The organism is Pedobacter gandavensis (genome assembly GCF_014172405.1).
Taxonomy (GTDB): domain Bacteria; phylum Bacteroidota; class Bacteroidia; order Sphingobacteriales; family Sphingobacteriaceae; genus Pedobacter; species Pedobacter gandavensis.
The window spans coordinates 749,728-807,398 of sequence record NZ_WNXC01000001.1 but is presented as its reverse complement, the minus strand read 5'-3'; the positions used below and the strand labels follow the sequence as shown (position 1 = coordinate 807,398).

Annotated in this window: 46 protein-coding genes, 1 tRNA gene and 1 other RNA gene (2 of these 48 only partly in view); 28 read left to right on the top strand and 20 right to left on the bottom strand. The window is 39.5% G+C overall.

What is annotated here, in order from left to right; translation table 11 throughout:
• Nucleotides 1-433, top strand: the 3' portion of a protein-coding gene (locus tag GM920_RS03160; protein WP_202986023.1) for an acyltransferase family protein. It extends 680 nt beyond the left edge of the window; the window shows 433 of its 1,113 coding nt (coding positions 681-1,113); its start codon lies off the left edge, out of view; it ends in the stop codon at nucleotides 431-433.
• Nucleotides 434-489: 56 nt separating this feature from the next.
• Here the strand turns inward: GM920_RS03160 and GM920_RS03155 are convergent, their stop codons facing one another.
• Both GM920_RS03155 and GM920_RS03150 read right to left on the bottom strand, forming a co-directional pair.
• Nucleotides 490-1,770, bottom strand: a complete 1,281-nt coding sequence (locus GM920_RS03155; protein ID WP_235964416.1) for a BamA/TamA family outer membrane protein — start codon at nucleotides 1,768-1,770, stop codon at nucleotides 490-492.
• A 142-nt stretch (nucleotides 1,771-1,912) separates the two neighbouring features.
• On the bottom strand, nucleotides 1,913-2,572 hold the full coding sequence (locus tag GM920_RS03150; RefSeq protein WP_182953333.1) for a Rossmann-fold NAD(P)-binding domain-containing protein: 660 nt from the start codon (nucleotides 2,570-2,572) through the stop codon (nucleotides 1,913-1,915).
• Between the two features lie 126 nt (nucleotides 2,573-2,698).
• On the opposite strand from GM920_RS03150, the gene GM920_RS03145 reads away from it, so the two are divergent.
• Complete coding sequence (locus tag GM920_RS03145; protein ID WP_182953331.1) at nucleotides 2,699-3,091, top strand: DoxX family protein; 393 nt, start codon at nucleotides 2,699-2,701, stop codon at nucleotides 3,089-3,091.
• 1 nt (nucleotide 3,092) lies between these two features.
• On the opposite strand, the gene GM920_RS03140 is transcribed toward GM920_RS03145, so the two are convergent.
• On the bottom strand, nucleotides 3,093-4,037 hold the full coding sequence (locus tag GM920_RS03140) for a D-2-hydroxyacid dehydrogenase family protein (protein ID WP_182953330.1): 945 nt from the start codon (nucleotides 4,035-4,037) through the stop codon (nucleotides 3,093-3,095).
• Nucleotides 4,038-4,222: 185 nt separating this feature from the next.
• Here GM920_RS03140 and GM920_RS03135 point away from each other — a divergent pair, with 185 nt between their 5' ends.
• The 4 genes from GM920_RS03135 to GM920_RS03120 are packed head-to-tail and all read left to right on the top strand — an operon-like array spanning nucleotide 4,223 to nucleotide 7,753.
• A complete protein-coding gene (locus GM920_RS03135) occupies nucleotides 4,223-4,561 on the top strand; it encodes a PadR family transcriptional regulator (protein WP_182953328.1) in 339 nt (112 codons plus the stop codon).
• Between the two features lies 1 nt (nucleotide 4,562).
• Complete coding sequence (locus GM920_RS03130; RefSeq protein WP_182953326.1) at nucleotides 4,563-5,225, top strand: hypothetical protein; 663 nt, start codon at nucleotides 4,563-4,565, stop codon at nucleotides 5,223-5,225.
• A gap of 3 nt (nucleotides 5,226-5,228) precedes the next feature.
• Entirely contained in the window at nucleotides 5,229-5,912 is a 684-nt protein-coding gene (locus GM920_RS03125) for a hypothetical protein (RefSeq protein ID WP_182953324.1), read from the top strand.
• A 56-nt stretch (nucleotides 5,913-5,968) separates the two neighbouring features.
• Nucleotides 5,969-7,753 carry a serine hydrolase domain-containing protein gene (locus GM920_RS03120; RefSeq protein ID WP_182953322.1) on the top strand — a complete coding sequence of 595 codons (1,785 nt, stop codon included), beginning with the start codon at nucleotides 5,969-5,971 and terminating at the stop codon, nucleotides 7,751-7,753.
• 371 nt (nucleotides 7,754-8,124) lie between these two features.
• Here the strand turns inward: GM920_RS03120 and GM920_RS03115 are convergent, their stop codons facing one another.
• From GM920_RS03115 to GM920_RS03095, 5 genes are all read right to left on the bottom strand, one after another.
• Nucleotides 8,125-10,824 carry an outer membrane beta-barrel family protein gene (locus tag GM920_RS03115; RefSeq protein ID WP_182953320.1) on the bottom strand — a complete coding sequence of 900 codons (2,700 nt, stop codon included), beginning with the start codon at nucleotides 10,822-10,824 and terminating at the stop codon, nucleotides 8,125-8,127.
• An 8-nt stretch (nucleotides 10,825-10,832) separates the two neighbouring features.
• Nucleotides 10,833-11,852 (bottom strand): FecR family protein, encoded by a 1,020-nt coding sequence (locus GM920_RS03110; RefSeq protein ID WP_182953318.1) that lies wholly within the window; start codon nucleotides 11,850-11,852, stop codon nucleotides 10,833-10,835.
• A 91-nt stretch (nucleotides 11,853-11,943) separates the two neighbouring features.
• The gene (locus GM920_RS03105) at nucleotides 11,944-12,543 is read right to left on the bottom strand and encodes an RNA polymerase sigma factor (protein WP_182953316.1); all 600 of its coding nucleotides are present in this window, start codon (nucleotides 12,541-12,543) and stop codon (nucleotides 11,944-11,946) included.
• Between the two features lie 147 nt (nucleotides 12,544-12,690).
• The gene (locus tag GM920_RS03100; RefSeq protein WP_182953315.1) at nucleotides 12,691-13,776 is read right to left on the bottom strand and encodes an acyltransferase family protein; all 1,086 of its coding nucleotides are present in this window, start codon (nucleotides 13,774-13,776) and stop codon (nucleotides 12,691-12,693) included.
• A 224-nt stretch (nucleotides 13,777-14,000) separates the two neighbouring features.
• Nucleotides 14,001-14,606: a DUF922 domain-containing protein gene (locus GM920_RS03095; RefSeq protein WP_182953308.1), complete on the bottom strand. Its 606-nt coding sequence runs from the start codon at nucleotides 14,604-14,606 to the stop codon at nucleotides 14,001-14,003.
• Nucleotides 14,607-14,659: 53 nt separating this feature from the next.
• On the opposite strand from GM920_RS03095, the gene GM920_RS03090 reads away from it, so the two are divergent.
• Nucleotides 14,660-15,433 carry a 5'-nucleotidase C-terminal domain-containing protein gene (locus tag GM920_RS03090; protein WP_182953306.1) on the top strand — a complete coding sequence of 258 codons (774 nt, stop codon included), beginning with the start codon at nucleotides 14,660-14,662 and terminating at the stop codon, nucleotides 15,431-15,433.
• Nucleotides 15,411-16,358, top strand: coding sequence for a bifunctional metallophosphatase/5'-nucleotidase (locus tag GM920_RS03085; protein ID WP_182953304.1), 948 nt, complete (start codon nucleotides 15,411-15,413; stop codon nucleotides 16,356-16,358). The genes GM920_RS03090 and GM920_RS03085 overlap by 23 nt, the downstream gene beginning before the upstream one ends.
• A 10-nt stretch (nucleotides 16,359-16,368) precedes the next feature.
• On the opposite strand, the gene mnmA is transcribed toward GM920_RS03085, so the two are convergent.
• The gene (gene mnmA, locus GM920_RS03080) at nucleotides 16,369-17,460 is read right to left on the bottom strand and encodes a tRNA 2-thiouridine(34) synthase MnmA (RefSeq protein ID WP_182953302.1); all 1,092 of its coding nucleotides are present in this window, start codon (nucleotides 17,458-17,460) and stop codon (nucleotides 16,369-16,371) included.
• A 184-nt stretch (nucleotides 17,461-17,644) separates the two neighbouring features.
• Here mnmA and GM920_RS03075 point away from each other — a divergent pair, with 184 nt between their 5' ends.
• Nucleotides 17,645-19,936, top strand: coding sequence for a GH92 family glycosyl hydrolase (locus GM920_RS03075; RefSeq protein ID WP_182953300.1), 2,292 nt, complete (start codon nucleotides 17,645-17,647; stop codon nucleotides 19,934-19,936).
• 48 nt (nucleotides 19,937-19,984) lie between these two features.
• On the opposite strand, the gene GM920_RS03070 is transcribed toward GM920_RS03075, so the two are convergent.
• Entirely contained in the window at nucleotides 19,985-20,305 is a 321-nt protein-coding gene (locus tag GM920_RS03070; RefSeq protein WP_182953299.1) for a hypothetical protein, read from the bottom strand.
• Nucleotides 20,306-20,404: 99 nt separating this feature from the next.
• The gene (locus GM920_RS03065; RefSeq protein WP_182953297.1) at nucleotides 20,405-21,274 is read right to left on the bottom strand and encodes a nucleoside phosphorylase; all 870 of its coding nucleotides are present in this window, start codon (nucleotides 21,272-21,274) and stop codon (nucleotides 20,405-20,407) included.
• A 197-nt stretch (nucleotides 21,275-21,471) separates the two neighbouring features.
• Between GM920_RS03065 and GM920_RS03060 the strand changes: the two genes are divergently transcribed.
• The 7 genes from GM920_RS03060 to GM920_RS03030 all read left to right on the top strand — a co-directional run bounded on the left by GM920_RS03060 (nucleotide 21,472) and on the right by GM920_RS03030 (nucleotide 31,337).
• The gene (locus GM920_RS03060; protein WP_182953295.1) at nucleotides 21,472-23,058 is read left to right on the top strand and encodes an ABC-F family ATP-binding cassette domain-containing protein; all 1,587 of its coding nucleotides are present in this window, start codon (nucleotides 21,472-21,474) and stop codon (nucleotides 23,056-23,058) included.
• Between the two features lie 60 nt (nucleotides 23,059-23,118).
• Nucleotides 23,119-23,502 (top strand): hypothetical protein, encoded by a 384-nt coding sequence (locus tag GM920_RS03055; protein WP_182953293.1) that lies wholly within the window; start codon nucleotides 23,119-23,121, stop codon nucleotides 23,500-23,502.
• A 168-nt stretch (nucleotides 23,503-23,670) separates the two neighbouring features.
• Nucleotides 23,671-24,753, top strand: a complete 1,083-nt coding sequence (locus GM920_RS03050) for an efflux RND transporter periplasmic adaptor subunit (protein ID WP_182953291.1) — start codon at nucleotides 23,671-23,673, stop codon at nucleotides 24,751-24,753.
• Nucleotides 24,754-24,798: 45 nt separating this feature from the next.
• A complete protein-coding gene (locus GM920_RS03045; RefSeq protein WP_182953289.1) occupies nucleotides 24,799-27,963 on the top strand; it encodes an efflux RND transporter permease subunit in 3,165 nt (1,054 codons plus the stop codon).
• Entirely contained in the window at nucleotides 27,956-29,404 is a 1,449-nt protein-coding gene (locus GM920_RS03040; protein WP_182953287.1) for a TolC family protein, read from the top strand. Before GM920_RS03045 ends, GM920_RS03040 begins: the two co-directional genes overlap by 8 nt.
• Nucleotides 29,405-29,492: 88 nt before the next feature.
• Nucleotides 29,493-30,302: an AraC family transcriptional regulator gene (locus GM920_RS03035; RefSeq protein WP_235964415.1), complete on the top strand. Its 810-nt coding sequence runs from the start codon at nucleotides 29,493-29,495 to the stop codon at nucleotides 30,300-30,302.
• Nucleotides 30,303-30,386: 84 nt separating this feature from the next.
• Nucleotides 30,387-31,337 carry a nitrilase family protein gene (locus GM920_RS03030; protein ID WP_182953284.1) on the top strand — a complete coding sequence of 317 codons (951 nt, stop codon included), beginning with the start codon at nucleotides 30,387-30,389 and terminating at the stop codon, nucleotides 31,335-31,337.
• Nucleotides 31,338-31,428: 91 nt separating this feature from the next.
• On the opposite strand, the gene GM920_RS03025 is transcribed toward GM920_RS03030, so the two are convergent.
• From GM920_RS03025 to GM920_RS03015, 3 genes are all read right to left on the bottom strand, one after another.
• Entirely contained in the window at nucleotides 31,429-32,559 is a 1,131-nt protein-coding gene (locus tag GM920_RS03025; RefSeq protein ID WP_182953282.1) for a DEAD/DEAH box helicase, read from the bottom strand.
• Between the two features lie 169 nt (nucleotides 32,560-32,728).
• On the bottom strand, nucleotides 32,729-33,463 hold the full coding sequence (locus tag GM920_RS03020; protein ID WP_182953280.1) for a hypothetical protein: 735 nt from the start codon (nucleotides 33,461-33,463) through the stop codon (nucleotides 32,729-32,731).
• Between the two features lie 56 nt (nucleotides 33,464-33,519).
• Nucleotides 33,520-34,857 carry a histidine phosphatase family protein gene (locus GM920_RS03015; protein WP_182953279.1) on the bottom strand — a complete coding sequence of 446 codons (1,338 nt, stop codon included), beginning with the start codon at nucleotides 34,855-34,857 and terminating at the stop codon, nucleotides 33,520-33,522.
• Nucleotides 34,858-34,987: 130 nt separating this feature from the next.
• On the opposite strand from GM920_RS03015, the gene GM920_RS03010 reads away from it, so the two are divergent.
• The 3 genes from GM920_RS03010 (at nucleotide 34,988) to GM920_RS03000 (ending at nucleotide 37,500) form a co-directional block, all read left to right on the top strand.
• Nucleotides 34,988-36,025, top strand: a complete 1,038-nt coding sequence (locus tag GM920_RS03010; protein WP_182953277.1) for an aldo/keto reductase — start codon at nucleotides 34,988-34,990, stop codon at nucleotides 36,023-36,025.
• Between the two features lie 300 nt (nucleotides 36,026-36,325).
• Nucleotides 36,326-37,162 (top strand): DUF6266 family protein, encoded by an 837-nt coding sequence (locus GM920_RS03005; RefSeq protein WP_182953275.1) that lies wholly within the window; start codon nucleotides 36,326-36,328, stop codon nucleotides 37,160-37,162.
• A gap of 265 nt (nucleotides 37,163-37,427) precedes the next feature.
• Nucleotides 37,428-37,500: transfer RNA gene (locus GM920_RS03000), tRNA-Lys, on the top strand.
• 297 nt (nucleotides 37,501-37,797) lie between these two features.
• Here the strand turns inward: GM920_RS03000 and GM920_RS02995 are convergent.
• Nucleotides 37,798-40,779 (bottom strand): leucine-rich repeat domain-containing protein, encoded by a 2,982-nt coding sequence (locus GM920_RS02995; RefSeq protein WP_182953273.1) that lies wholly within the window; start codon nucleotides 40,777-40,779, stop codon nucleotides 37,798-37,800.
• 197 nt (nucleotides 40,780-40,976) lie between these two features.
• Between GM920_RS02995 and GM920_RS02990 the strand changes: the two genes are divergently transcribed.
• From GM920_RS02990 to GM920_RS02975, 4 genes are all read left to right on the top strand, one after another.
• Complete coding sequence (locus GM920_RS02990; protein WP_182953272.1) at nucleotides 40,977-41,480, top strand: hypothetical protein; 504 nt, start codon at nucleotides 40,977-40,979, stop codon at nucleotides 41,478-41,480.
• Nucleotides 41,481-41,546: 66 nt separating this feature from the next.
• Nucleotides 41,547-42,224 (top strand): hypothetical protein, encoded by a 678-nt coding sequence (locus GM920_RS02985; protein ID WP_182953270.1) that lies wholly within the window; start codon nucleotides 41,547-41,549, stop codon nucleotides 42,222-42,224.
• A 1-nt stretch (nucleotide 42,225) separates the two neighbouring features.
• The gene (locus tag GM920_RS02980; protein WP_182953269.1) at nucleotides 42,226-43,359 is read left to right on the top strand and encodes an outer membrane protein assembly factor BamB family protein; all 1,134 of its coding nucleotides are present in this window, start codon (nucleotides 42,226-42,228) and stop codon (nucleotides 43,357-43,359) included.
• Nucleotides 43,360-43,427: 68 nt separating this feature from the next.
• Nucleotides 43,428-43,979 (top strand): dihydrofolate reductase family protein, encoded by a 552-nt coding sequence (locus tag GM920_RS02975; protein WP_182953267.1) that lies wholly within the window; start codon nucleotides 43,428-43,430, stop codon nucleotides 43,977-43,979.
• A gap of 7 nt (nucleotides 43,980-43,986) precedes the next feature.
• On the opposite strand, the gene GM920_RS02970 is transcribed toward GM920_RS02975, so the two are convergent.
• The 3 genes from GM920_RS02970 to GM920_RS02960 all read right to left on the bottom strand — a co-directional run bounded on the left by GM920_RS02970 (nucleotide 43,987) and on the right by GM920_RS02960 (nucleotide 46,192).
• On the bottom strand, nucleotides 43,987-44,310 hold the full coding sequence (locus GM920_RS02970) for a DUF3892 domain-containing protein (protein WP_182953266.1): 324 nt from the start codon (nucleotides 44,308-44,310) through the stop codon (nucleotides 43,987-43,989).
• 87 nt (nucleotides 44,311-44,397) lie between these two features.
• The gene (locus GM920_RS02965; protein ID WP_182953264.1) at nucleotides 44,398-45,162 is read right to left on the bottom strand and encodes a class I SAM-dependent methyltransferase; all 765 of its coding nucleotides are present in this window, start codon (nucleotides 45,160-45,162) and stop codon (nucleotides 44,398-44,400) included.
• A 196-nt stretch (nucleotides 45,163-45,358) separates the two neighbouring features.
• Entirely contained in the window at nucleotides 45,359-46,192 is an 834-nt protein-coding gene (locus GM920_RS02960; RefSeq protein WP_182953262.1) for an alpha/beta fold hydrolase, read from the bottom strand.
• Between the two features lie 123 nt (nucleotides 46,193-46,315).
• Between GM920_RS02960 and GM920_RS02955 the strand changes: the two genes are divergently transcribed.
• Nucleotides 46,316-46,810, top strand: coding sequence for a D-glycero-alpha-D-manno-heptose-1,7-bisphosphate 7-phosphatase (locus GM920_RS02955; protein ID WP_182953260.1), 495 nt, complete (start codon nucleotides 46,316-46,318; stop codon nucleotides 46,808-46,810).
• A gap of 34 nt (nucleotides 46,811-46,844) precedes the next feature.
• On the opposite strand, the gene fsa is transcribed toward GM920_RS02955, so the two are convergent.
• A complete protein-coding gene (gene fsa / locus GM920_RS02950) occupies nucleotides 46,845-47,504 on the bottom strand; it encodes a fructose-6-phosphate aldolase (protein ID WP_182953259.1) in 660 nt (219 codons plus the stop codon).
• 98 nt (nucleotides 47,505-47,602) lie between these two features.
• Nucleotides 47,603-47,702: signal recognition particle sRNA small type (gene ffs / locus GM920_RS02945), an RNA gene on the bottom strand.
• 375 nt (nucleotides 47,703-48,077) lie between these two features.
• Between ffs and gltB the strand changes: the two genes are divergently transcribed.
• The 4 genes from gltB to GM920_RS02925 form a co-directional block, all read left to right on the top strand.
• Entirely contained in the window at nucleotides 48,078-52,583 is a 4,506-nt protein-coding gene (gltB, locus tag GM920_RS02940; protein ID WP_182953257.1) for a glutamate synthase large subunit, read from the top strand.
• A gap of 75 nt (nucleotides 52,584-52,658) precedes the next feature.
• Nucleotides 52,659-54,125 (top strand): glutamate synthase subunit beta, encoded by a 1,467-nt coding sequence (locus tag GM920_RS02935; RefSeq protein ID WP_182953255.1) that lies wholly within the window; start codon nucleotides 52,659-52,661, stop codon nucleotides 54,123-54,125.
• Between the two features lie 396 nt (nucleotides 54,126-54,521).
• Entirely contained in the window at nucleotides 54,522-57,566 is a 3,045-nt protein-coding gene (locus tag GM920_RS02930) for a SusC/RagA family TonB-linked outer membrane protein (RefSeq protein ID WP_182953254.1), read from the top strand.
• 11 nt (nucleotides 57,567-57,577) lie between these two features.
• On the top strand, nucleotides 57,578-57,671 hold the 5' portion of the coding sequence (locus GM920_RS02925) for a SusD/RagB family nutrient-binding outer membrane lipoprotein (protein ID WP_182953253.1). 1,328 nt of this gene lie beyond the right edge of the window; 94 of the gene's 1,422 nt are visible here — the first part of the coding sequence; its start codon is at nucleotides 57,578-57,580; its stop codon lies beyond the right edge, outside the window.

The following is a 57,671-nucleotide window of genomic DNA, read 5'->3' as shown; positions in this document are numbered from 1 at the left end:
GCAATTCAAGCAACCTTTAGCCTGGTTAGTTCCTGCTGGGATCATTCTGCTACTAAGCGGTTATACCTTGGACTTTTTTGAGGTTACTTTGATCATTAAGCCTATTGCCACCAGTTCTTTTGTATTGGCTTCCCTGGGTTTTTGCTGTTTGCTGGTTGCCTTATGTTTTTGGTGGATAGACTTGCGTAAACACCAGAAAGGCTTGCTTTTCTTCCAGGTGATTGGCATGAACTCCATCTTCATTTACCTGTTTTTTGAAATTGTAGGCCGGAATTGGTTCAATAGCTATGTAATTATGCTGCTCAGTCCGATGGAAATTTTGTTGGGCTTATCGCATCACTGGTTTTTAGTCGCAGCTGCATTAGCTACTTTTGCCGCCGAATGGGGGATTTGCTATTTCTTATACCGTAAGAAGATCTTTTTCAAGCTCTGATTTTATGCGTATCCATTTTAACAACCTGGAGAAAATCCAGCTGTTAAAATGGATATTTAAAATACTTCATTCAAGCCAAGGAAAAGGCCTCTGGCACCAAAATTCCCAAAAGCATAATCTACAGCTAAATTGGTTCTAGTGGCTTTATTAAAGAGTATTCTCAAGCCGGCACCACCAGCAGGTTGCCATTTTTGAAACAGCTTGGTCCCTAAATTGTCGTTTGCCGTTTGTATGTTAAAGAAGGTAACGCCGCTTAAAAACTTGTTTGTGGTGATTGGAAAACGATATTCAACTTCCGAATAGAAGTAATCCGTGCCTTTAAAATAACCAACTGTATAGCCTCTGCCACTTCTGAAGTTGGCATCCTTACCAGTTCCAGGAAGTTCAAAATAGGGAAGTGTTCCACTCACCAAATAAGATCCCCAATTCCAAAAAGCAATCACATGTTCCGGATTTTTGGAAGAAAGGCTCCAATATTTTCTAAAGTCTGTGGTAATTTGTACTGCATTTTTTGTACTACCAATCCAGCTTTGATTTACCCTCAATCCAGCATCCGCATAAATACCTTTATACGCGCGGTTCTGATGGTCACGGGTCGTGTATTGTAAGTTGAATAAAAACCCATTAGAAAGGTAATGATTGGTTTTTAATCCATGTTCCTCACTGTAAACCTGGTAGGGAGTGACGGCATCCGGGTGGTCTTTATCGATCAATTTCCTCCGGATATCAATGGAAACTCCAGCGCCAACAAATAGGTGATCCATCACTTGCTTGTATACTTTCTCCTTGAAATTGTAATATTCTCCATGAATCACATATACTTTACGATCTGGATTGGCGAGAATCTCTTGCTCTGGTGTCCCGCTTACTTTTGCACCTATACCCAGTCCGAAATCGGGTACCACCGTTTTTGCGGCAACCAGACTGCCCTGAAAATTCCACCTGTTTCCCGGAGTATAGACATTGTGACTTAGGTAAAAGTAAATGATCCCTTTTGTAGTGATGGAAGCAGAAGTAGCCGCAATAGACATTAAGGTGTGTGGCTCATTTCCCAATACTTTTCCTGCAACTGCTTTTAAGCCAATTTGTGCGCCTATACTCGGGTTGTATGCAATACTAGGCATGGGAGTGATGCCCGATTCTTTTTGCGCAGGCTTCAATGGCTTACCTGGACGGAATATTTGATGTATTAAATCGCCGATATCATAGGCTCGCTTTACACTATCTTTACCTAAAGAATCTTTAGCCATTTTCTTTTGCCCATAGCCATTTACAATTCCGGATGTACTCAGGATCAATATAATTACACTGATTTTGGAGAATTGGTTAATCTTCAATTTGATCTATTATTAATTGCATTTAATCCAATAGGGTGATCTCGGTAATGCCTTACCTGAGTTCATAGCAAAGCTAGCGTTTGATTCTTGAAACTATGCGCAATTACTGTTCCAATAAAAAGAAATCTTTAAGGGAGACCGATTACTCTTTTGACAGTTCCACAATGTCTTTCACTTCTAAGACTCGCTTCGGGTAACCAATTTTCACCGTATTGATCATCGCGAGGCCAACTTCTTCTAATGTGCAAAATCCGGCAGGGAAAAGCTTTCTGCCAATTGGATATATCCAGGAAAAGAACTTATAATAACTTTTTAAATTTTTCTGGCCTGGGCTGGCCTTCATGAAACCTGGACGAAACATGTAGGCATTCTTGAAAAGTCGCAGGAGCGCGTTTTCCGTGGCACCTTTAATTCTTGCCCAGGCAATTTTACCCTGCTCAGTACTGTCTGTTCCTGCTCCAGAGACATAGCAAAACGTCATTTCAGGATTGAGCTGGGCAAGGTGTTTTCCTACGGACAAAGTGAGGTCGTAGGTAGTGTGTTGATAATCTTCTTTACTCAATCCAAGGGAGGAAATACCCAGGCAAAAGAAACAAGCATTGTATTCCGACAGCTGTGCACCTAGCAGCCCCAGGTTAAAAAAGTCTTGATGAATGATCTCTTTTAACTTTGGATGATTCAACCCTCCAGGTTTTCTATTGATTACCAACACCTGTTCAACATCCGGATGTTGAAGGCAGGTTAATAGTACACCTTCACCAACCATGCCTGTTGCTCCGGTAATAATTGCTTTTATTTTCATGGTTCGATAGGATTATGCCGTATTTAAAGTTAATAAAATAATAGAATCTCCAGGGAATTAATGAATTTCTCAAATTTTGAATGTTATTAAATTTGTTGCTGGCCAAAGAAACTTATATATTTAATTATGAAAACAATTAACAACCTTAACCCTTTGTTCCTAATCCGTTTGGCTATTGCAACGATTTTTTTATCTCACAGTTTACATGGTGTGCTAAATCACACGGTGAATGACTTTGGGGAGCACTATTTGAATAAAGTTGGTTTTGCTCCTTTTGGTGTTTATGTAGCCTGGGCATTGATGGCTTTTGAAATCGTTGGTTCTATATTCATTCTATTTGGAAAGTTCCTGAAATACATCGTTCCGGTGTTTATCATGATCCTGGCCATGGGAATCGTATTGGTTCATTACCCTGAAGGTTGGTATGTAGTTGGCCCTGGAAGAAATGGAATGGAGTTTAGTTTCGTACTGATCCTTTCTCTGATTGCCATTTGTATTCCTGTAAAGGGAAGAAGATAGGTTACTGATCTATGCGCAACCATTTTGTGATACTACTTTTGATATCCTCATAAAATATTTGATACGTGTCTTCGGTTACATAGCCAATATGCGGTGTGGCCAGGACATTTTTTAACGTCCTGAAGGGATGATGAGCTGGCAATGGTTCCAGCTCATATACGTCCAGGCCTGCCCCAGCAATCTTTTTATGCTCCAGCGCATGGATCAGCGCGGCTTCATCTACCAATGGCCCTCTGGAAGTATTGATAAAGAAAGCAGTTGGCTTCATCAATGCAAGTTCTTTTTGGGTGATGGTGTTCCTGCTTCTTGAGCTTAGGATCAGGTGAACGGTTACAAAATCCGCCGTAAAAAACAGTTCTTCTTTACTCACTAATTTGACTCCTTGCGCATTCGCCTTTTCTTCCGTCAGGTTTTCACTCCAGGCGATGACTTCCATTTCAAAGGCTTTGGCATAGCGGGCTATTGTGCTGCCGATGTTCCCTAAGCCAATGACACCAATGGTTTTCCCCTTTAAATCCAGGCCAATTTGGCTTTGCCAACCACCTTTACGTACCTGATCAGACTCTGTGACGATGTGTTTTGTCAATGCCAGCAATAAGGCCCAGGTCAGTTCTGGTGCACCATTAGACTCATATCTGGTTGGAGAAACTGCAATCCCAAACGCCTCTGCAGCCTTCATATCAATAGACGCGTTACGCTGACCGGTTGAAATGATGAGTTTCAGGTTTGGCAGTTGAGAGAGGATCTCTCTGGTCAGTGGTGTCCGTTCTCGCATGACTGTAATTACTTGAAATGGCTTTAACCTGGCAATAACCTCAGCCGCATTGCTCAAATGGTCATTGAAAACAGTGATGTCAGCATGTTTATTTATAGCTGTCCAGTCTCCATAAGTCAATGCTACGTTTTGATAATCATCCAATATGGCAATTTGCGCTCGAGTTTCCATCTTTGTTTCTTTTATACAAAACTTAAATTTTGCATTATAGTTTCAAAATACTTTAGATTCTGAGTCATGCGAAACAGGAATGTGCTGCCCGAATCCTGGGAAATAAGTTTCAGAATATAATTATATGTATTGAAAATTACATACATAAGATTCTGAGGTATATTGAAAATATAGTATATTTGAATATGGCAGTCAACAATGAACTCTTCAAAGGAACCTTGCAAACGATCATTCTCAACTTATTAGCTGAGCATCACCGGATGTATGGGTATGAAATCACTCAAAAAGTAAAGGCAATTACACAAGGTGAACTGTTGTTGAAAGAAGGTGCTTTGTATCCTGCACTACATAAGCTGGAAGCAGAAGGCTTACTGGAAACTTCGACAGAGGTGGTTGATAACCGGCTACGTAAATATTACTCCTTATCACAGGAAGGGGAGAAGGAGGTGGTAAATAAACTACAGGAAGCCAGGGACTTCATCCAGAATTTACAATTGCTGTTAAACCTTAAACCTTCGTTTTGAGATGAAATTGACCGAAGCTCAACTGAAAGAAATTAGAAATTACCTCCTGGCGGGACCACGTTACCAGGAAACCTATAATGAGATTTATGATCACATCGTAAATACGTTGGAAGATACTGAAGGAGAATATGATATCGATTTGGTTGCTCAGATTATTGAAGAAGACTTTTGCAGTTTTCCAGAAATAGTACTTCAGGAAGAGATTTACAAAAAACAGATTAACAAGAAGTATGCTAGTCAGTTATGGCAGGAAGCCTTAAATACCTTCAAGTTCCCGGAGGTATTCAATAACTTACTTCTGGTTTTAATGTATGGCCTGTTGTATCGCCCAGCTGTTCATGGAGATATGATCTCTAAAATTATGTATCCCTCCATCTGGATCCTTTCTTCAACTCCAGCCTTATTCTACCTCGGTAAACGCTACTTCATCGATAGGAACTTCCTGAAAACATCCATTAAATATGATTTCTTACACAAGACCTGGATATTGGGCTTACTTCAAATTCAATTGTTTGGGTATTTATTTGTCAGTAAGCATAGTCCTTTTAACCTGAGTCCAGAAAGCAGGTACCAGTTTGTGTTTTTAGTGTATTTTCTGACCAGCATTTATGTCAGGGCCTTCATTAAGTTTTACAATAAAAAAATTAGTGTTTTAGCCGTTTAAAATATGGGACTTACCACAGCGCAATTACAACAGATCAAGCAATTTATACAACGTAAAGGTTTTGTGTACCTCGATGTTCAGCTGGAAATTATCGACCATGTAGCCACCGCCATAGAGGAAAAGATGGAAGTAAATCCACAGCTGGACTTCAACCAGGCGCTAGTAAAGACACACGCCAGTTTTGGGATATTTGGATTTTCAACGATTGAGGATGCCATTAGCAATGGGTTAAGCAAGAAGTATAACCGGTTTTTCTGGAGGACTTTTCTTTCTTTTTTCAATTATAAGTATATCGTATTGCTATTTCTCGGCGCTGCATTCACTTATCAGGTACAACAGCTGTTGGTTGGTTATCACTGGTGGTTTGCGGCATTTATCGGTTTAACCATAGTTAGCTTAATTATTTTGATCGCGGTCAGAACTTACCAGGTTAAACTAAATCAATACCTGTCATTTAAGCTATCAATAAGCTATTTCCTGGCCACAAGTTCCCTGCTATGCTTCATTTTACAGTTCCAGAATCAGGTACTCTTAAGTACTACTATTTTCGGGCTGAATACAACCGGAGCCTGTGTTTCTCTATTGATGGTGCTCTTTGTACTGTACTTGCTCAGTGCTTTTAAAACGATGGAATTGGGTATAAGCGAAAGCACACAACTTCAAAAGAAATATCAATATCTGAGTTAACAATAATTGCTATATTCATATCTAAATTAAGGAGTTATCTATTTAACACCATGAATATGGATATGATTTTTAAAAAGCCGATTCTCTCTCTTATCCTGCTGGTAACTTCCATATTACCATCCTCTGTAGCACTTGCCAAAGTACTGCAGTTGACTCCGACGCTAAAAAATATAGCGGGTTATTACCAGCATCCTCAGGTTAAAGAGCTATATCTTCAAATGAAGATATCAGGAAATAAACTAAAACAGATAAGAGATTGGGACGGTAGGGAACTGTTGTTAGATCCTAAATCTGAAACTGAATTCTCCAGTCCTAATGGTGATTATAACCTACACTTTTTGAAAGATGGCAATAATGAAATCTCTGCAGTAAAAATTGGACAGGAGTTATGGGTTAAAGTTGCCGGTTACCGACCGGAGAAAATGCCGGGTCTTACTGTGGCTCAGGTCAGCGCCCTTTTAAATGAGAAAGCGGAAAAATTAGTCGCCGCTATTAACGCTAATACCGATAAAAGACTGGTAGACTATGTAAATAATAATTTTTCAAAAAAGCTTAAATCCACAACACAAGGTGATTTCTTGTCGCGCGCAAAAGCAGCATACCGTTCTACTGCTGGTGTTAAATTCGACAAACGCTTATATTTTAATGCAAACGCTTTATTTGCTGAATATCAATATGCCAGTGCTGATTTAAATAATGTACTGGAGTTTAGTTTAAAGCTTGATCAGAAAGGTAAAATAAAGCTATACAACAGTAGAGTCACTTATAGCCAGGATCCAATTAAAAAGCTGAACACGGAGCAAGAACTTATCGGAGATCTTGATCAAACCTTAAAGCATTTATCCCAAAAAGATGTTTTCTCAGGCGCAGTCCTTTTTGCTAAAGGAGACCGTGTTTTATATGAGTATTCTACTGGATTGGCCATAAAGAAAGATGGCATCAAGAATAACATAGATACAAAATTCAATATTGGTTCCATAAACAAAATGTTTACCGCTGTAGGAGTTATGCAATTGGTAGAACAAGGTAAGCTTAATCTAAACGACCCGCTGTCGAAATTTTTGGATAGCACCTGGATACCAACAGCGCTCGCTGATCAGATAAAAGTAAGTCAGCTGTTGAACCACACTGCGGGTGTGGGTGATTTTTTTAGCGAAAAAATGCAAGCTGCTCCATTGTCTCAGTTCCGAACGCTGGAGGGCTATAAACCTTTTGTTAAGCTGACTAAGTTGGAGTTTGAACCAGGGACATCCTGGTCTTATAGTAATTCTGGGATGTTGCTGTTGGGGCTGATCATTGAAAAGGTATCCGGGCAAAATTATTTCGACTATGTAAAGGAACACATTTACAAAATTGCCGGAATGGAGTCTTCTGCGATGCGAACGTTTGGGGGAAAAGAACCTGGAGAACCAGTGGAGGCTCAAGAGAATAAGTACCTCAGCAATCAGGCTATGGGATATATCCCTACAATTGACAATACCTATATATTGGCTTCAAGTCCTATTTATACCATAGGTTCTGCTGCAGGCGGTGGCTATTCAACGGTAGGTGACCTCCATAAATTTGGCATTGCATTGTTATCTGGTCAACTGCTATCTGATTCCTCAAGACTGAAAATGTTCAAAGATGAGCTGGGAATTGGCTATGGCTACGGCTTTCAGTTGTCAGGTTCTCCCAAGCTGGAAGTGGTGGGGCATTCTGGCGGGGCGCCAGGAGTGAATGCAGTTTCGTATTACTTCCCTGAGACCGGATATATGATCGTTGTGCTCTCCAATTATGATAGAGGTGCTGCTGATTTGGGCGAATACATGCTTAATCAGGTGAAATCAATAGTGAAATAATTATCTGCGCAAACGTTTGTGTGAATTTCATTGTATTAATAAAGATTTCTACTGAACTAAAACGCTTTATTCATACGCAAACAGGATCTTCTGTTCTCTTGAGATGAAAAAACAGAAACGAAGAGCGAAATGCTATATTTCAGCACAGAACTATCGTTCATTTTTGCAAGAATGATATAGAAGCAAGACTTTGCTCCAGAAATAAATAAGGAAATACAAAAACCTGTAGAGGACAACCTTAAAAGCAGACAGAACAGCTGTACAGGATCAACGATCGCCACACCAATAACCATAGTCGTTATTGAAAACAAAAAAGCCATCAGAAACGTTCTGATGGCTTAAAAAAAGGGGCATTGTTGTCTCGGTGATTTTTATAGTCTTTTCATTGCGTCTGCATTTCCTAATTTTGAATCTGGTTTCGCAATACGTGATTTTCCAAACTTATAATTGAAGCCAATCAGCAAGCGTCTGCTATCGGTGTGAATGCGTTCTGCAGATTTAAAAGTCCCGTAGTCTCTTTCCAGCAAATAGTCATTTCTTTTAAAAACCAGTTCAGATCCACCCAGTCTAAACTGACCGCTTCCTTTCCATAGGTTTACCATTAATGAGGCATCAATGTTTTTATTTCCCTCGTACCTACCTAGGTCCTGTGTATACTTCGTCCAGTAATAACCATCTATCTGTAGCTTGATGTCTTTTGTGATTTTGAAAATATGAGCGGTTCTAAAATCAGAGTAGAATGCCGAAAGCTTGTGGTCTGCTCCAAGAACGACACCCTCTGCGCTATTGCGACCGATAGGTGTACCGCTATTCATCGTTTCCCACCATTCATTGATCCGGTATGGGAAGAAAATATTCAGCGCTAGACTGGAAGCTTTCTTCAGATTCTGACGCTTAAAATAAGTCACTTTGGTACTGTAATCCTGTTGTGAAGGGAACAAACCAATCATTCCTTTGGTATCCGTATAGCTCAGGGACACGTTTAACCGCTTAATGTTCGCAGTAAAAGTATAAACATTATCGAACTGTGGTTTCAATTCCGGATTTCCCTGCTCAATACTGTACTGGTTCAGGAACACAGAGTAGGGAACCATTTCAGTATAGCGTGGCCTGTTGATTATTTTCTTATAAGAGGCAGAAACATTTAGGTCCTTATTGATGTTATGCTGATACATTAAGGTTGGGAAAAAATTAAACTTGCGCTGTTTAAAATTAGCTACAGAATTTACATTTGTAGCTTCGGCTCTAAAGCCCACCTGAACCTTATCATTTTCCCAGTCTTTGCTTAAAATACCATAAAGCCCTGAAATCGATTCTTTCAAATTATTGTCGTTAGAAAATGCCGGGTCTTCTTTTAATTCCCCAGTTTTATAATCTTCATACACCACCAGAGTTTTGGAATTGGTCTGCTGATGTTTTAGTCCGGTTTCCAGCGACCATTCTTTTTTAAACAGGTGCGTATAGTCGATTTGTGCGATGTAAACATCAATATTCCCTCTATTACGGGTCTGGTAAAGTGGTGGATTTTTAATGATTTCACCATCTCCATTGTAAAGCGTAGAAGGAAATGTCTGCAGTAGATTCCTTTGCCATGGTGTAAAAGTCCCCAAGACAGTCAACTCATTCTTTCCAGAGTCAGAAAGTAATCGGTAATTTAGGTTATAAGTTTGTGATTGCCCTTTTTGATTAAAAGAAGCATCCGTAAATAACACAGAATCAATCTTCCCATTTTCCCGGCCAAAGCTATTTGTGGTCTTCCATGGTCCTTTAAACTCCACATCGCTTAAATCCACGAATAAACCTACAGTTTGATTCTTATCTAGCTGTAGTTCCATGTTGGTTTGGAAAGTGTACATCAAGTTGTGAGATAACCGTGTCCAGTTATTCGTTAAAAAGTAGGAGGGATCTGTAGGGTCCTGAAACCTTTTCGATTCAATACTATAATAATTATCTCCTTTATTTATCCCGCCATTGGCATAAATAGTGAGGTTTTTATGCTTGTAAGTTGCCCCTGCATTGACACTCCCATTCGCATAATTTCCCGATGAACCATCCAGGCGTAAATTCCCGGTAATTCCTTCCACTTGAGATTTTTTGGTAATGATATTGATCACCGCCCCATAGGACGCGTCATATTTAGCAGATGGCTGCGTAATCAGCTCCACTTTTGAAATGTTTCCGGCTGGCATGGTTAGCAAAATATTCTCCAATGAGGCGTCTGGAACGGGCTTATTGTCGATCAAGACCATGGTCTTTTTGCCTTGAAGTGTCAATACATTTTCAGTAGAAACCCGAACAAATGGGGCAGATTTTAAAACTTGTAAGGAGTTCCCAACGGCCATTGCACTGTTGTCTACATTGAAAATAAGACGATCACTTTTAGTTTCTACCAAAGCTTTGGTAGCGGTCACCTGAACTTCTTTCAAAGTTTTATCGGAAACTTTCATGGCAATTGGTTCTATAGCTGCTGTTGGAGCACCATCGCCCACTTTGAAAGCCTTACTGAGGTAAGGTTGATGTCCCATCGAAGAGACTTTGATTTTATAGGTTCCTGGTTTAACGGATGGAAAAGCGAAAATACCTGATAAATCTGTTAAAGCATTGGAAACGAAAGCAGAATCTAAGGCTACCAACAAGGTGACCGTGGTATATTCTAATGGTTTTCCATTTTCATCTACTATCGAGCCTGTCACCTTTTCCAGTTTCGAGGAATCCGGCAGACTGGATCTCATTCCCTTGCCTTTATCTTTTGAGTCTAACTTTTTTGGCGTTAAAAAGATAGAATAATTCCTTGCATCGACCTTGTACCAGGATAAATTTAACGGTAGCAACAGGCTATTTAGCACTTCCGAAATTGGCTTGCCCTTGAAATCTATGGCGTTAAAAGTTACTGTTTTTTGTTTGAGGTTGACCTCTTCATATAAGAAATTGACTTTATATTGAGCGGTTAATTCGGTCAATACTTTCGTTAATAGTTGTTTTTCTGTTGGTTTAATTTGTCTTGCAAATGCGAACTGATGAAACATCAGGATGTAGATTAAGCTCATCAGGCCGGTTTTTAGGTTGTTCATAGCTGACCTTATTTTGAAGTAATCATTAGTTGCTTAGTATCTTGATTTAAGTTGAAGTTGAGGTTTAAAGCCATTCCCAGGGTTTTAAATAACACCTGTTCATTTTGTGTACTCATCGATCCTGAAACTCGTTTCTTAAGAATTTCTTGATCATCAACGACCACTTTATACCCATAAACATCTTCAAAGTAATCGAAGATCTTAGCCACTGGAACATTGTTGAAATTCAATCTTCCATCTTTCCATGAGGCATATTCAGCTACATTGATTGGCTTTACCATTAATTTACCATGCTCAAACGCTGCAATATCTCCTGGAGAAAGTACCAAAGGCTTGCCAACAGCACCATTCAGACCTAAACTAATTTTACCCTCTAATAAGGCGACTTCCGTACGTCCTCGACGGTCATTTACGTTAAATGAAGTACCCAGTACTTCTACATTAACATTACCGGTATGCACCACAAAACGCTCGCGATCCAATACCTTTCCTGAAGTATTTAAATGCTTAACCTTTAGGAAGGCTTCACCTTCGATCCATACTTCTCTAATTCCATTTTTATCCCAGTTTCTATCATATTTAATGGTAGAGTTGGCATTTAAAGTAACCAAAGAACCATCTGGTAACGTGATGGTTTTCAATTTCCCATAAGGCGTATTGATGGCGATAGGTTGGTTTACCTGGTAAAGAATGCCAATGCCCAGTAAGACTCCTGCCAGCACAGCTGCCGCTGCATAGCGATACCAAAGTTTCCTGACTGGTGTTTTTCTTGAGGTTGTTTCCGACTGGATGGCATTCCAAATCTCGTTTTGGTCTTTTAGGCTCAAATCCTCTTTTTCGAATTTCATGGATTGAACAATCGCTTTTCCTTGGCGGATAGGCTCAGTCAGCTGAGGATAAGTATTTTCAATACGCCGCCAATGGGAATCTGACTGTTCATCAGGGTGCAAGACCCATACCAGAAAGTCCTGATCATTGATCAGCTCTGCTAAAGTATAGGTTTCATATGCACTAATTTGTTTCTTCATATTATTGCTTTTGATCCTATTAGCCGAAAAGGAGCCAAATTACCCCAGCAACCTAAATAAAAATTGAAAATAATAGTTATCAATCTGGTAATCAGTTCAATAATCTTAAGTGAAGTAACAGAGATAGGAGCATTAAATCATCTTTTGATAAGTTTTCCTTTAGAAAACCCAATGCTCTTGCCATGATTTTATAGCTGGCTTTCACTGAAATATCCATCACCTCGGCGATTTCCTCATAACTCAGTTGCTCGTAAAACCTTAGAAATATAGCTTCTTTTTGCCTGGGGGTAAGTTTGGCCATAACCATATTCAATTGTTCCGTCACTTTATCCCGCTGTTCACCATCAATAATGGCTTCCTCCATATTTAAGCTAACATGAAAAGAATAGGTATCAGTTTCTTCTTCATAAACTTCAAAGTTCTGCAACTGTAAAGTCTTCCTGAAAACCAGGTGGCGGAATGATTTATAGAGATAGTTTTTTAGATGATCAGGGTTTCCAAGCGTGGCCCTTCTGGTCCAGATACCTACAAAAAGATCCTGAATACACTCTTTAATCAGATCTTTGTCCTTGCTGAATTTTGAACCATAATTATATAGACCAGCAGCATAGGTTTTATATAGGTACTCAAAAGAGTCCGCATTTCCGGCTTTAAAAGATTGCCAGTATTGTGGTTCAGTCGATTCAGGCATAGGGTGATTTTTTGGCTAAGATATAAATATGAGGATGTAAATGTCACAAAAAAAACGTCCTTCCGATAAATCTGCGATGAAGGACGCTTTTTTTTTAAAGATTAAATTATTTTTTATTCAGTTTGATCCACCAGATCAAAAAGCAATTTAGGATGCTTTTTTAAGTTTATTCATTAAGTATTTTCGGACAGGAATATCATAAAACTTCATCACCACATAGGCGAAAGCAACCAGTAAAGCGGTACCACCAATGATGATCAAGACCAATTGACTGGTATCCGGTTTATGAGCGGTGTAATAGCCTGCGAAAATCCACAATACCATATAATGTGTCATATACAGCGGATAGGAGATGTTTCCGGAGAAAACACATAGTTTTTTCAGGCCTTCCTGAAGTTTCGCTCCTGCGCCCAAACAGATCAGTAATGGGAAATAAATCAGGACAACTAAGGGTTCAGTGATCCAGTTCCATTTGCTGTCAGGCATAAGAAAAGCGAGTAAAAGCAACACGCTTAAGCCAACAAAACCGAGTTTGGTCCTGATGATCCATTTAGAACGGAAGATCAGTAAGCCTGCTAAAAAAGAGTAGGAGATACGTGCACAACCATGCCAGAAGGTCTCTCCACTCCAGCCGCCAAGTAATGCTCCATAGGTATAGCCGATATAGCAAATGGCGATTCCTGCCAGAATTGTTAAGATCAACAATAGGTTACGAGTCGCTTTATATAGCACCAATACATAAACAAAATTGGCTATATATTCCCAAAAAAGAGACCATGCAGGCGCATTGAAGCTGAATAAATTGAAATACCTTTCTGATACTACCGGAAAAGGAATCATCAAAATAGAGCTTAAGAAAACAAGGGCAATTCTCCCTGCACTATACAATTCTGAATGCAGCGAAAAGGGATCGAAGAGAAAGGCCAGCAGGCCTAAAACCGACCCTAGAACCACCAGGGGATGTAACCTGATCAATCTTGTTTTTAAAAAGGTAGCCATGCCCATTTTGCCAATCCTGTCGTCATAAGCGTAGCCGATGACAAATCCGGATAAACAAAAGAAAAAGTCGACCGCCAGGAAGCCATGACCGATGAAATTTTTTGCAGGAATATAGACCACTTCCATGAAGTGGAAGATGACAATGGCTACTGCGGCTACACCCCGCAGGCCATCAAGAATATGAAAGTGTTCTTTGGTTTTTAATAGTTCTGGACTTAACGTTTTAGCGTTCATTAAATTGGCTTGGTTTAGAATTGATAATTTGGTTTCAGTTGTGGTATTGTGTGACACCAAGAATACCGAATAATTGCGATTCTACCAAGCTTTGCCGGTTATGACAGGCAAAAAAAGAATGAAGCCATCAAAATGTTACCTGCCGCTATTAAAGAAAGAGAAAGATTTTAAGCCGTTAAACTCTATATAGAATATTCCGTATTTATAGGAAGCATGGGTTGTTTTTACCGTCCCAATGCGTTAATTTTCAACTGGTTTTTAAAATACAAATCCCATTTATCTTGTGGCTCTAACTCTTCTCCGTGTGAAGTTTCTATATCATATTTGAAGTTCATTTCTAACAATTCCTTCATCGTATCATCATAGATTTTTTTAACCTCATTCTGATAGTTTTTAACCGTATATACTTGTTTGGATAACTGCTTATAAAGGATTCTACCATAAACAACAGCCAAATCCGAATGTCCTTGTTCATGATTTAGCAGTTTCTTTTGGCCTTCCTCATCCAGCGAAGCCAATTTACGAAGGTCCAGGGTGGACTTCTTACTGTCTAGTGCAACGCCCACAGTGAATTTCAAGGAAAATTGACTTCCTTTTTGGGTTGCCCGATATTTGTGGGTGGTTTGATGTGCAGTATAGGCAATGAATGGGCGATTGGTTTGCTCCAATTGCTGGTACATATTCCATTTCAAGTTGATCCTGTTCAACTGGTTTTCCTGACTAAAAGCTTTTTCAGACTTCAGAAAGCCACAAAATAAAAAGATACTAATTGATAGTAAAAGGGGAGTAGCGCGTTTCATATTCACAAAGAAGCAAAAAATCAGGAACATTTATAAGTATTTTTTTAGCCTAAGGTTTTTTACCTTTGTGCTTTCAAATCGATATGAAACATATTCATCCAATCAAAAAATACCTGATTTTAGGTGCCATACCCCTGATGTTTTCTTGTAGCTCACATTACGCGGTCGTAAAGAGTAACCGGACGGAGTATAACATGAACGGTAATCAGGCCGCAGACAGTGCTGTGATCAAAACTTATCTCCCATACAAAATCAAAATGGATCAGGAGATGAACACAGTCATTGGACACTCCGATGAATTAATGGAAAAACTGGATAAAAAGGATGGTAAGCCCGTTCAGGAAAACCTGCTGAGAAATTTCTTCTCTGACGCGATATTCCACGAAGCACTTAAATACGATTCGACCATAGATTTCGCTATGCCTTCTACCAATGGTGGAATTCGGGTAGCCCTTCCTAAAGGAGACATTAAACTATCGAACATTTTTGAAGTCATGCCTTTTGAGAATGAGATGATGGTTTACGTTTTGAGCCCTGCGGCTGTGCAAAACCTATTGGATTACATTGCAAAAACAGGCGGACAACCCGTTGCTAACCTCAGAATGAAAATTGTGAACGACAAGCCAACTGAGGTTATGATCAATGGAAAACCTTTAGATCCGAATAAAAACTACAAGGTATTAACCTCTGATTACGTAGCTGAGGGTGGCGACAATGTACAGAGTTTCAAAAACCCAATAGAGAAGAAGATTATAGGCGTCAGAATGCGCGATGCCTTGATTACCTACATTAAAGAAAACCAGGCTGCTGGAAAAACTATAAATCCAAAATTAGATGGAAGAATTACTAAAGATTAACCGTAGAAACTTCCTTAAAACAGGAGGGATTGCCGCCGCAGCTGCGGCATTGAACTTAAATGCTTTTGATGCACTAGCCGCCGGAGACCTGGTAAAATTGACCATTTTGCATACCAATGATGTGCACAGTAGAATCGAGCCCTTTCCGATGGATGGTTCAAAATACCAAGGATTGGGAGGAACAGCCAGACGTTCTGCTTTGATCAAATCAATTCGTGCAAAAGAAAGCAATGTATTGCTTTTTGATGCTGGTGATATTTTTCAGGGTACCCCATACTTTAACAAATATGGTGGAGAGTTGGAAATTAAGCTCATGTCTGAAATGAAGTATGATGCTGCAACGATGGGAAACCATGATTTTGACAACGGTCTGGAAGGTTTCTACAAACAATTACCTCATGCCAACTTCCCAATTTTATGCAGTAATTACGATTTCTCTAACACCTTATTGAATAAATCGACCCTGCCTTATCAGATCTTTAAAAAGCAAGGAATAAAGATCGGTGTATTTGGAATCGGGATTAAATTAGCTGGATTGGTAGGCGATAGAAATTATGGCGATACGGTATTTTTAGATCCGGTTCAAACGGCAAATCAGACTGCAAGTCTGCTTAAAAATGATTTAAAATGTGATCTTGTAATCTGCTTATCACATTTAGGTTATAAATACGATAGCGATCGGGTTTCGGATCAGGTAATGGCCAAGAACACCAGAAATATAGATTTAATTATCGGCGGTCATACCCATACATTCATGGAGAAACCAGAAGATATTCTAAATCTCGATGGAAAGATGACGACGATTAATCAGGTGGGATTTGCTGGAATTAATCTAGGCAGATTAGATTATTACTTTGAAAGATATAAGGGCAAGCACATTAAAACTGCCGCACCTTATACCATTTCAGATCAATTAGATAGCTAATTTAATATCATTAACAAAGGAAACCGCCTCCAAGGAGGTCGTTTCCTTCATAGAATACCGCAGACTGTCCCGGTGCTATTGCCGAAACTGCATGATCAAATACTACTTTGATTTTATCATTTTCCTGTACAATAGTACTTAACGTTCCTGCGTCTTTATATCTGATTTTAGTAACCACGTCATTCATGGGCTCCAAAATATTTTCGTACTTAATCAAGTTCACATTTCTAACCAGGGCTTCACGACGTTCCAATTCATCTGCTCTACCTAAAACTACGGTATTGCTTTCCGGAAGGATTTGCGTTACAAACATCGGTTCGCCAAAAGCGATTCCTAAACCTTTACGCTGTCCGATGGTATAGAAAGGATAACCTTTATGTTGTCCAACCACCATGCCGTCACTGGTAATGAAATTACCACCTGCCACGCGACCTTCTAAATCACCTACCTTATGCTTCAAGAAAGCACGGTAATCATTATCCGGTACAAAACAGATCTCATAACTTTCGCTTTTCTTAGCCAGTTCTTCCTGCCCCATATCTAAAGCCATTTGTCTGATATCCGCTTTTGCGAAAGATCCCAATGGGAATTTAGTACGTGCCAGGTTTTCCTGAGAAACGCCCCAAAGCACATAAGACTGGTCTTTGTTTTCATCCAAACCTTTAGAGATCACATGACGACCATTGTCGTGCTGTCTAACGTTCGCATAGTGACCGGTCGCAATAAATTCGCAATCCAGTTTATTTGCACGTTTTAACAATGCTTCCCATTTGATGTGGGTGTTGCATAAAACACAAGGGTTAGGCGTACGACCTGCAAGATATTCATCAACGAAGTTATCAATCACATAATCACCGAACTCATCCCTGATGTCTAATATATAGTGTGGAAATCCGTAATTAACCGCCAGGGTACGTGCATCGTTGATGCTGTCCAGACTGCAACATCCAGTTTCCTTACCATTGGTACCTGAGGTCGCATAATCCCATGTCTTCATGGTTAATCCGATTACTTCATATCCTTGTTCGTGTAACATCACTGCTGCAACTGAACTATCTACTCCGCCACTCATGGCTACCAATATTCTACCGAGTTTACTCATTATAATTTATTCTGAGCGCAAAAATAGCGGTTTTTACCCATACATTCTCATTTATGCCGTCAGTTGCTTGTAAAAAGGATAAAAGCATAAAGTTTAGATTAAACGTTATAGCAAGATAATAGAGCTTATTTTGTGCCAATTATTTATACCTTAGAACCTTGTAAAAAAACCTCAACTTAAACAAATGAAAAAAGCATTATTGTTTTGTATACTGCTTCCAGCCCTTTCTGCACAGGCACAAAAGGATTTGGTAAAGTATGTAAAACCGATTATTGGAACCCAAAAGATGGGCCATACTTATCCAGGGGCCACTGTTCCTTTCGGATCAGTGCAGCTGAGTCCAGACACAGACACCCTTTCTTATGAGCTGAATGGCAAGTATAATGGCGACGTTTATAAATACTGTGCGGGTTATAAATATGAGGATAAATCAATTGTTGGATTTAGTCACACTCATTTTAGTGGTACTGGTCATTCAGATTTGGGTGATTTCCTGGTGATGCCAACACAGGGTGTTTTAAAAATGAACCCGGGTACTGCTGATGTACCTGGAAGCGGATTTCGCTCTTCTTACTCCCATGCCAATGAAACTGCTGAAGCCGGTTATTACAAAGTGAAATTGGATGACCACAAGATTCAGGCGGAACTCACTGCGAGTAAAAGGGTAGGGATGCACCGTTATACGTTCCCTAAATCTGACCAGTCGCACATTATTCTGGATTTAATGTCCGGGATTTACAACTATGACGACAAAACAGTGTGGACTTATGTGCGCGTTGTGAACGACACCTTGTTAACCGGCTACCGCCAAACCAACGGATGGGCAAGAACAAGGACCGTTTATTTCGCCATGACTTTCTCGAAGCCTTTTAAAAGCTATGGTCAGAAAAACTATGACAAGAAGCAGGTGTACTCGGGTTTTTGGAGAAAATTTGACCAGAACAACAACTTCCCGGAAATTGCAGGAAAGAGAATCCGCATGCACTTCGATTTCGATACCGATGAACAGGAGCAAGTGAAAGTAAAATTTGCACTGTCGCCGGTGAGTCAGGCAAATGCTTTAGAAAACATGAGTTCAGAAGTTCCTGGATGGGATTTTGACCGTGTAAAAAAGCAAGCCCAAACGGATTGGAATAAAGAGTTGAATAAAATTGACATTGCCGCTGCTGAAGACGATAAGGTGAATTTTTACACCGCCATGTACCATGCATTTATCAATCCAACAACTTATGGAGATGTAAACGGACAGTATAAAGGTTTAGATCAGAATGTGCATCAGGCAAATGGCTTTACCAATTATACTACTTTTTCTTTGTGGGACACCTATCGGGCATTACATCCTTTCTTTAACCTGATACAGCCTTCCCGCAACAATGACATGGTGAAATCCATGCTGGCACATTACGACCAGAGCGCTTTGAAGATGCTACCCATCTGGTCGCATTACGCCAATGAAAACTGGTGTATGAGTGGCTATCATAGTGTTTCAGTTGTGGCTGATGCCATTATCAAAGGTGTGTATGATGGTGATGTTCAAAAAGCTTTAGAGGCTTGTATTGCCACAGCCAATCACCGCAATTATGAAGGAATAGGAAAATATATTGATCTGGGATACATTCCTGCGGAAAGCAGTGGAACCTCGGTGTCAAATACCTTGGAGTATGCTTATGATGATTGGTGTATTGCACAGATCGCAAAAAAACTAAACAACCAGGCAGTATATGAAGAATATATGAAACGCTCAGGAAACTGGAAGAATGTATATGATGACCGTATCGGTTTCATGCGCCCGAAACTGGCGAACGGTGCTTTCAAAAAAGAATTTGATGTCATGAGTACGCATGGACAAGGTTTTATTGAAGGAAATAGCTGGAATTACAGTTTCTTCGTGCCACATGATCCAGAATCGTTGATGAATAAAATGGGTGGGAAGCAGAAGTTTGCAGCCAAGATTGACAGCTTATTCAATATGCACCTTCCTGATGTGTTTTTTGCAGAAACTGAAGACATTACCCGAGAAGGGATTATTGGCGGATATGTGCATGGTAATGAGCCGGCACACCACGTTGCTTATCTGTATAACTGGGCAGATCAGCCATGGAAAACGCAAGAAAGGGTAAGGAAGATTCTGAAGATGCAATACAAACCAACACCAGATGGCTTAGGAGGTAATGACGATTGTGGCCAGATGAGCGCCTGGTACATGTTTTCTTCTCTAGGATTTTATCCGGTCTCACCAGGATCAGCAGATTATGCGCTTGGAAGTCCTGCAGTAAAATCGGCTGTACTTCAGCTGGAAGCTGGAAATACCTTTACCATTGAAGCCATTAACCAGAGTGACAAAAATATTTACGTGCAAAAAGTATTACTAAACGGTGTATTAATTAGCAACAATGTGCTTAAACACGCAGATATCTTAAAGGGTGGAAAACTAACTTTCTACATGAGCTCAAAACCGAGCAAGTTGGGGAAGTAAAATTTGAATTTTATAATTCATGGCCGGGAACTCCCGGCCATGAATTCTTTAAACAAAAGCAGGTACAGCTGATCTAGGATCATTCCCTTGAATCTGATTTCTCCTGATATCAGCATGATCAGTAGGTTTTCTAACGATCTTTTTATGGATACCAACCGTTCCGGTGTATAACAATATCCCACCTAATACCGCCTCCTGAATTCCTACTACGGGGTGTTTAGAAATCGCTCTGACTCCTTTTTGAAAGATGTATGCACCCGCAAGGATGGCTATAAATCTTTTTCCTGCATCTAATTCTTCTGTATCGTACGCACTTAACAATGATGTTGCAGCTATAATTCTTACTTTATTTTTGAGTAATTCAAACATAACTTTCGTTCTATATCTATCAATGGAACATTGGAAGGCCTATTTTGTTTCGAAATCTTTAAAATCCTTTCACAGTATTGACTCAGGAATTGCTAAGATTTAGGCAAGTTTATCCAGTACCATACGGATGGCTTGATCTACTACTTTATCCGGGCTATTACTGAACTCAAAATTGACTCTACTGGCCAGTATCGCATTTACGGATAATGCTTTATGACCTAAGACTTTGGCCAGGGCATAAATTCCGGCTGTTTCCATTTCTAAATTCGTGATCCTATCTTTTCCATGTTGGAAAGTATTGAGCAAGGAAATGAAGTTCGGAATGGAGTTTTTAGCGCGGACTTGTCGGCCTTGCGGCGCATAAAATCCTGGCGCAGTAATCGTGATGCCATGGACCATATCAGCCCCAATGGTGTTTAATAAACGATCATCAGCAGCGGTTAAATAAGGATGAATACCTTTGATGTGTGCACAATGGGCGTTAAAAGCTTCCAAAATTGGACGTTCCTCTACAGAAAGTTCATGAATATAATACTGCATCAATGCATCCATTCCAAGGCCATAAGAAGAGGCCAGGATGGTGCCCATTGGTAAATCAGATTGGATGGCCCCAGATGTACCAATACGAATGATATCCAGTGAGGTCAGGTCTTTTTTTACCGTCCTGGTTTGGAAGTCAATATTGACCAACGCATCTAATTCATTAAATACAATGTCAATATTGTCTGTTCCAATCCCTGTTGAAATCACCGTTATTCTTTTCTGTCCCAGATAGCCGGTATGTGTCAGGAATTCACGCTTTCCTTTCTTAAGCTCTATTCGGTCAAAATGTTTAGATATTTCTGAAACCCGATCAGGGTCACCTACAGTGATCACAGTTTGCGCAAGATCTTCAGGCAATAGGTTAAGATGGTAAATGCTGCCATCTGGATTGATGATGAGGTCTGCTGCTGATATTTTGTTTTCCATAATTACGGCTTTGATGGTACAAACCTATGAAACATGTAGGAGTTAATTGAAATTCTTGAAGAGTTAATTGAAATTATTACCTTTGTACCATTCACAAAATCAATAAGGATAGCATGTAGCAGCACATTTCTTTCAGGAAAATAAAACGGAAGCCTTAAAGGCCTTCTTAACTATTCAACTAAAAAAGAAAGGATCTCATGCTCATTCTTCAAGATATTACCTACCAACATCCCAATAGGGACTTACTCTTTACAGGCCTAAATTTCAACCTGAATCCACACGATAAAACCGCCTTGATTGGCAATAATGGTGCTGGGAAATCTACTTTATTAAAAATTTTAGCAGGTCAGCTACAGCCTGGTACTGGCCTTGTGAAAGCGGCGTCTAAGCCTTACTATGTGCCTCAACTTTTAGACGATTACAAAGAGAGTAGTATTGCCGAAGTGCTTCATTTAGGCGACAAGCTACAAGCCATGCAAGAAATTTTAGCGGGTCAGGTGACGGATGAAAACCTGGCCATACTCAATGACGACTGGGATTTTGAATCGCGTTGCGCGCAAGCTTTTGCCTATTGGAAGCTGGAGGGGCTGGATTTAGCTCAAAAAATGAGCAGTTTAAGTGGCGGACAAAAAACAAAAGTTTTCCTGGCAGGGATCCGAATTCATCAGCCAGAGATCATTTTGATGGATGAACCCAGCAATCATTTGGATCGTGCAAGTAGAATTCTGCTTTATGACGAAATCAGGTTTAGCAAAAAAACTTTGCTGATTGTCAGCCATGATCGGGAATTGTTGAACCTTTTAAATGTTGTCGCATGGTTAGGGCCTGATGGAATCAGCAGCTATGGTGGAAATTATGAATGCTATGTGGAACAGCGTGAGATAGAAAGCGCCGCTTTTGCTCAAACCTTGAAAAGTAAAGAAAAAGCATTACGTAAAGCGAAGGAGGTAGAGCGTACTGCTTTAGAAAGACAGCATAAACTGGATGCCCGTGGAAAGCGGAAACAAGAAAAGGCGGGTGTACCTACCATCATGATGAAAACATTGAAAAATAATGCGGAGAAAAGCACTTCACGTTTGAAAGGACAACAAGCTGAAAAACTGGATGGCATAGCGCAAGAGATAAGCGAGTTGCGCAAGGATCAACCAGGGCATGACCGTATGAAAATGGATCTTGATGCTTCTGCACTGCATATCGGAAAAACACTGATCACCGCAAAAGAAATCAATTTCAGCTATGAAGCGCAATTGCTCTGGCAGCAAGGCTTGAGCTTTCAGATCAAAACCGGCGATCGTTTGGCGATTAAAGGAGCCAATGGATCAGGAAAAACGACCCTCATCAAAATAATTCTGGGGTCATTACAGCCAAAATCCGGCAGCATAGCGCGAACAATGGTTCATTCCATTTACGTAGATCAGGAATATTCTTTAATTGATCCCAACCTTAATGTTTATGAACAGGCGCAACAATTTAACGCTGGAGCATTGCAGGAGCATGAGATAAAACTTCGTTTAAATCGGTTTTTATTTACCAAAGCACAATGGGATAAACCTTGTTCCTCCCTAAGTGGCGGAGAAAGAATGAGACTTATACTCTGCGCTTTAACCATTGGTAATCAAAGTCCTGATTTAATTGTTTTAGATGAGCCGACAAACAACCTGGACATGCAAAATATTGAGATATTAACTGCAGCTATTAACGAATATAAAGGAACCTTAGTCGTGATTTCTCATGACTATTCCTTCCTGAATCAGATTAATGTGGAAGAGGGAATTGTCTTATAAAAGTCTGAGGTTGATAATTCATTTTTTTCTTTCAATACTTTGATTACTTTTGCCACCAAAATGAGAGTAGTCGTATTTTTCGTATCCCTGTTTACCTTTCTGCTATGCGGAGGGCACTATCTTCATGCAGGTACGCATCATAATCCTACGCATTGTGTTTCCAAACAGCGGCTTTCTAAAAGTGAACAGGCAAAATTCAGCGGCACTGGTCTGGACATCAGCCTCATTGAAGAGGCCGACTTAGATCTGGATGAGGAGCACAACTATGGCGACGAACTTCCAGACAGAAATCTACACCAGGAATATTATACCCTGGAGCGCTGGTATCTTGCTTTTTTACCAGTTTTAATTGCTGATGATTACCATCAGTATGATCAAACCTTTCAGCCATTTTCAGGCAATTCTTCACCGATTTATATCAAACAACGCGTATTGAGGATTTGAGCATTACGTTACATCAGTTAAAACATTAACCATACGTCCCTCGTGTTGGTGTGTTTAATGCAATCTTTTGGCCCGATTTTTAAATCCGGCCTCCAGTAACTAATGTTTTTTTACGTTGATTGGAATCTTTATTCCAGGCATTTATTCGCTTAATTTCCATTTATTATCATGAAGAAAATACTCGTGTTCAGTGGCGCTATAGCCTTGTTGAACCTTACAAGCTGCACCACCAAAAAAGAAGAAAAAAAGGAAGAAAGTCAGTTTACCATTACGGCTCCTTTAAAAACTGATACCTCCTTTACCAAAGAATTTGTTTCTCAAATCCGTTCTGTTAGAAATATTGAGATCAGAGCACAGGAAAAAGGATACCTACAGAACATTTATGTAGATGAAGGACAGACGGTTAAAGCAGGTCAATTGCTGTTTCGCATCATGCCTAAACTCTATGAAGCAGAATTGTTAAAAGCGCAAGCAGAAGTTAAAGCGGCGCAGATAGAATTACAAAATGTGAAGACACTGGCCGATAAAAATGTAGTCTCGAAAAATGAGCTGGCTATGGCTCAGGCTAAATTGGAAGGCGCTAAAGCAGAAGCTTCCTTAGCAAAACTTCATTTATCATTTACCGAGATTAAAGCACCATTTGATGGTACCATTGACCGCATTCCTCAGAAATTGGGAAGCCTGATTGATGAAGGAGAGCTGTTGACCAGCCTTTCTGATAACAGTCAGGTGTTTGCCTATTTTAATGTTTCAGAACCGGAATATTTAGCTTATCAAACGAATGTAAAAGACCGTGGCGACAAGCAAGTTAGTCTGCTATTGGCCAATAATGAAGTCCTGAAAGATAAAGGAACTGTAGAGGTAATTGAAAGTGAGTTCAATAGTGAAACAGGTAACATCGCTTTCAGAGCAAGATTCCCGAACGCCAATAAGCTATTGAAAAATGGCCAAACGGGCAAAATACAAATGACTGTACCATTGCGTAATGCGCTAATCATCCCACAGAAAGCAACCTATGAAATCCAGGACAAAATGTATGTTTTTGTGGTTGGAAAAGACGATGTTATTCACTCTAGAAACATTACGATTGCCAGTGAAATGCCAGACTTATATGTCGTGAACACCGGTCTTTCTGAAACGGATAAAATCCTTCTGGAAGGCGTTCAGAAAGTTAAGGATGATGAAAAGATCAAGTACAAATATCTGGAACCTAAATCGGTTATCTCTCATTTGAGATTAAAGGCAGAATAATAAAACAGATCAGTCCAAAGGTTCTATCATTTAAAAAGCAAGTAAATGTTTAATAAGTTTATACAAAGGCCAGTCCTTTCTATAGTAATATCGCTCATCATTGTGTTTCTGGGCGCTTTGGCATTAAGCCATCTGCCGGTCACACAATTCCCTTCTATTTCACCACCAAAGGTGAATATTACTGCCGAATATCCTGGAGCAAACGGCGAACTGATGATTAAATCGGTTATCATCCCGCTGGAAAGAGCGATCAATGGTGTTCCTGGAATGAAATATATGGCTTCCGATGCAGGTAATGATGGAGAGGCCTCCATTCAGGTCGTGTTCAATTTAGGAACAGACCCGAACCAGGCTTCTGTTAACATTCAGAACCGTGTGGCTTCGGTAATCAATAAGTTACCACCACTAGTGGTACGTGAAGGTGTTAAAATCACCCGCGAGGAATCCAATATGTTAATGTACATCAACTTGTACAGCAAGGATCCGAAAATGGACCAGAAGTTCTTATTCAATTTTGCAGACATCAATGTCCTTTCAGAATTGAAAAGGGTGGATGGTGTAGGTGTGGCAGACATCTTGGGTAACCGGGAATATGCCATGAGAATCTGGTTAAAACCGGATCGGATGCTAGCCTATAAAATTTCTGCTGATGAGGTTTTAGAAGCCTTAAATCAACAAAGTTTAGAAGCTTCGCCTGGAAAAACCGGGGAAAGTTCTGGAAAAAGGTCACAGTCATTTGAATATGTACTGAAATATCCTGGACGATTTACGACCAAAGAAGGTTATGAAAATATCATTTTAAGATCTACCGCTAAAGGGGAAATTCTAAGGCTAAAAGACGTGGCCAATATCGAGTTTGGAAGCTCTATGTATGATATCTATTCGAATTTGAACGGCAGACCTTCTGCTGCAATTACTGTGAAGCAGTCTTATGGAAGTAATGCCAGTCAGGTTATTAAAGACATTAAGGCTAAAATGGAAGAGATCAAAAAATCTTCTTTTCCTAAAGGCGTAGATTATGAGATCAGTTATGACGTTTCTAAATTCCTGGATGCTTCCATCGAAAAAGTAATCCACACACTTGTAGAAGCTTTTATCCTGGTTGGATTGGTCGTGTTCCTGTTTTTAGGAGATTGGCGTTCTACATTAATTCCTGCAATTGCCGTACCCGTATCGTTGATTGGTACTTTCTTTTTCATGCAGTTTTTCGGGATTACGATCAATTTGGTCACCTTATTTGCATTGGTACTGGCGATTGGGGTGGTGGTTGATGATGCCATTGTGGTAATTGAAGCGGTCCATGCAAAAATGCATGAGCACCATATCTCTGCCCGTAAGGCGACGAAAAAGGTGATGCATGAGATCAGTGGTGCGATTATCGCGATTACTTTCCTGATGGCTGCCGTGTTTATACCCGTTGCATTCATGTCCGGGCCGGTCGGGATTTTCTACCGCCAGTTTTCTATTACCATGGCTACGGCAATTATCCTTTCTGGTATCGTTGCATTAACGCTGACACCAGCACTTTGTGCAATTTTATTGAAGAACCATGGGAAACCACAAAAACAAAACGCATTAGACAAATTGCTGAATGGCTTTAACAACGGTTTCGACAAACTTACCGGAAGGTATCAAAAAGTATTGAGTGCAATTGTAAGCCGCAGGCTGGTCACTTTTGTGGTCTTAGTCGGTTTTTCTGTAGGTATTTTCTTCCTAAACAACAGTCTTCCTTCAGGTTTTATACCCAATGAGGATCAAGGGATGTTTTATGCCATTATCCAAACTCCTCCGGGATCTTCTTTAGAGCGTACGAATGAAATCGCAGAGCGGTTACAGAAAATCGCAGAAGGTGTGGAAGGCGTCCAGTCTGTTTCAGCCCTGGCTGGTTATGAGATCCTTACTGAAGGAACCAGTGCCAACTCCGGAACTTGTTTGATTAACCTGAAAAGTTGGGAAGATCGTAAGCACGGTGTGGAAGAGATCATGAAAGAACTGGAAGAAAAATCTCAGGGGATCTCTGGTGCAACCATAGAATTCTTTCAACCACCAGCTGTACCAGGTTACGGTGCTGCCGGAGGTTTCGAGTTGCGTTTACTGGATAAGGCAGGATCCGGCGACTTCAAAAAGATGGAGACGGTGAGTAAGGATTTTGTGAAGGAATTGAGTAAACGTCCGGAATTGTCCTCTGTATTCACTTTTTACAGTGCAGCATTCCCTCAGTATATGTTGCGTGTTGACAATGATATTGCGCAGCAAAAAGGCGTAACCATTGAAAATGCCATGAACACGTTATCTACCTTAGTGGGTAGTAATTATGAAACCAATTTCATCAAATACGACCGTCAATATAAAGTAATGGTGCAGGCGCTACCACAATACAGGGCATTGCCAGAGGATATCCTAAAGCTGTATGTTAAAAACGATCGCGATGAAATGGTGCCATTTTCGGCTTTTATGAGGATGGAAAAGGTATATGGTTTATCTGAAATCACCAGACATAATATGTATAACGCGGCTGAAATCAGCGGTTCTTCCGCAGCAGGATATAGTAGTGGTGCAGCAATTAATGCCATTAATGAAGTGGCGGAAAAAACTTTACCAAGAGGCTTTAGCATTGACTGGGCAGGTATTTCAAAAGATGAAGTATCGCGTGGTAATGAAGCGATTTACATCTTCCTGATCTGTTTAGGTTTTGTTTATCTGATTCTTGCAGCGCAATATGAGAGTTTCATCTTGCCATTAACCGTTATCCTTTCCCTACCATGTGGAATTTTTGGAGCCTTCTTATTGCTGAAAATATGTGGCCTGGAAAATAACATCTATGCGCAGGTGGCCTTTGTCATGTTAATTGGTTTATTGGGTAAGAATGCGGTACTGATTGTAGAGTTTGCCGTTCAGAAACATAGAGCGGGAGCAACGGTACTTCAGGCGGCATTGGAAGGTGCAGCCGTACGATTCCGTCCAATTTTAATGACCTCATTTGCCTTTATTGCAGGCTTGATCCCATTGGTTTTAGCCAATGGACCAGGTAAAATCGGTAACAGAACCATTGGTTCTGCAGCTGCCGGTGGTATGCTTTTAGGAACCATTTGCGGTGTGCTAATCATCCCTGGCTTGTATTATATTTTCGGTAGAATCGCCGAAAAGCACAAACTAGTGAAAAATGAAGAAGAAAATCCATTAACAGAAGAAATCGATCACAATGTATAAATTTAAGTTACCTCAATGCACCATGGCCTTGAGCATTTGCCTTGCCATGGCAAGTTGCAAAGTGCCATTGGTTGCAACGAATACGGCAAATACAGCTGTTCCAGAGTCTTTTGCTCAGGAAAGGAACGGTATAACCAAGGATAGCACCAATGTCGCTGTGATGCCATGGCGGACTTTCTTTAAGGATCAAAACCTGATCAACTTGATTGATACTGCCCTGAAAAACAACCAGGAATTGAAAATCACCATGCAGGAAATTGAAATCGCGGGGAATGATATCCGCCTTAAAAAAGGAGCGTTGTTGCCAACAGTAGGGTTACGCGGTGGTATCGGAGTGGAAAAAGTTGGCCGTTATACCGGTCAGGGAGCAGGCGATGCCTCCACCGAAATCACACCAGGTAAAGAGGTGCCAGATCCTTTAATGGATTACACTTTGGCCGCTTATGCGCACTGGGAAGTGGATATCTGGAAGAAGTTGAGGAATTCAAAAAAGGCCGCTGTAAGCCGATATTTATCTACTGTAGAAGGTAAGAACTTTGCGGTAACCAACCTGATTTCTGAAGTTGCAGATTCTTATTACGAATTACTGGCTTTAGATAATCAACTGGAAATTGTAAAACAGAACATTGAACTGCAAAAGAATGCATTAGAAATTGTTAAAGTTCAAAAGGAAGCAGCGAGAGCTACGGAATTGGCGGTTCAGAAATTCCAGGCAGAGGTGTTGACTTCAAAAAGCTTAGAGTTTGACATTCTTCAAAAAACAAAGGAAACGGAGAATCGGATTAACTTTTTGCTGGGTCAGTATCCACAGGAGATCAAAAGAGCGCATGGAAACTTCTTAAATTTACTTCCTTCGGAAGTCAAATCCGGAGTTCCTGCACAGTTATTGGCCAACCGTCCGGACATTAAACAGGCAGAATTGGAGCTTGCCGCAGCGAAACTGGATGTAAAAGTAGCACGTGCTGAATTTTATCCTTCCTTAGATATTTCGGCAGCGATAGGATTGCAAGCTTTTAAACCTAGTTATTTTTTAAAGTTCCCGGAATCTGTGCTTTATTCTCTTGCAGGAGATATTGCCGGACCATTGATCAATAGAAATGCCATCAAGGCGGAGTTTAGTAGCGCCAATGCCAGACAATTGCAGGCCATATTTAACTATGAACGTAGCATTCTAAATGCTTATCTGGAGGTATCTACACAGCTTTCCAAGATCAGTAATTTGGAAAAAAGTTACGACTTGAAATCTCAACAGGTAGATGCATTAAACAAGTCGATTGTAGTGTCAAATGACCTGTTTAAGTCGGCCAGAGTAAACTATTTTGAGGTATTAATGACGCAAAGAGATGCTTTAGAGTCGAAACTCGAACTGATTGATACCAAGAAAGAACAAATGAATGCGGTAGTCCACTTTTACAGGGACTTAGGCGGAGGCTGGAAATAACCTGCTTAATTTATTGGCTAACGCCTCCAGAAGTATTTGATTTCTGGGGGCGTTTTTATGCGCTATAAACTCTACCTTTAAATTATATATGCAATTGCCTCCTAAAAGTTTACTTCAAGGTCTGGTTAAGCACTATCTGGTATTACATCAGCAGGCTGACCAACAGCAGTATTACCGGATGTTTTCTGATGGCAATCCAGGTATGGTTTTTCATTTGACAGCGCCATTACTACAATGGAATGAAGGGGATTTGACGCCGCAGTTACAGCCGAGAAGCTTTGTGTATGGGCAACTCAGCCAATTCAACACCATCGCCTCCAGTGGCGATCTGAACATGATTGTAGTGGTTTTACAGCCCCATGCCTTACATACACATTTCCATATTCCTGCTTATGAATTGAAAGATCAAATCCTACCGTTGCCAGACCTATTTGGGCAGGAAGCCAGGGATTTAGAAGCGCAGGTTATTTCTGCTTCATCAATTGATACGGCGATTGCTTTCATTGAAAAATTCTTATGGAAGCGCTTGAATGGGCAAAGCGCTTTAAACCGGGAAATGGCATTGGCAATGCACAACATTTATCACCATCAAGGCATGCTTACAGTAGAAGCGCTATTGCAAGTTATACCTGTAACAGAAAGGCAATTGGAACGTAAATTCAGGGAGTATATCGGTAGTAGCCCTAAAAGATTTATAGACACCATTAAGTTCCAGTACTTGCTTAAACTCCTCCAAAAGCAGTCTGAGGAAGAGCCTATAGCGGCACTAATTTATAGTTCCGGATACTACGACCAGGCGCATCTGAACAGTGTTTTTAAAAGAATGACTGGCCTTACGCCAAATCGTTATAAAGACACTTCGCAACTATTGGCCATCAACCTGATGCCGGTTGGCTAGATTGTTTAGCATTTTACTTTTGTCGGTTTTATACAAATTTCTAGAAGCAGGTAAGGGTAATTTTGGAAGATAAATACCATACCTATGAAAAACATTAAAATCGCATCTGCACAGTTTGAAAACCGCAGTGGGGATAAAACCTACAACCTTTCTGTCATTGAGCAATTGACTAAAGATGCTGCAGCACAAGGAGCGGAGGCCATTGCCTTCCATGAATGCTCCATAACCGGCTATACCTTTGCCAGAGCACTTTCCAGATCATCCATGTTGGAATTGGCAGAATTTATACCGGATGGGCCCAGTATCCAAAAACTCAAGAAGCTCGCAAAGACCTATAACATTGCTATTCTGGCGGGGCTATTTGAAAAAGATGCAGATGATAATTTATTCAAGGCCTACGTTTGTGTAGATCAGACTGGCCTGATTGCCAAACACCGCAAACTTCATCCTTTTATCAATCCTCACCTTACACCGGGTAATGAGTTTACCGTGTTTGACTTATATGGTTGGAAATGTGGGATTTTGATCTGTTATGATAATAATATTATTGAAAATGTGAGAGCTACCACCTTATTGGGGGCTCAGGTTATCTTCATGCCACATGTAACGATGTGCACGCCATCCACCAGACCAGGTGCCGGTTTTGTAGACGAGGAACTTTGGAAAGATAAGGCCGCCAATCAGGATCTGTTACGTACTGATTTTGATGGATTAAAAGGCCGTGAATGGTTAATGAAATGGCTACCCGCCCGTGCTTACGACAATGCGATATATGCCGTTTTTTCTAATCCTATTGGAATGGACGATGACCAGCTTAAAAACGGATGCTCCATGATTGTTGATCCTTTTGGGGAAGTGATGGCCGAATGTAGGTCTTTGAACAATGAGTTCGTGATTGCAGATTTGAATCCGCAGTCATTAACATTGGCCGGAGGTTATCGGTATATCCAAGCGAGGAGACCGGATTTATATAAAGATATCATAGCTGCTGCTCATGACAGTAATCAGCAGGTTTCCTGGCTTAAAAAAGATTAATCCTCTTTCTTCCTAAAGATAAAGACAGCCGGAAGACTAATGGTTAACACAGCGCGCCATCTGATGAGGAGCCGGCGCGCTGTATTTTTATTTAGATGATATTTTCGCCATCAATTATATTTACCTTTTTGCCCATTTTTTTCTGAATGATTTCAAAATGGTGTAAATCAAATTTGCTCACTAAAGAAATGGCGTCTCCCGCAGCTTCTGCACGGCCGGTTCTACCAATTCTGTGTACATAATCTTTCGGGGATCTAGGCAATTCATAATTGATCACATAAGGCAGGAAATTAATATCAATTCCTCTGGCCATCAAATCTGTTGCCACCAATACGCGAAGCTTTCCTGATTTAAATAAGTACAAAGATTCTGTTCTGGAACCCTGGCTTTTCTTGCTGTGAATGGCTTTAGCATCAATGTTATTTTTGCGAAGTTTATTGACAACAGCATCGGCCTGATGCGTAGAAGAAGTAAATACCAATACCTGTTTCATATCATGATGATTGATCAGGTAGCGTAAAAACGGCCCTTTTTTCTCTTCTGAGATGATGTAAGCCACTTGGTTGATCGTGTCTAAAGTATCTTCTTCAGCTTCTATTTTAATCACTACAGGTTCATGTAGCAAAATCTGGTTGATGTTTTCAATATCAGGACTTAATGTCGCAGAAAACAACAAGTTTTGACGTTTTTTAGGTAGTAAAGCAAGGATTTTGTTCAGCTCTTCTTTAAAGCCAAGGTTCAGCATTTTATCTGCCTCGTCAAGCACCAACGTTTCAATATCTGATAGGTGTACCGCATTGTTATCTACCAAATCTAATAACCTACCTGGTGTAGCTACCAATACGTTTACGCCCTGCATTCCCATCATTTGAGGGTTAATAGAGACTCCGCCGTAAACAGCTAAGGTTTTTACAGGTTTAGGAAGTGCCGGACTAAAGGTCTTAAATACTTCTTTTACCTGTTCTGCCAATTCACGTGTAGGCACTAAAACCAATACATTCGCATGGCGATTTTTCACACCAATCGTTTGTTGTAAGTTCATTAAAAGCGGCAAGACATAACTGGCTGTTTTTCCTGAGCCGGTTTTGGCAATACCTAAAACATCTTTTTTATCTAGTATAGCTGGAATAGCTGTTTGTTGAATAGGGGTAGGTGCTGTGAATTTCTGATCGGCCAGTGCTTTTAATAAAGCAGGTGACAAACCTAAGGCTGTAAAAGGCATAGTTACTCAATTTTTTGTGTAAAAGTACGCAAAAAACGTTGTTAGCGGAGCACCTAAAACCTACTTGGATTGATTTGACTGTATTGCGTTTCTTCTAGATTGGTTAAACCAGAAGTTAGGAGGGAAAACACCCGGTTATGCGTTGAAGCCTAACCGGGTGCTTATCAGATTAAAATTTAATCAGTAGTTTTTCAGTAATCAGTTTATTGTTCTGATAGTATTCAAAGAACCATTCTCCATTTCTTTTGAAGGCGATCCCGTGAGCAGTCTCATTTTTTGCAATGAAATAATCTTGTACTGTAGTGGTTAATAGCGTCAATACGACTTTAGGCGCAGTGTTGATCAATTGAAAACCATTAGTGATCGGTTGGGCGTACAGCGTGCCTTCGGCAACGATTACTTCAGCTTTTGCAGGAGCAATGGCCACAGGGGTTTGTTGAACAGGTGTTTGCTGAGCAACTGGTAGCGTAGTTGGCGTAGCCATGGCCACATAATTCAAAGAATCTAATGAAGTAAAGGCATCTCTTAGGGCAAAATTATAAGAGGCTTTATATTCTTTTTCCCTGCTTTTACCTTCCTTACTTTTAAACAGAATATTACCTTGACAATCCTTTAACAATAGGGTTAAGTTGGTGGTAAACATGGTTTTTCTTTCGATGACCTCCAGATTTAGTGCTTTACATTTGTTGTTTGCCAGATCTGCAGGTAATTCTGCATTGTCAAAATAGGGCGTGAACCCTTTCTGTTCGATCAGAAATTTAGCCAGGTCATTTAGTCCGTAAAGGTTAGCTGTTTTAAGGAATGGGAACTTTTCTGGAACCACTACATATTTGTAATTGTTGATCGTTTGTGCGAATCCCGAAAAGGAGAAGAATAAAAAGAGTATAAAAACGTATCTTTTCATGAGTGTTTTTTGTTAAAAATGATTTAGAATGTGGAATCAAATATAGTTGTTTATATTTATTTAGCCCGATTCAGATAGGCTTCCATATTGCTGTTTAAAGTCAGCCCGAGCGCTTTTAGTTTTGTTAAATAAAATGCACGTACTTCTTTATAGGGATAATAAGGGAAGGTTTTTGTATTCAAACCTTTGATGCCTGTCTCTTTTTCATTCAGCAAGAATTTGATCAAAAAACCATTGGTTTTAGGATTTTTATAGACCAACATTTGGATATTTGCACTAAATGGAATGATATCTTTTGCCTTCCATAGTCGGTCAAAATTTAAAATATCTTTTGTGGCAGTGGAAGCACCATTTAAATTTAGTATCGCTGCAAAAGGGGCAACTGTTTCTGCGTGTGCAAACCGAAGTACTGAGCTATAAGGTTTTGATTTGATAAAATTGTCTGTAGAATTAATGAAATCAGCCAATAATGGGGCTGCAATGTTTACCTGGATCCCATTATTATTGGTGCCCGGGCCCTTTTTTAGGAAGTTATCAGCATCACTTAAGCGACACAATACAGCCAGGTCTTCAGCTATAAATAAAGATTTAATATCAATATCCTGATCGCTGAGTTTATTTTCCAGTATTTCCTGATGAATGGCTGGTAAAATGCTATAAAAACCATACAAATCTTCCACAAAGCGTATTTTATCTTTAGCATTGATCTGTTTAACATAGTCTGCCTGGAAGAAAGTATTGAAGATCCGGGCAGACATGGCTTCCAATTGAACTGCTTTAGCCAGTTGATTGTAAAAGGAGTGCCAGGCCCCTGAAGCTTTAAACGACAAGTATGGCTTGGATAAATCAAAAAACCGAAGGTGAACATCGTCTTGCTCATTCCAATCTATTGTGGCCATTTTTCCTTGTGTTGCGGTTGAAATACCATCCAAAAATGCCAAAGCGCTCTCTTTTGTTCTCTCTTTACTCGTTGTGCTGACCAATACGTTGTGGTTTCCGGCAAAAAAATCAGGATTCACACGATAGGCACGTTCCGCAATTTCCTTTAATTCCAGTTTTCCAATTTCAGAAATAGATTCCAGGTGTTTGATTTCTACCTTTTGTAGCTGCATTAATGCAGATTTTAATTGTTGTCCGCGTTGATTTAATGACTGAGTACTATCCGCCTTAAAGATCAATTTCCAGGCGACAGATTTAGCGACATCTTTAGTTAAATTTCTTGCGCCATGGCGACCGAGATGGTTCAAAAACACCGGTTCATATCCAGCAGGGACTTTGCTATATTTCTCCTGAAGAGGCCTATAGAGCGTTTTTGACCCTAAATACGTTTGCGATTCTGCAGCAGTATAGATCAGGTTGCAGCCCAAGAGGACGAAGGTAAAGATGTACTTCATTTTTTACGTTTAAGAGATGGGGTAAATGTAAATCATTCCGATGTATCGATAAACAAAATTTTGGAAATGATGTTTTAGTTTTGGCATGTGTTCAGCGCATCGATATCAATGATCTTTAATAAGAATAAAAATGGAATATAGAAAATTAGGGGCATCAGGCCTACAAGTACCTGTACTCAGTTTTGGTACCGCGACCTTCGGTGGCAGTGGCAATTTTTTTAAAGCCTGGGGAAGTACTCAAGGGGAAGAGGCGAGCAGATTAGTGGATATTTGTCTGGATGCCGGCGTGAATTTATTTGATACCGCAGATATTTATTCTGATGGACTCTCGGAAGAAGTATTAGGGCAGGCCATTGCAGGAAAAAGAGGAAGATTGATGATTTCTACAAAAGCGACTTTTCCTTTCGGGACAGGTCCTAATAATCAGGGTTCTTCTCGTTCTCATCTATTGAAACAGGTAGAAGGCAGTTTAAAAAGATTGAAAACGGATTACATCGACATTTATCACATGCATGGTTTTGATGGGAATACACCGGTAGAAGAGACCTTACGGACTTTGGACGATTTGATTCAGAGTGGAAAGCTGCGTTATATTGCCGCTTCAAATTTCTCCGGCTGGCATTTAATGAAATCCTTAGCCATTGCTGATCAGGCGCACTGGAACCGTTATGTGGGACACCAGGTGTACTATTCGCTGGCCAATAGGGAATATGAATGGGAATTAATGCCTTTAGCTTTAGATCAGAATGTAGGCGCAATGATTTGGTCGCCACTAGCTGCCGGAAGATTAGGTGGTAAATATGGTAGAAATAAACCTTTACCTCAAACCGGGCGTATTGCTGAAGGCGGCAGTCCTGTTCCAGAAGCAGTTGTAAATGAAGCAGTGTTTTACAATACCTTAGATGCTTTGGATGCGGTTGCCGAGGAAACTGGTAAATCCGTTGCGCAGGTTTCTTTAAACTCGCTTTTACAAAGACCTACTGTTTCTAGTATTATAGTTGGGGCAAGAAATGAAGCACAACTACTACAGAATCTGGAAGCTGTAGGTTGGAATTTAACCGTTGATCAACTGAAAAAGCTGGATCAGGCGAGTGAAGTTCCTACTATTTATCCCTATTGGCATCAACGCCAGAACCTGAGCTTAAATCCGCTACCTAAGTTTTACTAGTACCGTAAAAAAGAGAGGTATAATTCCAGGCTTCGACAGCATCATGCCGAAGTCTGGATTACTTATGCCTAAGGATTCGCCAGGATGACAATTAAACTTTGTGTGCTTTTTAAGTATATTACCAGGTGGTTGTTAGGGCCATGCTTCAGTAAATTGCCTAAGCAACCAAGAGCCAAATCTGTTTCAGTCTACTATATTGTTACTCGTAATTGTAGTGTTAATACGGTGCGACTATATATAACTCTGCTGCTTATCAGTATATTGCTATCTGTACAACACACACAAATTAACCTCTTGATCATGGCAATATGCAGCGTAGGCCCTTATGGGCATCCCTCAGGGAAGATAGGCAACGTAGTTTTCTATATGTTAAATGGGCAACCGGTATGCCGAATGAAAGGTAAGCCAGGAAAACCAAGTATAAAACAATTGGGCAATCGCCAGGCAATGGCTGTGACCATGGATCTTGTGGCTCCTATGGCCGATTTCATCAATATCAGCTTTAAACAGGAAGCTGAAGGAACAGTTAAAAACCCGCACAACCTGGCCGTCTCTTATAATAAAAAAGGGGCTTTAACCGGGGAATATCCTAATATTAAAGTGGACTATAGTAAAGTCATCCTGAGTCGTGGTGAGCTGGAAATGGTAAGTGATTTGAAAATCAGCAAAGGGGAGGATGGGATCAATTTGAGTTGGAACACTGATATTTCTGAGAATGGTTCCTACGATGACTTGCTGATGGTACTGGTAAACCACCCCACAAAAAAGAGGGCTAGTAGCTATTTAAATGCGGCCAAAAGAGCAGATGGAAGCTGTTTTATCCCAGTTTCACAAGAATGGATGATGAGGGAGCAAATGGAAATCTATGTATGCTTAAGGTCTTCTAATGAAAAATCTATCACCGATAGTGTGTATGCAGGAAATCTGAACGGCGAACCAGATAGCCCAATGGAGAAGGCAGCAAAAATACATTACAACGCAACTAAAGCACGTTTTGATCGGGTTGCAGCGGATTATCATAAACAAAGAATGGATGATTGGGAAGGCGCCCTTGAGCGAAAGGCTTTTCGCCATCTGGAAAAAGAATATCATGTTTTAAGAGATAAACTCTTACATCTGCCAGGTAAACCTTCCTGAAATTCGGCAGTTTTTGATTTGAAAACACTTATTTGATCTTGTTTTTCAATAAGGTAATGGAGGTACTTTGTCTAGATTTTTTAGGCCATAAAGGCCGATTAAAGGTGAAAAGGAGCAGGGGTATTGTATCTAAAATAAATAATGTCGCTTAGAATCAGGTCAGTATAGAATTTATGAAATATTAATTTGCAGTATATATATCCTAACCCTATATTTGCATCACTTTAAATGGAAACGCTTAGAGTAAAGCTAAATAAAAAGCTTTGATTCCGTAGCTCAGCTGGTAGAGCATTACACTTTTAATGTAGTGGTCCTGGGTTCGAATCCCAGCGGGATCACGAAAGCCTCAGAGAAATCTGAGGCTTTTCTGTTTAAGAGGATTACACTTATCTACACTATGGCATCATTCGTTTAAAACAGTAATAGCGAAAGTATGCTTTCAGTTCTAAATAGTTCTTTTTCTGCATAATACACAGTAAAATTAGAAACATTGGACTACGTTGTGGCCATTTCAATGTAGGGGCTCTGGACAAAATCTATATCCCGCTTTCAATAGAGGATTTTTGTTTTTACCCCAATATTCGTTTATTAAAAAATCACATCACAAGGGGGTAGATGGAAGTAGGAAGATTAGGTTAAAGTTTAATATGGTCTGTGATCTGTCGTATTAATATTTCATTTTCCTTTTGGATTTTGGTTATGCCTAGCCAGGTGTAAAACAAGTCATAACCCCATCCTGAAATGGCTTTCTTATTTTCCAGGATAAAATTCAGCAATTCAGGTTTACTTTTAATATCAAAAGAATTGTTACCAATTTCTGCGGAAGCTTTTAAATAGCGAAGCAAGGTTATGTGTTCAATTGACTTGAACTCCTTTTCTAAATCAGCGGCATATTGTATTGCGCGATTAAATTCTTCTTGAACGATCATCAATTCCAACAAGCTTAATTGTACCATTTCAGTAGATTGCTTGGAATTTTTTAAAAAATTGATCTGCTCATGGTATTTTTTGATCCCTTGCTCAAATGCAATGTTGGCGTCATTTGATTTATGAATAGTTTTATACAACACACCAAGTTCTGCCCAGCTACCGTTAAACTTTTCCGCTAAGATTCTGTAATCATTTATTGCACTTAAGGTATCTCCAAGTTTAATATAGCTTTTAGCTCGAAATTTGAAATCAGGAATTACAAAATTCAATACGCGCAGCTTTCCAGCTGTATCTTGATTAATTGCCCTTGTTAAGTAGTCAATTGCCTTATAATAGTTTCCGACCTCATAATTTGCCCCGCCTATGTTTGTTAAAGACATCTTCTGAATTGCTAAACTATCATTAATACTAAGCGCGGTATTTGCTAAATCTACAGCATATTTAAACTCCTTTTGATAATAATGGTTGTTACTTTTGTTGATCAACGCAAGCACCATAGAATCTGTTCTAGGTAATTCCTTGTCTTCCATTAATCCTAAATCGGTAAACCATAGGGATTTCTCATATCTATTATCTGCATATTCATTTAAGTCCTTTGGCGAGGTTTTTAGCTTGTTTTTTTTCAAATTGATTTGTGCTAAATAAGGAGCCTGAAGGATTCCACTGGGAATTTCTTCAATTTGATTATTACGAAGATTTAGAGACCTAACAAAGAAGTTATGCCATCCTACATCGGGCAGAAATGAAAGCCCACAATTCTCTAATTCAACCAAAAAGCCTTTTGAGGGGATCGTAAACAATCCTTTCATTAGTTGTTTATTATTGATTTCGCTGTTATTATTTAAAATAAGTTTTTTAAGAGAGATCCACTTGCTCAAATCTTCTGGGAAATTCTTGATCTGATTTACTGTAATCTTTTTAATTGGGTTTGGATCGTCTTTTTTGTAAAGAACTCTTACAGCGCTATTCTTTTTAAAATCACTGATTTTTCCAGTATTAAGGTACAGCTCCTGTAAGGATGACAGACCCGCGATTTCCTCCGGCAGGCTATCTAAATCATTAAAGCTTAGGTCAATTTTTTTTATTGCACGAAGCTGTACGATACTAACTGGAATGTGCTTGATATTATTTAAGCCTAAATATAAATTTTCAAGGCTTTTCATTTTGCCTATTTCCTCGGGTAGGGCACTAAGTTGATTATTGAAAAAACTGAGTGTCTTTAATGTTGTAAGATTTGTCAAAGATTCTGGGATATTTTTAATGAAATTATCATTGAGATTAAGAATTACCAGTTTTTTCAATTGGCCGATGTTGGATGGAAGACTTTTCAATTCGCCATTCTGAAGATCAAGCACTTCTAAACTACTTAATCTTCCAATGCTTTCGGCTAGTTCATCTATTGGATTAGAAATTAGATTTAAAGTTTTCAGATTTTCCAAATTCCAAAAATTATCAGGGAGATTTCGGAGCCGATTATTCGACAGATTTAAGTGTTCCAGGGCTTTCAAATCTGAAAAATTATTAGGCAAGTTCGTCAGAGAATCAAAATCCAGTTTAAGGGTTTTGAGTTTTCTTAATTTAAGAATAGCGTTCGGCAAAACCTTTATATCGTTCGAGCTTAAATCAAGGTCAACTAGATTATTGGGAAACCCTGATTGATTCAAAAACAGATTTAAGTTTGAAAGTTTTAATGATTTTAGTTTAGTAAGATCTTTTAGATTAAAGTTAATATGCAAGCTATCTTTCCTACCCAAAATGCTTAATTCCGTTAACTGTTTTAGCTTAGAGAAGGCCGAATCTATATACTGAGGACTTGAGCCATGAATTATGATGGACCGTAATTTTTCCTGATGTGTCAAGAAATTCACAAGGCTCTTGTTGGCCTTAAAATCGACACTGTAAAGTTCGATATTTTCAAGATTTTCAAATTTCAATGTACCAAGATCACCATCACTTCTAAAAAAATAAGAGAGGGATAGATTTTTTAATAATGGCAGCTTCTGCAATTTACGGAGGGCATCAAAATAGTTTAAATAATCGGAGCCTTTAAATTTATAACTTACCATCGCTAACTTGATAGATTCAAGCTTTTGAAGTGCTGTAACCCATTCTGGAAAACCAGCAAAATTTGAGCTTTCCAGAGAAATTCCCTTTAACTGAGTAAGACCTCTTAAAGTGTCAGGAATAGGTTGCTTAAAATTTTGAAAGAACAAATATTCCAAACTAGGTAATTCCTTAAGAGTCGCAAGTCCGTCCAAATAATCAATTTCCCATTCCCCTCTAAACTTTAAGCCTATGATGTTTTTATAATTCCCAAGAACTTTAGGAAGTTTAATTACATTACTGGTTGTTTTGGAGCCGAATTTCCAATCGTTTAGCACCAAATACTTCATCGATGGAAAATTAGGCAACAATGCTATTTCCTGATCAAGTTCAAATTGATTGCTAAAGCACAATTCAACAAGCTCAATTTTATTTAATTGCTTTAGCTTTTCAGCTGTAATGCTTTTGATATCCTCATACACAATAGAAATTCCATGCGTAGAATCTGGAATAGATATGATAAAACGGGGAATGGGTAAGTTGCTTACAAAGCTCATTTTTTCGGCTACAGTTTTTAAATCTTGAGCAGAAAGATGTGCCGAAAAAATAAACACAAAAAACAAGCTTAAGGAGAGAGATTTCATAAAATTGCCCATTATTTTTTCTAGATAAACTTTAACTAAACATAGAAACAATAATTCAGAAAACAAATTGCAAGATATTGTGGCCAGAAGGAAGCTGCATTAATCATTTATGGGATAAAACCCCTTACGCTTTAAGAAGTACAGATTTCGAACGGAACTTAAAACAAGTATTTGAATAAATTATTACATATTAGCATATGGAAAAAACAGACCAGGCAATGATTTTTAATAAAAGAAAGATTTTTCTGATCGGAGGGATCATTACACTTCTAATCAGTCTTTTTATTATCTACCCAGTAGAATATGGAAAAAGTTATTTAATCGATGATTTTGTTTATACTTTTTTAACCTTAGCCATTGCCCTATTCCTCATCATGTTTGGCTTAATGGGTAAAAGCTTTTTTAAGGGTATTTTGTTCCTTCTTGGGAGTACAATTTTTGGCTTTATAGGTTTCTATTTCGCCTACCTTAGGATCCGATGGAGTGGATTAGCAGCAGTATACTTAGGCATTCCATCAGGGATTGTTACCGCAATAGTTTTCTTTCTGGGGAACTATTTGTTCTTAAGAAACGAAACAAACTACAAGTTACTGAAACAAGTTACGATGTATTTATTAATCCTTCTGGTTGTCTCTATCTTATTCGCTTTTGGTGGCGACTGGTCTTTCGAAATATCTCAATATCTCCAGCGCGAAAACTAAAATTGAGGGAGTTTTCTGAAAAAAAACATATAAATAATCGATAAATTAAACAATATACAGAGCAAAATGAAAAACACTTCATTCTTTAAACGACACCAAAAAGCAGTCATCAGCTTCACTGTAATAGTCACTTTATTTTTAGCCCTAGGCTATTATTACGGATTTCAACATATCCCACATCATCTGCAGGAACTTTGGCAATCTAGTGCGAGTAAGCAGGAAGCGCAACCAGCTATGGATGCTAGTGTGGCGACCGCAGAGGCAACTACAGAGGTTTCATCAGCCCCTGAGTTTCCGCTTGATACTTTAATGTGGATCGAGGCTATTAAAAAAGGAGAATATATTCCTGATGGAGTAAAGGAAGAATTGGCGAACATTAGAAAAATGGATTTTTCTAAAATGAGTGTAGCTACAGAAAAACCAAATAACCAGGAGATTAAACAAGCAATCATACAGAGATTTGGCGAGGAAGCTATTCATTTATTGAAAGATAATAATGCAACACTAAGGGGTGGAAAGGCTTTTAATGCGTCTTTACAAAATACGGAGAAAAATGGACAGGAGATAGCCAGAGTAACCATGATGGTTATCGCATTTAATGATAAGAATGTAAATCTGTTGAACATTCAACAACCTATGCTACCAGCTTATGATTTTGTGAAGTTCGAAAGCGATCCTGATACCTGGTATGTTACCGACATTAGTCAGACCATTCCATATGATTACAAGCTAAATAAAGGATAGAATGAGATTACTTCATTACGGTCGTTTTCTACTATTGAGTGTTATTTTATTTGCATGTACCAGAAAGCAAGAACCCGTTAAAACAAATCTAATCATTGCGACCAATAATGGAGACCTCTACAATGTCAATCTAACGACCGGTAAATTACAATGGCAAATATTAGATCAGAGAAATAATGATGAACTCACTTATTTTACACAACACAACCAAACTATTTTAAGAGCCTATTCCGATAAGCGTATCCTGGAAATTGACAAGCTTAACGGAAAAATCAATTGGACTTTTATTGATGAGGTTTCAGCCAATCAAGCCGAATATGGTTATAATTTTACCGGTGTATCCCATTTGTTGTTTGCTCAGTATCCAATTGTACAGGGTGGTAGTTTTATTTTTGGCAACAGTCAAGGGGAGTTTAAGTCTGTTGATCAGAAAACCCGAAAAATAAATTGGACTCATCAAATTCATCAACCTATTTATTGTTCTCCAGCAATGTTCAACAATAAAGTAGTCATTAATGCCAGTTCTTCCATTAAAACCTTAAACCTGGCTAATGGCAGCAGAATCGCAAGTTTTGATTTAGAAACCCCATCGTTTTTAGCACCTGTTGTAAATGAAAATCTGCTTTACGTAGTTGATGAACATGGTGGTGTGTATTGTTTAAATGCTGATTTGAATTTGCTTTGGAAGCATCAACCTGAGCTCGATATGTTTCAGCAGACTAAACTCAATTTTAGTGAAAGAGATATTTTTTACGGTGATACTGCAATGGTTTCATTGAAGAAAAAGAATGGGGAATTGAACTGGAGATTTGTTTTACCACATCAAATAGATAAAAAAGGAAAGAATAATCTTTTACAATCTATGGAGGTAATCGATGATGTTATTGTGGCAAATACCCCACATTATTTGCTGGTTATCGACCAGGATGATGGAAAGATTTTAAAGCAAAAGTATTTTGGTAACCGGGAAACGATTGGGCAGCTTAAATATGATAATGGATTTTACTATTACCTCTGTTCAGATAACAATTTATATAAGATTGATCAAGATTTGAAAGAAGAAACAGTAGTGGCAAGGAACATCAGGTATCAAACAGATAGGGCTATGGATGATACGTATTTAGCGTTCTATTAAATTATATTGATTATTCCTTTTATGCTTATCTTAGTATAAAGGAGTAATCAAATACTAAACTTAATCAGATGAGAAATGTAATCTACGGCATCAATCTGACTACAGATGGTTGCTGTGACCATACCAAATTTAATGGCACTGAGGAGACCCATGAGTATTTCACAAACCTCATGCAAGACGTTGACCTGATTATCTACGGTCGTAAAACCTATCAATTGATGGTTCCTTATTGGCCTGACGTCGCAAAAAATCAATCCGGCACGAAAGTAACAAATGAATTTGCACGAACCTTTGATGCCATTGACAAAATCGTTTGCTCAAGGTCATTAGATAACTTTGAAGAGGGTACGAGGGTTATTCGTACGAATCTGGCAGAAGAAGTCCTCAAACTGAAACAGGAATCAGGAAAGAAGATTTCAATTGGTGGTGTTAGCCTTCCCTCGGAATTGATTGCACTTGGCCTGGTCGATGAATATTATTTTCTGGTTCATCCGATCATTGTCGGGCAAGGAAGACGGTTGTTTGACGATACAGGTCTGCAAAAGCCGCTGAACTTAAAGCTTGTAGACTCGAAGGTACTTCCATCAGGATGTGTATCACTTCATTATTTGAAACAATGATGTTTTTTTATAGTACTCTAGGCGCTATCCAATCAAGATCAATAAGATGCTCCAGATTATCTGTCAATGTGTTGTCGGGATTTGACCTGAGGTATTTCCCGTTTTCACCGTTTACCACGGTAACGCTTTCTCCAACATTCCATGCAGCGCTCTTGTAATTCCAAATCCAGGTGACTGCTGTATTGCCCGGTTTTTCTAACAATGCAATGGCATCTGCTTTTGTTATTTTTGTGGTTCTCGATGTTGAAATCTCTCCAACAGTATGAAAGGCATAGTGAGTGATCATTCTATTTTGGTTTACCCAAACTCCTGTAATTCTATATTCTGCCATAGTAATTTTATTAAAACGCCCAAAGTTAGCGGTATGCAAAATGATTTTATTACGGGAAACCTGATTACAAAATTACTAGTATAAAATTTAACGAATTGCGGTAATCAGTTTTAGGCAACCGGAGAAATTTGTTTGTGTACGCAAATACCCGTATTTTTTATCCCATTTACCTGAAATCAGGTCATCTGAAAGCACTTTCAGGCCAGCATCTCTTAAGTCTTGTCTGCCGAATCCCCAACAGGATTGGCCAGCACGAACTGATTCACTCAAAAAAGCCTCAGGTCTACCGTAAAAAGCCTCTGTAAATCCATCAATACAATTCATTGGAATAGGGATTGATTCTACCTTGCATTGGCCACCTAATATATTTAGCAACCTATCAATAGCAGGCAGGCGGAAACTTTCCACTTCCATCATTTCCGGAAAATAATCGTTAATCCAAAAATCCCGCATCAGCTTCGGATCTAAAGTTAAGATAACAACCGGTCCAGCGGTAACCCTTCGAAGTTCAGTTATTCCTTTTTCTAAATTTTGCCAATGGTGTATGGTGATCATAGCCATTGAAGCTTCGAATGCCTCATCGTCAAATGGTAAGTTTTCAGCATAAGCTATTACTGCCGGCCCTCTGTTCTTTGAGACTCTTTGTTTACGCATGACGATTGAAGGTTCAACAGCAACAACATATCGATCCTCAGGCTCATAAGAACCACTGCCTGCACCAACATTCAATACGGAAGCCGAATTACCCAAAGCTTGCCATACATAGGCAGCTATACGAGGATCTGTTGTCCGCTGAATCGCATAACTTTGCCCATATTTATCATAATTAAAGGAGGGATTTTCAATCTTCATCACTCTAATTTAGTAAATAAAACAGACCTTCTAACCAAAATAATAAAGGCCATATCAGATGATACAGCCTTTAATTAAATAGAAAATGTTTTTTTTAAATTTCCCAAAGCTTAAGCTAAGGTTCAGCTCGAAACTACCATTGGTAAAGCCGCTGAGTGCGGAGGTTTGTGCGCTTCTAAATAAGAGTTTCTTGTTTTTATCTCTTTAAAAAATTCACCAATAATTGGTTCAATTCATCTTTATGAGTGATAAATAAGCCATGTGAACCACCTTCCATCTCATAGTAATCGGCGTTGGGAAGTAACATCGAAGTAATTGCGCTGGTTGCTTTAATGGGTACCACCTTATCTTCATCCCCATGAATCACCATTACAGGAATAGTAATCGTACTCAGGTCTGTTCTGAAATCTGTTTCAGAAAATGACCTTACACAGTCTACCGTAGCTTTTGGACTGGCAACTATTGCGAGCTGATGCATCCAATTCCGGATCTCATGACTAACAGGTTTATTCAAAACACCTTCGCCAAAGAATTGCTTTCCGAAGGCAGCTAAGAATGCCGGGCGATCGTGTTGAATATTGGCAATCATCTCTTCAAAAACTTCCTTAGGAACACCTTCCTCATGGTCTTCTGTTTTTAACATTAAAGGAACTACAGAGCTAATCAATACCGCTTTTTCGACTTTAGAGCTACCATATTTACCTAAGTAACGTACGACTTCTCCGCCACCCATAGAAAATCCAACCAGGGTAACTTCTGACAAGTCCAGCGCAAGAATCAATTCGTTTAAATCGGAAGCAAGCGTGTCATAGTCGTAGCCGCTCCAGGGCTTATCCGACTGGCCAAAACCACGCCTGTCGTAAGCAATACAACGATAGCCACTGTATACAATAGAGGCGACCTGATATTCCCACATTTCGTGCGATACTGGCCAGCCATGAATTAAAATCACCGGTTTTCCTGAACCTAGGTCTTCATAGAATATATTGACAGATTTACTGTTCTCAGGATTTCTTTTGATATAGGGCATAATATAAATTTAAAGGTTCAATGGTTAATAACATCATATATCGTGATTATGTTTAACAAAAACGACATCAAGGACGAATAAACAATTATAATATCCTCATCTTTGCAGAAAAAGAACGATAAAATGAATAAAGCAATATTTCTGGATCGTGATGGCGTGTTAAATCACGAAATCTATGATTACATCTGTAAAGTAGAAGATTTTGAAGTCCTGGAATACCAGATTCCGCCATTGAAAAAGCTGTATGATGAGGGTTATATGCTAATTATCATTACCAATCAAGGTGGAATTGCCCTAAAAAGATACACCGAAGAAACATTGGCAGAAATGCACCGTATTTTAGGAGAAAAGTTTGAGGCACAAGGTGCAAAAATCACCCATGCTTACTATTGTCCACATCATCCAACAGTTTCTGAGCCTTGTAATTGCAGAAAACCTTTATCGGGAATGGTATTAGAAGCAATCGCAACTTACAACATTGACCCTTCCTTATCTGTGATGATTGGTGATAAACCAAGAGATGTAGAAGCAGCAAATGGAGCAGGAGTGAAGGGTATTCTTATCGAACCTGACGAACAAATCAGTTATGAAGCCATAAAAAAAGTCCTGTCGAATTAATCAACAGGACTTTTTTGTATCATTAATGAGATGCCTATTTACCAGCAGCTTTTGCATGATCAGCTAAGAACTGAGCAAGACCGCTATCGGTTAATGGGTGTTTCATTAATGCAAGGATTGCAGAAAGTGGACCAGTCATTACATCAGCACCTAATTTAGCGCAGTTTACAATGTGCATTGGACCTCTAACTGAAGCTGCAAGAATTTCAGTTTCGTATTGGTAGTTATCAAAAATCAATCTGATATCTTCGATCAATTGAAAACCATCTGTAGAGATGTCATCTAAACGACCTAAGAATGGAGATACATAAGATGCACCAGCTTTTGCAGCAATTAAAGCCTGGCCAGCAGAGAAAATCAAAGTACAGTTGGTTCTAATTCCTTTAGATGAAAGGTATTTAATAGCCTTAACACCATCTTTAATCATAGGGATCTTAACCACGATTTTCGGATCTAGTTTAGCTAATGCTTCACCTTCTTTGATCATGCTCTCATAATCAGTCGAAATTACTTCTGCACTAACATTCGCATCAACGATGTCACAGATAGCTTTGTAGTGGTTAATTACATTTTGGTCCCCAGTGATACCTTCTTTAGCCATTAAGCTAGGGTTGGTAGTTACGCCGTCTAGAACGCCAAGGTCTTGAGCTTCTCTGATTTGATCTAGATTAGCTGTGTCTATGAAAAATTTCATAAGATATATAGTTTAAGAAAATATATGGTTTTATTTAACTCGTGTTGGTCGTTAGAAAGAAGAGGATGCATCGGAAGCATATCAATCTAAAAAATAAAAATGGGCAAGCACTTTACATCGCATCGCTACAACTTTCTACCCTTGCTTCGTTCCCGCCCTGGGGGAGTTCAAAAGGAGCTGATCGTGTAATACTTGCCCGTCACAAAAGTAGGAAAAGATCTGAATCTACCAAAGGATAAAATGCTTTTATTTTAATTTTTAAGCGGTTTTTTGGTTAATTCACTGAAATTAAAGGTCTTGAAGCTGAAAATAATTTTAAAGTTTTTTTAGCTGGCAGAAAGGCTTGCTGCCAATTGAAGATCATTTTAGGGCTAACTCTCTTATATAGGGAAGTCATCATTGCCAATATTTCATTTTACATCGATTGCAGCTATCAATATTATAATATAAAGACGTTATATTTGAAATGTACTGCATTTTTCTTAAAAACGATGCCGATATTATAATTACTTGATTTATTTGCGTAACTTAGTGTTCGAATCACACTATACCAACCAACAATAAATTAAACTTATGAAACAAACACAAGATCAGCAAGGGTTATACGACCAGCGTTTTGAACATGACGCATGTGGCATTGGTTTCGTTGCTCATATCAAGGGGAGAAAATCGCAACAAATCATTTCCGACGCAATAACCATTCTTGAAAATCTTGATCACCGCGGAGCTTGCGGCGCTGAAATTAACACAGGAGATGGTGCAGGTATCATGATACAGATCCCTCACGAATTTCTATATGACGAATGTCTTAAAATAGGATTCAGTCTAAATGAATCCGGAGACTATGGGGTAGGGATGTTATTCTTACCGAAAGACGTTAAAGCGAGAGAAGAGTGCAGAGAAATCATTTATCGTGCAGGAGAGAAGCTAGGCCTGGAAGTTCTGGGTTTTAGAAAAGTATTAACCAATACAGCAGGTATTGGAGATATGGCCTTATCTGTAGAGCCTGAAATGGAACAGGTATTTATCGCCCGCCCATATGCAATCGCTGCTGGTGCAGATTTTGAACGCAAGCTTTACGTTTTTAAGAATTACCTATCCAAGACCATTAATAATACTGTAAAAGGAATTAACGGGGAGTTTTATATCGCCTCTTTCTCTTCCAGAACTATAGTATATAAAGGACAGCTGACCTCATTACAGGTAAGATCCTATTTTACCGAGCTTAGTGATAAGCGTGTTGTTTCTGCTTTTGGATTGATCCACAGCCGTTTTGCAACGAATACTTTCCCTTCCTGGAAATTGGCGCAACCTTTCAGGTATATCGCCCATAATGGAGAAATCAATACCCTTCAGGGTAACCTGAACTGGTTTAGAGCAAGTGTAAAGTCATTGGCTTCCTCACACTTTACACCCGAAGAACTGAATATTTTACTTCCTGTAATTGATGAATCCAATTCCGATTCAGGTTGTTTAGACAATATAGTAGAGCTTTTAGTGCATGCAGGTCGTTCTCTGCCACATGTCTTGATGATGTTAATTCCTGAGGCATGGGATGGTAACGATGATATGGACGAGCTTAAACAGGCATTCTATAAGTTCCATGCGACCTTAATGGAGCCTTGGGATGGACCTGCGGCTGTTTCCTTTACAGATGGTAACCTGATTGGAGCAACTTTGGATAGAAATGGATTACGTCCGCAAAGATATGCCATTACAGAAGATGACCATGTGATTATGGCTTCGGAAGCTGGTGCATTGGCTTTAGATCAAAGCAAAATTATTGAAAAGGGTAGGTTGACCCCTGGAAAGATGTTTGTAGTCGATATGGAGCAAGGAAGGATTATTTCTGATACCGAGATTAAACAACAAGTATGTAGCCGCAGGCCATATGCAGATTGGTTAAATCAATACCAAATTAGATTAGAAGAACTTTCTGATCCAAGAGTAGTGTTTAGCGGTCTTTCAGAGGAATCTATATTTAAATACCAACAAGTATTTGGATATAGCCGTGAGGACATCGATTTAATCCTGAAACCAATGGCTAAGGATGGTAAAGAGCCGATCGGCTCGATGGGAACTGATATTCCTTTGGCCATTCTATCTCAAAAACCACAACACCTTTCTTCTTATTTCAAACAATTGTTTGCCCAGGTAACGAATCCGCCAATTGACCCGATCAGGGAAAAAGTGGTGATGAGTCTTGCGGGATTCATGGGGAATAACGGAAATATTCTGGAAGAAAATGCGCTGCAGTGCCACTGTGTGGGTATCAAGCATCCGATATTAACGAATTTAGAGTTAGAAAAACTTAGAAGTATAGATACTGGTGTATTCCAATCTAAAACTTTACAAACTTATTTCAGAGCCACAGGTAAACCTGGCGCAATGGCAAAAGCATTAGACAGACTTTGTCGCTATGCCGTTGATGCCGTAGAAGATGGTTTCCAGGTGATTATCCTGTCTGATCGTGCGCTAGACTCTGAACATGCTGCAATTCCTTCTTTATTGGCTGTTTCTACTGTTCACCACCACTTAATCCGCAAAGGGTATAGAGGTGATGTAGGTTTAGTGGTTGAGGCTGGTGATGTTTGGGAAGTGCACCATTTTGCTTGTTTAATCGGTTTCGGTGCAACAGCAGTAAATCCTTACTTAGCAGAAGAAACAATTACTGGTTTTGAAAAAGAACTGGAGGTTAAACCTGCAAAATTGATCCAGAACTATATATATGCTGTAAACAATGGATTGTTGAAGATTTTCTCTAAAATGGGAATTTCGACATTGCAATCTTACCATGGCGCGCAGATCTTTGAGATTCTTGGTTTAAATAAGCAGGTAGTCGACAATTACTTTACCGGTGCGGTTTCCAGAATCGGTGGTTTAGGATTGGATGAGATCGCCAGAGAAACTTTGATCAAACACAACAGGATTTTCGGTTCGGCAACGCGTCCGGATATGATTTTGCCTACAGGTGGTAATTACAAATGGAAACGTAAAGGAGAGCAACATTTGTTCAATCCTCAAACGATTCACTTGTTACAAAACGCAACCAGAAAGAACGATTACAATGTATACAAACAATATTCTAAGCTGGTAAATGAGCAAACGCATCAAGCGTTTACCATCCGCGGATTGTTTGAATTTAACTACAAACGCCCCGCAGTACCTTTATCAGAAGTAGAGCCAATTGAGGAAATATTGAAACGTTTTGCAACTGGTGCAATGTCTTTCGGTTCGATCTCTCATGAAGCACACTCCACTTTGGCCATTGCAATGAACCGCATTGGTGGAAAAAGTAATACCGGAGAAGGTGGTGAAGATGAATTGCGCTATGAGACTTTACCTAACGGTGATTCTATGCGCTCTGCAATAAAACAGATTGCTTCTGCACGTTTCGGCGTAACGAGTTATTACCTGAGCAATGCAGATGAGTTACAAATTAAAATGGCACAAGGTGCAAAACCTGGTGAAGGTGGACAATTACCTGGTGATAAAGTAGACGACTGGATTGCAAAAGTTCGTCACGCAACACCTGGTGTAGGTCTGATATCGCCGCCACCACACCATGATATTTATTCTATTGAAGATTTAGCACAGCTGATCTTTGACTTGAAAAATGCAAACCGTGAAGCTCGAATCAATGTGAAACTGGTTTCTAAAGCGGGTGTAGGTACGATTGCTGCCGGTGTAGCCAAAGCACATGCTGATGTGATCCTGGTTTCTGGATTTGACGGTGGTACCGGCGCTTCTCCTTTAACTTCCATCCAACATGCAGGCTTACCTTGGGAACTTGGTTTAGCAGAAGCACACCAGACTTTGGTTAAAAACCGCCTGCGCAGCAGGGTCGTATTACAGACAGATGGTCAATTGAAAACAGGGAAAGATATCGCCATTGCAGCGCTTTTAGGTGCTGAAGAATGGGGTGTAGCAACTGCTGCTCTAGTTACCTCTGGTTGTATCATGATGAGGAAGTGTCATTTAAATACTTGTCCGGTTGGTGTGGCTACACAGGATCCTAACTTGAGAAAGTTGTTTACCGGTGAAGCAGATCACGTCGTGAACTTATTCAAATTCCTGGCGGAAGAGTTGAGAGAGACCATGGCAGAACTTGGTTTCAGAACTGTGGAAGAGATGGTAGGTCAGGCAGATGCCTTAAGCTTACGTCCAATTGATCCTAGCGACTGGAAATTAAAAGACCTGGATCTTTCTGCAATTTTATATAAAGCACCAGACAATGGCTTGAGCTTGTTCCAAACAGAAACACAAGACCATGGCTTGGCGGATATTTTAGATCACCAATTGATCAAAGCTGCTGCGCCTGCCTTATTAAATAAAGAACCTATTTATAGAGAGTTTGAGGTTAAAAATACCAATCGTGCCTTAGGTACGATGCTTTCCAATGAGGTTTCTAAAATCTATAAATCACAAGGCTTACCTGCCGATACGATCAACTTCAAGTTCAAAGGTTCTGCCGGACAAAGTTTTGGTGCATTCGCAGCAAGAGGAATTTCCTTGCAGTTGGAAGGTGAAGCAAATGATTACGTAGGTAAAGGTCTTTCTGGTGCAAGGTTATCGATCTATCCTTTTAGTACGATCAGCTATGTACCTGAGCAAAATATCATCATTGGTAACGTAGCCCTTTATGGTGCGACTTCCGGTGAGTTATATGTAAGAGGTCAGGCCGGTGAAAGGTTTGCGGTAAGAAACTCTGGTGCTACAGCTGTAGTAGAAGGTTTAGGTGACCATGGTTGTGAATACATGACTGGTGGTGAGGTCTTGGTAATCGGTGATACAGGTAGCAACTTTGCCGCTGGAATGAGCGGTGGTGTAGCCTGGATCTATGATACGAAACAAGAGTTTACCAATAAATGCAACAAGGAAATGGTAGACCTTGATCCACTAGACGAACAGGATGAATTGCGCATCAATGTATTATTGAAAAAGCACATCCAACTTACGGATAGTAGTTTAGCTAAGTTTATCTTAAGCGACTGGGCAACTCAATCCGCACATTTCATCAAGGTATTCCCTAAAGAATACAAAGCAGTAATGATGAAAAGAGCTGCAGTAAGTGTTTAAGTATAGACCAAACAAGAGCCACCGTAAATTGAAACACAAAATGACGACAACCACTAAACTAAATATAGCTTAACCATGGGAAAAGTAACTGGATTTTTAGAGTATGAAAGAACTGCTCCTATAAAAGAAGATGCTAAAGAACGTTTAAAGCATTATAATGAATTTGTAGAGAATTTTGAATTAGAGCAAGTAAACCGTGAAGCCGCAAGGTGTATGGATTGTGGCGTTCCATTTTGCCAGTCGGGATGCCCGCTGGGAAATGTGATTCCAGAATTCAATGACGCGGTATATAAAGGAGATTGGCAATTGGCATCAACTATACTGTTGAGCACCAATAACTTTCCAGAATTCACCGGAAGAATTTGTCCGGCACCATGCGAGTCTGCATGTGTACTTGGCATCAACAAATCTCCGGTATCTATTGAAGAGATTGAGAAACATATTATTGAAATTGCCTTCAACAAAGGCTATATCAAAGCGGAAGAGCCATTGATCCGTACCGGTAAGAAGGTTGCAGTGATTGGATCAGGTCCGGCTGGACTTGCGGCAGCAGCACAATTGAACAGAGCCGGTCATGAGGTGGTAGTGTACGAACGTGATGATACCCCGGGAGGTTTGTTGAACTATGGTATTCCTGACTTTAAACTTCAGAAAGATGTCGTTACAAGACGTATCAACCTGATGGAAAAAGAAGGTATTGTTTTTAAATGTAATTCCAATGTAGGTGAAAATGTAGAGTTGAATACTTTACTTAGAGAGTTCCAAAGCATCGTTTTGGCAGGTGGTTCTACCATCCCAAGAGATTTGAATATCACTGGTCGCGAGGCAAAAGGTGTTCATTATGCCATGGATTTCTTGAAACAACAAAACAAGCGTGTTAAAAATATTAGCTTCGAAGAGGAGGCTATCCTGGCTAACGGTAAGGATGTAATCGTGATTGGTGGTGGTGATACCGGATCTGATTGTATCGGAACATCTAACCGTCAGGGCGCTAAATCCGTAATGCAGTTTGAGATTATGCCAATGCCTGCGTCACAACGTACCGCGAACATGCCTTGGCCAACATTCCCAATGTTGCTTAAAGTGACTTCTTCGCATGAAGAAGGTTGCGAGAGAGCTTGGGGAGTAAATACGAAGGAATTTATCAAAGATGAGAACGGTAATCTGAAAGCCCTAAAAGTAGTAGACGTAGAATGGGAAATTGATCCTAGCGGCAGACCTTTGAACTTCAAGGAGAAACCAGGCACGGAAAGAGATTTACCTTGTCAGCTGGTTTTATTGGCCATGGGTTTCTTACATCCTCAAAAAGAAGGCTTAATTGAAAAGTTAGGAGTAGAGCTGGACAATAGAGGTAATGTGAAAGCCGAAGAAGGTAAATATCAAACGAATATTGCAAAGATCTTTGCAGCAGGAGATATGCGCCGCGGACAATCACTGGTAGTTTGGGCCATTTCTGAAGGAAGAGAGGCCGCCCGTAAAGTTGATGAATACTTGATGGGACACAGTCGACTCGCTTCAAAAGACGGTATTCCTTATGCCTAATTAATAAAAATTACACTTAGTGGAAATTATTCCACCAGCTATCTTAAAGCAGCTATTACCTACGGGTTGATAGCTGCTTTTTTTTGAGAATTATTTTTTATATAGAAATTATCCAAAACGCGATCACAGCAGAATTTCAAAGAAAGAACAAGCGCTGACAAAATCAAGAGAACTTTTCTAATATGATCCTTTGTTGTCTTTCTCTTCCTTAGGACAGGTGGTAAATCTGAATTTATATGCTCAATACGAGTCCTTTATCAGGCTTAATTGTTAAAAAAAGCGCCCAATATACATGTTTAATCCTTTTTTTTGAAATTGTAATAAAAAAGAGACAAGATAATTCAGATAGGTAGTTTGTTGCTTAAATTTAAGTAAGAAACTAATTCTAAATGGACTATGAAAAAATCACTACCATTTTTAATGCTTCTATCGCTATTTAGCATAGCCGCATGGGCACAAACCCGTACGATTACGGGAACTGTGATCGCTGCAAGTGACCAAAAACCTCTCCCTGGAGTATCCATACGGGTCGTGGGTCAAAAGACAGCCACCTTAACAAATTCTTCAGGTAAGTACAGCATCCAAGTAACTGGAACCAACCTGAGTTTGGAATTTTCTTATCTCGGTTTTAAAACCCAGACGAAAACAATTGGAAGTAATAATCAGATCGATGTTTCTTTATCAGATGAAGAAACTAGCTTAAATGAAATTGTAGTTACCGCACTCGGTATAAAGCGAGATAAACGAACCTTAACTTATTCAACACAGGAAGTAAGTGGTAATGCTTTAGTCGCTGCAAAGGAAAATAATTTGGTGAATGCATTGGCTGGTAAGGTCGCCGGAGTTCAAATCACGAACTCCAGTGGTGCCGCTGGTAGTTCTTCGAAAATTGTAATCCGTGGAAATACCTCTTTAACCGGGGAAAACGGTGCGCTCTTTGTTGTGGACGGCGTACCTATTAATAACACGGAAGCTGGGAATCCAGATGGCGCATTAAGTGCGGGAGGGACAGCCAATAGAGCCATTGATATTGATCCAAATATTGTAGAAAGCGTGACTGTACTAAAAGGCGCGGCAGCTAGCGCACTGTATGGATCCGCTGCAGCAAGAGGTGTGGTTATGATTACCACAAAAACAGGTAAGGGGAAACCTTCAGTTTCTGTCTCTTCAGGAATTACGGTAGACCATCCAATATTTCCCGAATTTCAGGATAAGTATGCTCAAGGTAGCAATGGAGTGTATGTAGATGGAAATAATGGAGAATTGGGTTCAGGTTCTTGGGGACCACCTATTGATGGGTTGATAGTCAATGGGGCTCCGGTGCAAAAACACGATCCCAGGAAGGAATTTTTCAGAACTGGATTTACAACCGATAACACCGTTGCGGTAAGCGGTGCAAGTGATAAGTCAACCTACCTCGTTTCATACTCTTACTTGAAAACCAAAGGAACAATGCCGGGAACTGATTTTGGCCGTCACTCTTTCTTTACTAAGTTTTCAAATAATATTACGGATAAGATAAACGTAATTGGACAACTAAATTATGTGAATACTGCTAATGATCGTTTACCTGAAGGAAATAGCCTTGCAAGTCCATTTTGGACAGTTTATGCTGCTCCCATATCCTGGAACCCACTCCCTACTACTTATCCGGATGGAACACAAAGGGTATATCGTGCCGCAAGAAATAATCCTTACTGGTTAGTGGATAATGTACAATTTTCCTCCCAAGTAAACAGATTTTTGCCAGTTTTTACAGTTACTTATAATCCAACTCCATGGCTAACGATCACAGAGCGGTTAGGCGCAGATATTTTTAATGATGACACGCATTACCATGAAGCTCCCGGAATTGTGGGTGGAGAATCTGATAACGGTAAAATGTACAATAGAGAGATTAACTTCAGACAATACAATCATGATTTGATTGTAGAAGCAAAGAAGAGCTTCGGTGATGATTTCTTTGGAAGTATTTTGATCGGTAATAATATCCTGGCTTCTAATCAGAAAACAATCTTTGACAAGGGGATAGGTTTATCAGCTAAAGACTTCTATAATATCGCCAATGCGTCCACCCAAATCTCCACAATTACGGAAAGCAATTATAGAAAAGTAGGTGTGTATGTACAGATGACAGGTGAATACAAGAGAATGCTATCTTTGTCATTAACAGGAAGATATGATGGAACTTCTGTACTTAGCAGCAGTAAACAGTATTATCCTTATGGTTCAGCATCTGCCGGATTTATCTTCACAGAAGCATTGGGAATGAGTAAAAATCCGATTATGAATTTCGGTAAATTCCGCATTTCTTATTCTTATGTAGGAAATGATAATGTAGCACCTTATAGTATAGGTACCCCATATATAAAACCGGTTATTGGAAATATAGAATTCCCTTATGACAATCTGAATGGGTTCTTATTAACCAATACCTATGGTGACAAGAACTTGAAGAATGAAGGCTTAAAGGAGTTTGAAACCGGGCTTGAATTTAAATTCCTCAAAAACAGATTGAATCTTGAAGCAACTTATTTTAATAAACTAAGCCAGGATCTGATTAGTACAACGCCAATCACCCCATCAAGTGGTTTTAATGCAGCTGTTATTAATGCGGCAAGCATGTATAATCGTGGAATTGAACTTGTACTAGGTGGTACTCCCATCAAAACAAAGGACATCACCTGGGATATTAGCCTGAATTTTGCCAAGATTAAAAATAAGGTAACTGATATCGGACAAGGTCTTGACAACATTCAGTTTGCAGGCTTTGTGAGCCCGGGTGTTTTTGCTTATAAAAATCAACCTTATGCCGTTATTTTTGGTTCAAGGTACCTTCGCAATGATGCCGGAAAGTTAGTCATTGATGATCAAGGTTACCCTATCATAGATGAAACACTTGGGGCAATTGGAAATACCGCCCCAAAATGGAATGCAGGTCTAACCACAACCTTCACCTATAAAGGCATTAGCCTTTCTGCTGTACTTGACATGAAAAAGGGTGGAGATGTATACAATCTTGATAATTTTTACCTCAATTTTTATGGGGTTACTAAAGTTACCCAAGACAGAACTGCAACTAAAGTTATTGAAGGGGTAACTGAAGATGGTTCACCGAACACCAAACAGATTACATTAGATCAAAAGTACTATCAGGAAAACTTTTCAGCAGTCGATGAAAATGGAGTAGAAGATGGAACTTATGTTAAACTAAGACAGGTAACGCTGGCTTATACTTTTCCAGCAGATTTATTGAAGAAAATGCCCTTTAGAGGATTAAGTGTATCTGCAACAGGTAGGAACCTCTGGTTCTATACACCACACTATACAGGCTCAGATCCTGAAGTGAGTTTGTATGGAACAGGAAATGGAGGTGGCTTTACCAACTTTGTAACGCCATCTAACAGAAGTTTCAATTTTGCAGTAAAAGTTACCTTTTAAACAGATCAATCATGAAAAAGATAAATTATTTATTCGTAGCATTTTTAATGCTGGTTTCTGCATCTGGATGTAAGAAATATTTGGATATCAATAAAGATCCTAACA

What these genes read in the sequence shown, in the direction of transcription:
- GM920_RS03150 (WP_182953333.1), bottom strand. Translation starts at nt 2,572, where the DNA reads ATGAAAATAAAAGCAATTATTACCGGAGCAACAGGCATGGTTGGTGAA.
- GM920_RS03145 (WP_182953331.1), top strand. Translation starts at nt 2,699, where the DNA reads ATGAAAACAATTAACAACCTTAACCCTTTGTTCCTAATCCGTTTGGCT.
- GM920_RS03140 (WP_182953330.1), bottom strand. Translation starts at nt 4,037, where the DNA reads ATGGAAACTCGAGCGCAAATTGCCATATTGGATGATTATCAAAACGTA.
- GM920_RS03135 (WP_182953328.1), top strand. Translation starts at nt 4,223, where the DNA reads ATGGCAGTCAACAATGAACTCTTCAAAGGAACCTTGCAAACGATCATT.
- GM920_RS03130 (WP_182953326.1), top strand. Translation starts at nt 4,563, where the DNA reads ATGAAATTGACCGAAGCTCAACTGAAAGAAATTAGAAATTACCTCCTG.
- GM920_RS03125 (WP_182953324.1), top strand. Translation starts at nt 5,229, where the DNA reads ATGGGACTTACCACAGCGCAATTACAACAGATCAAGCAATTTATACAA.
- GM920_RS03120 (WP_182953322.1), top strand. Translation starts at nt 5,969, where the DNA reads ATGGATATGATTTTTAAAAAGCCGATTCTCTCTCTTATCCTGCTGGTA.
- GM920_RS03115 (WP_182953320.1), bottom strand. Translation starts at nt 10,824, where the DNA reads ATGAACAACCTAAAAACCGGCCTGATGAGCTTAATCTACATCCTGATG.
- GM920_RS03110 (WP_182953318.1), bottom strand. Translation starts at nt 11,852, where the DNA reads ATGAAGAAACAAATTAGTGCATATGAAACCTATACTTTAGCAGAGCTG.
- GM920_RS03105 (WP_182953316.1), bottom strand. Translation starts at nt 12,543, where the DNA reads ATGCCTGAATCGACTGAACCACAATACTGGCAATCTTTTAAAGCCGGA.
- GM920_RS03100 (WP_182953315.1), bottom strand. Translation starts at nt 13,776, where the DNA reads ATGAACGCTAAAACGTTAAGTCCAGAACTATTAAAAACCAAAGAACAC.
- GM920_RS03095 (WP_182953308.1), bottom strand. Translation starts at nt 14,606, where the DNA reads ATGTTCCTGATTTTTTGCTTCTTTGTGAATATGAAACGCGCTACTCCC.
- GM920_RS03090 (WP_182953306.1), top strand. Translation starts at nt 14,660, where the DNA reads ATGAAACATATTCATCCAATCAAAAAATACCTGATTTTAGGTGCCATA.
- GM920_RS03085 (WP_182953304.1), top strand. Translation starts at nt 15,411, where the DNA reads ATGGAAGAATTACTAAAGATTAACCGTAGAAACTTCCTTAAAACAGGA.
- mnmA (WP_182953302.1), bottom strand. Translation starts at nt 17,460, where the DNA reads ATGAGTAAACTCGGTAGAATATTGGTAGCCATGAGTGGCGGAGTAGAT.
- GM920_RS03075 (WP_182953300.1), top strand. Translation starts at nt 17,645, where the DNA reads ATGAAAAAAGCATTATTGTTTTGTATACTGCTTCCAGCCCTTTCTGCA.
- GM920_RS03070 (WP_182953299.1), bottom strand. Translation starts at nt 20,305, where the DNA reads ATGTTTGAATTACTCAAAAATAAAGTAAGAATTATAGCTGCAACATCA.
- GM920_RS03065 (WP_182953297.1), bottom strand. Translation starts at nt 21,274, where the DNA reads ATGGAAAACAAAATATCAGCAGCAGACCTCATCATCAATCCAGATGGC.
- GM920_RS03060 (WP_182953295.1), top strand. Translation starts at nt 21,472, where the DNA reads ATGCTCATTCTTCAAGATATTACCTACCAACATCCCAATAGGGACTTA.
- GM920_RS03055 (WP_182953293.1), top strand. Translation starts at nt 23,119, where the DNA reads ATGAGAGTAGTCGTATTTTTCGTATCCCTGTTTACCTTTCTGCTATGC.
- GM920_RS03050 (WP_182953291.1), top strand. Translation starts at nt 23,671, where the DNA reads ATGAAGAAAATACTCGTGTTCAGTGGCGCTATAGCCTTGTTGAACCTT.
- GM920_RS03045 (WP_182953289.1), top strand. Translation starts at nt 24,799, where the DNA reads ATGTTTAATAAGTTTATACAAAGGCCAGTCCTTTCTATAGTAATATCG.
- GM920_RS03040 (WP_182953287.1), top strand. Translation starts at nt 27,956, where the DNA reads ATGTATAAATTTAAGTTACCTCAATGCACCATGGCCTTGAGCATTTGC.
- GM920_RS03035 (WP_235964415.1), top strand. Translation starts at nt 29,493, where the DNA reads ATGCAATTGCCTCCTAAAAGTTTACTTCAAGGTCTGGTTAAGCACTAT.
- GM920_RS03030 (WP_182953284.1), top strand. Translation starts at nt 30,387, where the DNA reads ATGAAAAACATTAAAATCGCATCTGCACAGTTTGAAAACCGCAGTGGG.
- GM920_RS03025 (WP_182953282.1), bottom strand. Translation starts at nt 32,559, where the DNA reads ATGCCTTTTACAGCCTTAGGTTTGTCACCTGCTTTATTAAAAGCACTG.
- GM920_RS03020 (WP_182953280.1), bottom strand. Translation starts at nt 33,463, where the DNA reads ATGAAAAGATACGTTTTTATACTCTTTTTATTCTTCTCCTTTTCGGGA.
- GM920_RS03015 (WP_182953279.1), bottom strand. Translation starts at nt 34,857, where the DNA reads ATGAAGTACATCTTTACCTTCGTCCTCTTGGGCTGCAACCTGATCTAT.
- GM920_RS03010 (WP_182953277.1), top strand. Translation starts at nt 34,988, where the DNA reads ATGGAATATAGAAAATTAGGGGCATCAGGCCTACAAGTACCTGTACTC.
- GM920_RS03005 (WP_182953275.1), top strand. Translation starts at nt 36,326, where the DNA reads ATGGCAATATGCAGCGTAGGCCCTTATGGGCATCCCTCAGGGAAGATA.
- GM920_RS02995 (WP_182953273.1), bottom strand. Translation starts at nt 40,779, where the DNA reads ATGAAATCTCTCTCCTTAAGCTTGTTTTTTGTGTTTATTTTTTCGGCA.
- GM920_RS02990 (WP_182953272.1), top strand. Translation starts at nt 40,977, where the DNA reads ATGGAAAAAACAGACCAGGCAATGATTTTTAATAAAAGAAAGATTTTT.
- GM920_RS02985 (WP_182953270.1), top strand. Translation starts at nt 41,547, where the DNA reads ATGAAAAACACTTCATTCTTTAAACGACACCAAAAAGCAGTCATCAGC.
- GM920_RS02980 (WP_182953269.1), top strand. Translation starts at nt 42,226, where the DNA reads ATGAGATTACTTCATTACGGTCGTTTTCTACTATTGAGTGTTATTTTA.
- GM920_RS02975 (WP_182953267.1), top strand. Translation starts at nt 43,428, where the DNA reads ATGAGAAATGTAATCTACGGCATCAATCTGACTACAGATGGTTGCTGT.
- GM920_RS02970 (WP_182953266.1), bottom strand. Translation starts at nt 44,310, where the DNA reads ATGGCAGAATATAGAATTACAGGAGTTTGGGTAAACCAAAATAGAATG.
- GM920_RS02965 (WP_182953264.1), bottom strand. Translation starts at nt 45,162, where the DNA reads ATGAAGATTGAAAATCCCTCCTTTAATTATGATAAATATGGGCAAAGT.
- GM920_RS02960 (WP_182953262.1), bottom strand. Translation starts at nt 46,192, where the DNA reads ATGCCCTATATCAAAAGAAATCCTGAGAACAGTAAATCTGTCAATATA.
- GM920_RS02955 (WP_182953260.1), top strand. Translation starts at nt 46,316, where the DNA reads ATGAATAAAGCAATATTTCTGGATCGTGATGGCGTGTTAAATCACGAA.
- fsa (WP_182953259.1), bottom strand. Translation starts at nt 47,504, where the DNA reads ATGAAATTTTTCATAGACACAGCTAATCTAGATCAAATCAGAGAAGCT.
- gltB (WP_182953257.1), top strand. Translation starts at nt 48,078, where the DNA reads ATGAAACAAACACAAGATCAGCAAGGGTTATACGACCAGCGTTTTGAA.
- GM920_RS02935 (WP_182953255.1), top strand. Translation starts at nt 52,659, where the DNA reads ATGGGAAAAGTAACTGGATTTTTAGAGTATGAAAGAACTGCTCCTATA.
- GM920_RS02930 (WP_182953254.1), top strand. Translation starts at nt 54,522, where the DNA reads ATGAAAAAATCACTACCATTTTTAATGCTTCTATCGCTATTTAGCATA.